Annotated in this window: 42 protein-coding genes, 2 tRNA genes and 6 pseudogenes; 28 read left to right on the top strand and 22 right to left on the bottom strand. The window is 60.7% G+C overall.

Annotation, left to right across the window (positions count from 1 at the left end; all coding sequences use genetic code 11):
• Positions 1 to 91 precede the first annotated feature (91 nt).
• The 9 genes and pseudogenes from BN1125_RS05940 to nudF form a co-directional block, all read right to left on the bottom strand.
• Positions 92 to 526: pseudogene (locus BN1125_RS05940) on the bottom strand (IS4 family transposase); the annotation flags it as partial.
• Between the two features lie 88 nt (positions 527 to 614).
• Positions 615 to 917 (bottom strand): group II intron maturase-specific domain-containing protein, encoded by a 303-nt coding sequence (locus BN1125_RS19845; RefSeq protein ID WP_208854217.1) that lies wholly within the window; start codon positions 915 to 917, stop codon positions 615 to 617.
• A gap of 124 nt (positions 918 to 1,041) precedes the next feature.
• Positions 1,042 to 1,173 (bottom strand): annotated as a pseudogene (locus BN1125_RS19335) (IS4/Tn5 family transposase DNA-binding protein); the annotation flags it as partial.
• 128 nt (positions 1,174 to 1,301) lie between these two features.
• Complete coding sequence (parC, locus tag BN1125_RS05930) at positions 1,302 to 3,596, bottom strand: DNA topoisomerase IV subunit A (protein ID WP_042011213.1); 2,295 nt, start codon at positions 3,594 to 3,596, stop codon at positions 1,302 to 1,304.
• 71 nt (positions 3,597 to 3,667) lie between these two features.
• Entirely contained in the window at positions 3,668 to 5,563 is a 1,896-nt protein-coding gene (parE, locus tag BN1125_RS05925) for a DNA topoisomerase IV subunit B (RefSeq protein ID WP_042011211.1), read from the bottom strand.
• A 116-nt stretch (positions 5,564 to 5,679) separates the two neighbouring features.
• Positions 5,680 to 6,267, bottom strand: coding sequence for a YqiA/YcfP family alpha/beta fold hydrolase (locus BN1125_RS05920; RefSeq protein WP_042011210.1), 588 nt, complete (start codon positions 6,265 to 6,267; stop codon positions 5,680 to 5,682).
• A gap of 9 nt (positions 6,268 to 6,276) precedes the next feature.
• On the bottom strand, positions 6,277 to 7,095 hold the full coding sequence (gene cpdA / locus BN1125_RS05915; RefSeq protein WP_042011217.1) for a 3',5'-cyclic-AMP phosphodiesterase: 819 nt from the start codon (positions 7,093 to 7,095) through the stop codon (positions 6,277 to 6,279).
• A 22-nt stretch (positions 7,096 to 7,117) separates the two neighbouring features.
• Positions 7,118 to 7,522: a DUF1249 domain-containing protein gene (locus BN1125_RS05910; protein WP_425283621.1), complete on the bottom strand. Its 405-nt coding sequence runs from the start codon at positions 7,520 to 7,522 to the stop codon at positions 7,118 to 7,120.
• A gap of 46 nt (positions 7,523 to 7,568) precedes the next feature.
• Positions 7,569 to 8,210, bottom strand: coding sequence for an ADP-ribose diphosphatase (gene nudF / locus BN1125_RS05905; protein WP_042011208.1), 642 nt, complete (start codon positions 8,208 to 8,210; stop codon positions 7,569 to 7,571).
• Positions 8,211 to 8,515: 305 nt separating this feature from the next.
• Here nudF and tolC point away from each other — a divergent pair, with 305 nt between their 5' ends.
• Entirely contained in the window at positions 8,516 to 9,835 is a 1,320-nt protein-coding gene (tolC, locus tag BN1125_RS05900) for an outer membrane channel protein TolC (RefSeq protein ID WP_042011207.1), read from the top strand.
• Between the two features lie 104 nt (positions 9,836 to 9,939).
• Here tolC and hldE read toward each other — a convergent pair whose 3' ends face one another.
• On the bottom strand, positions 9,940 to 11,367 hold the full coding sequence (hldE, locus tag BN1125_RS05895) for a bifunctional D-glycero-beta-D-manno-heptose-7-phosphate kinase/D-glycero-beta-D-manno-heptose 1-phosphate adenylyltransferase HldE (protein ID WP_042011206.1): 1,428 nt from the start codon (positions 11,365 to 11,367) through the stop codon (positions 9,940 to 9,942).
• Between the two features lie 203 nt (positions 11,368 to 11,570).
• On the opposite strand from hldE, the gene lpxL reads away from it, so the two are divergent.
• From lpxL to BN1125_RS05865, 6 genes and pseudogenes are all read left to right on the top strand, one after another.
• Positions 11,571 to 12,494, top strand: a complete 924-nt coding sequence (lpxL, locus tag BN1125_RS05890; protein ID WP_042011205.1) for an LpxL/LpxP family Kdo(2)-lipid IV(A) lauroyl/palmitoleoyl acyltransferase — start codon at positions 11,571 to 11,573, stop codon at positions 12,492 to 12,494.
• 478 nt (positions 12,495 to 12,972) lie between these two features.
• Positions 12,973 to 13,467, top strand: a pseudogene (locus tag BN1125_RS05885) (mannitol dehydrogenase family protein); the annotation flags it as partial.
• Between the two features lie 133 nt (positions 13,468 to 13,600).
• Entirely contained in the window at positions 13,601 to 14,119 is a 519-nt protein-coding gene (locus BN1125_RS05880; protein WP_042011204.1) for an MltR family transcriptional regulator, read from the top strand.
• 196 nt (positions 14,120 to 14,315) lie between these two features.
• Positions 14,316 to 16,103, top strand: a complete 1,788-nt coding sequence (locus BN1125_RS05875) for a cation:proton antiporter (protein ID WP_042011203.1) — start codon at positions 14,316 to 14,318, stop codon at positions 16,101 to 16,103.
• Positions 16,100 to 16,672, top strand: a complete 573-nt coding sequence (locus BN1125_RS05870) for a DNA-J related domain-containing protein (protein WP_042011202.1) — start codon at positions 16,100 to 16,102, stop codon at positions 16,670 to 16,672. Before BN1125_RS05875 ends, BN1125_RS05870 begins: the two co-directional genes overlap by 4 nt.
• 66 nt (positions 16,673 to 16,738) lie before the next feature.
• A complete protein-coding gene (locus tag BN1125_RS05865; protein ID WP_042011201.1) occupies positions 16,739 to 16,987 on the top strand; it encodes a hypothetical protein in 249 nt (82 codons plus the stop codon).
• 161 nt (positions 16,988 to 17,148) lie between these two features.
• Here the strand turns inward: BN1125_RS05865 and dmeF are convergent, their stop codons facing one another.
• The gene (gene dmeF, locus BN1125_RS05860) at positions 17,149 to 18,090 is read right to left on the bottom strand and encodes a CDF family Co(II)/Ni(II) efflux transporter DmeF (RefSeq protein WP_042011200.1); all 942 of its coding nucleotides are present in this window, start codon (positions 18,088 to 18,090) and stop codon (positions 17,149 to 17,151) included.
• A 71-nt stretch (positions 18,091 to 18,161) separates the two neighbouring features.
• On the opposite strand from dmeF, the gene BN1125_RS05855 reads away from it, so the two are divergent.
• The 3 genes from BN1125_RS05855 (at position 18,162) to BN1125_RS05845 (ending at position 20,796) form a co-directional block, all read left to right on the top strand.
• On the top strand, positions 18,162 to 18,437 hold the full coding sequence (locus tag BN1125_RS05855) for a metal/formaldehyde-sensitive transcriptional repressor (RefSeq protein WP_042011199.1): 276 nt from the start codon (positions 18,162 to 18,164) through the stop codon (positions 18,435 to 18,437).
• Between the two features lie 169 nt (positions 18,438 to 18,606).
• Positions 18,607 to 19,803 carry an amino acid aminotransferase gene (locus BN1125_RS05850; protein WP_042011198.1) on the top strand — a complete coding sequence of 399 codons (1,197 nt, stop codon included), beginning with the start codon at positions 18,607 to 18,609 and terminating at the stop codon, positions 19,801 to 19,803.
• A gap of 60 nt (positions 19,804 to 19,863) precedes the next feature.
• Positions 19,864 to 20,796 carry a LysR family transcriptional regulator gene (locus BN1125_RS05845; RefSeq protein ID WP_042011197.1) on the top strand — a complete coding sequence of 311 codons (933 nt, stop codon included), beginning with the start codon at positions 19,864 to 19,866 and terminating at the stop codon, positions 20,794 to 20,796.
• A 63-nt stretch (positions 20,797 to 20,859) separates the two neighbouring features.
• On the opposite strand, the gene BN1125_RS05840 is transcribed toward BN1125_RS05845, so the two are convergent.
• The 5 genes and pseudogenes from BN1125_RS05840 to BN1125_RS05820 form a co-directional block, all read right to left on the bottom strand.
• Positions 20,860 to 21,183, bottom strand: coding sequence for a DUF1820 family protein (locus tag BN1125_RS05840; RefSeq protein WP_042011196.1), 324 nt, complete (start codon positions 21,181 to 21,183; stop codon positions 20,860 to 20,862).
• A 138-nt stretch (positions 21,184 to 21,321) separates the two neighbouring features.
• Positions 21,322 to 22,209, bottom strand: coding sequence for a YjjW family glycine radical enzyme activase (locus tag BN1125_RS05835; protein ID WP_042011195.1), 888 nt, complete (start codon positions 22,207 to 22,209; stop codon positions 21,322 to 21,324).
• A 10-nt stretch (positions 22,210 to 22,219) separates the two neighbouring features.
• Positions 22,220 to 23,746 (bottom strand): YjjI family glycine radical enzyme, encoded by a 1,527-nt coding sequence (locus tag BN1125_RS05830; RefSeq protein WP_042011194.1) that lies wholly within the window; start codon positions 23,744 to 23,746, stop codon positions 22,220 to 22,222.
• A 164-nt stretch (positions 23,747 to 23,910) separates the two neighbouring features.
• Positions 23,911 to 24,390 carry a L,D-transpeptidase family protein gene (locus BN1125_RS05825; RefSeq protein WP_042011193.1) on the bottom strand — a complete coding sequence of 160 codons (480 nt, stop codon included), beginning with the start codon at positions 24,388 to 24,390 and terminating at the stop codon, positions 23,911 to 23,913.
• 241 nt (positions 24,391 to 24,631) lie between these two features.
• Positions 24,632 to 25,380 (bottom strand): annotated as a pseudogene (locus tag BN1125_RS05820) (ferric reductase-like transmembrane domain-containing protein); the annotation flags it as partial.
• A 112-nt stretch (positions 25,381 to 25,492) separates the two neighbouring features.
• On the opposite strand from BN1125_RS05820, the gene BN1125_RS19485 reads away from it, so the two are divergent.
• Positions 25,493 to 25,924, top strand: a complete 432-nt coding sequence (locus tag BN1125_RS19485; RefSeq protein WP_244268469.1) for a hypothetical protein — start codon at positions 25,493 to 25,495, stop codon at positions 25,922 to 25,924.
• An 80-nt stretch (positions 25,925 to 26,004) separates the two neighbouring features.
• Here the strand turns inward: BN1125_RS19485 and BN1125_RS05810 are convergent, their stop codons facing one another.
• Positions 26,005 to 27,870 carry a M3 family metallopeptidase gene (locus BN1125_RS05810; protein WP_042011191.1) on the bottom strand — a complete coding sequence of 622 codons (1,866 nt, stop codon included), beginning with the start codon at positions 27,868 to 27,870 and terminating at the stop codon, positions 26,005 to 26,007.
• Between the two features lie 276 nt (positions 27,871 to 28,146).
• Here BN1125_RS05810 and BN1125_RS05805 point away from each other — a divergent pair, with 276 nt between their 5' ends.
• The 6 genes and pseudogenes from BN1125_RS05805 (at position 28,147) to BN1125_RS05780 (ending at position 33,064) form a co-directional block, all read left to right on the top strand.
• On the top strand, positions 28,147 to 29,829 hold the full coding sequence (locus tag BN1125_RS05805; protein WP_042011190.1) for a methyl-accepting chemotaxis protein: 1,683 nt from the start codon (positions 28,147 to 28,149) through the stop codon (positions 29,827 to 29,829).
• A gap of 14 nt (positions 29,830 to 29,843) precedes the next feature.
• Positions 29,844 to 30,167: pseudogene (locus tag BN1125_RS05800) on the top strand (N-acetylglucosamine-binding protein GbpA); the annotation flags it as partial.
• 283 nt (positions 30,168 to 30,450) lie between these two features.
• Positions 30,451 to 31,713: an MgtC/SapB family protein gene (locus tag BN1125_RS05795; RefSeq protein ID WP_042011188.1), complete on the top strand. Its 1,263-nt coding sequence runs from the start codon at positions 30,451 to 30,453 to the stop codon at positions 31,711 to 31,713.
• A gap of 85 nt (positions 31,714 to 31,798) precedes the next feature.
• Positions 31,799 to 32,389: a sugar O-acetyltransferase gene (locus BN1125_RS05790; protein WP_042011187.1), complete on the top strand. Its 591-nt coding sequence runs from the start codon at positions 31,799 to 31,801 to the stop codon at positions 32,387 to 32,389.
• Complete coding sequence (locus BN1125_RS05785; protein ID WP_042011185.1) at positions 32,386 to 32,724, top strand: DUF1294 domain-containing protein; 339 nt, start codon at positions 32,386 to 32,388, stop codon at positions 32,722 to 32,724. The genes BN1125_RS05790 and BN1125_RS05785 overlap by 4 nt, the downstream gene beginning before the upstream one ends.
• Before the next feature lie 127 nt (positions 32,725 to 32,851).
• Positions 32,852 to 33,064, top strand: coding sequence for a hypothetical protein (locus BN1125_RS05780; protein WP_042011184.1), 213 nt, complete (start codon positions 32,852 to 32,854; stop codon positions 33,062 to 33,064).
• A gap of 67 nt (positions 33,065 to 33,131) precedes the next feature.
• On the opposite strand, the gene yrfG is transcribed toward BN1125_RS05780, so the two are convergent.
• Positions 33,132 to 33,812 (bottom strand): GMP/IMP nucleotidase, encoded by a 681-nt coding sequence (gene yrfG, locus BN1125_RS05775; RefSeq protein ID WP_042011183.1) that lies wholly within the window; start codon positions 33,810 to 33,812, stop codon positions 33,132 to 33,134.
• A gap of 147 nt (positions 33,813 to 33,959) precedes the next feature.
• On the opposite strand from yrfG, the gene nudE reads away from it, so the two are divergent.
• From nudE to BN1125_RS05760, 3 genes and pseudogenes are all read left to right on the top strand, one after another.
• The gene (gene nudE, locus BN1125_RS05770) at positions 33,960 to 34,568 is read left to right on the top strand and encodes an ADP compounds hydrolase NudE (protein ID WP_042011182.1); all 609 of its coding nucleotides are present in this window, start codon (positions 33,960 to 33,962) and stop codon (positions 34,566 to 34,568) included.
• Between the two features lie 37 nt (positions 34,569 to 34,605).
• Positions 34,606 to 35,418 carry a 3'(2'),5'-bisphosphate nucleotidase CysQ gene (gene cysQ / locus BN1125_RS05765; RefSeq protein WP_042011181.1) on the top strand — a complete coding sequence of 271 codons (813 nt, stop codon included), beginning with the start codon at positions 34,606 to 34,608 and terminating at the stop codon, positions 35,416 to 35,418.
• Positions 35,419 to 35,696: 278 nt separating this feature from the next.
• Positions 35,697 to 36,257 (top strand): annotated as a pseudogene (locus tag BN1125_RS05760) (amino acid permease); the annotation flags it as partial.
• 75 nt (positions 36,258 to 36,332) lie between these two features.
• On the opposite strand, the gene metJ reads toward BN1125_RS05760, so the two are convergent.
• The gene (gene metJ / locus BN1125_RS05755) at positions 36,333 to 36,656 is read right to left on the bottom strand and encodes a met regulon transcriptional regulator MetJ (RefSeq protein ID WP_005343046.1); all 324 of its coding nucleotides are present in this window, start codon (positions 36,654 to 36,656) and stop codon (positions 36,333 to 36,335) included.
• Positions 36,657 to 36,861: 205 nt separating this feature from the next.
• On the opposite strand from metJ, the gene metB reads away from it, so the two are divergent.
• Both metB and BN1125_RS05745 read left to right on the top strand, forming a co-directional pair.
• Positions 36,862 to 38,034, top strand: coding sequence for a cystathionine gamma-synthase (metB, locus tag BN1125_RS05750; protein WP_042011180.1), 1,173 nt, complete (start codon positions 36,862 to 36,864; stop codon positions 38,032 to 38,034).
• Positions 38,031 to 40,487, top strand: coding sequence for a bifunctional aspartate kinase/homoserine dehydrogenase II (locus tag BN1125_RS05745; protein WP_042011178.1), 2,457 nt, complete (start codon positions 38,031 to 38,033; stop codon positions 40,485 to 40,487). The genes metB and BN1125_RS05745 overlap by 4 nt, the downstream gene beginning before the upstream one ends.
• Positions 40,488 to 40,612: 125 nt before the next feature.
• Here the strand turns inward: BN1125_RS05745 and BN1125_RS05740 are convergent, their stop codons facing one another.
• Both BN1125_RS05740 and BN1125_RS05735 read right to left on the bottom strand, forming a co-directional pair.
• Positions 40,613 to 41,878 carry an inorganic phosphate transporter gene (locus BN1125_RS05740; RefSeq protein WP_042011177.1) on the bottom strand — a complete coding sequence of 422 codons (1,266 nt, stop codon included), beginning with the start codon at positions 41,876 to 41,878 and terminating at the stop codon, positions 40,613 to 40,615.
• 25 nt (positions 41,879 to 41,903) lie between these two features.
• Positions 41,904 to 42,584 carry a TIGR00153 family protein gene (locus tag BN1125_RS05735; protein ID WP_042011176.1) on the bottom strand — a complete coding sequence of 227 codons (681 nt, stop codon included), beginning with the start codon at positions 42,582 to 42,584 and terminating at the stop codon, positions 41,904 to 41,906.
• A 169-nt stretch (positions 42,585 to 42,753) separates the two neighbouring features.
• On the opposite strand from BN1125_RS05735, the gene BN1125_RS05730 reads away from it, so the two are divergent.
• Positions 42,754 to 43,722: a CYTH domain-containing protein gene (locus BN1125_RS05730; protein WP_042011175.1), complete on the top strand. Its 969-nt coding sequence runs from the start codon at positions 42,754 to 42,756 to the stop codon at positions 43,720 to 43,722.
• Between the two features lie 77 nt (positions 43,723 to 43,799).
• Here BN1125_RS05730 and dapA read toward each other — a convergent pair whose 3' ends face one another.
• On the bottom strand, positions 43,800 to 44,672 hold the full coding sequence (gene dapA / locus BN1125_RS05725; protein ID WP_042011174.1) for a 4-hydroxy-tetrahydrodipicolinate synthase: 873 nt from the start codon (positions 44,670 to 44,672) through the stop codon (positions 43,800 to 43,802).
• Positions 44,673 to 44,952: 280 nt separating this feature from the next.
• On the opposite strand from dapA, the gene rsmC reads away from it, so the two are divergent.
• From rsmC to BN1125_RS05700, 5 genes are all read left to right on the top strand, one after another.
• A complete protein-coding gene (gene rsmC, locus BN1125_RS05720) occupies positions 44,953 to 45,981 on the top strand; it encodes a 16S rRNA (guanine(1207)-N(2))-methyltransferase RsmC (protein WP_042011172.1) in 1,029 nt (342 codons plus the stop codon).
• A 152-nt stretch (positions 45,982 to 46,133) separates the two neighbouring features.
• On the top strand, positions 46,134 to 47,351 hold the full coding sequence (glgC, locus tag BN1125_RS05715; RefSeq protein WP_042011171.1) for a glucose-1-phosphate adenylyltransferase: 1,218 nt from the start codon (positions 46,134 to 46,136) through the stop codon (positions 47,349 to 47,351).
• Positions 47,341 to 48,801 carry a glycogen synthase GlgA gene (gene glgA / locus BN1125_RS05710; RefSeq protein WP_042011169.1) on the top strand — a complete coding sequence of 487 codons (1,461 nt, stop codon included), beginning with the start codon at positions 47,341 to 47,343 and terminating at the stop codon, positions 48,799 to 48,801. The genes glgC and glgA overlap by 11 nt, the downstream gene beginning before the upstream one ends.
• Positions 48,802 to 48,929: 128 nt before the next feature.
• Positions 48,930 to 49,015, top strand: a tRNA-Leu gene (locus BN1125_RS05705).
• A 53-nt stretch (positions 49,016 to 49,068) separates the two neighbouring features.
• Positions 49,069 to 49,154: transfer RNA gene (locus tag BN1125_RS05700), tRNA-Leu, on the top strand.
• Positions 49,155 to 49,212 lie beyond the last annotated feature (58 nt).

The following is a 49,212-nucleotide window of genomic DNA, read 5'->3' as shown; positions in this document are numbered from 1 at the left end:
TCTATCCTGACACGGGGGGGTGCGCTATCGCCTCCAATATCGGCAGCCACCACGTCACGCCACTTTTCGCAGCCTTCAGCCTGTCTCTTGATCAGATCTTGATCCCCGAAGCCATCATCTCTTTGGCGGCAATAAAGCCGTCCAGTTTACTTTGCAGTGTTTGCCTGCCTTCCCAGAGTGAGCTCCAGCCGGCAATCCCTGTTCGCTTACTATCCATAAAACCGCCCAATCTGGCTATCGCCATGTAGGCCCATTGCAAGCTGCCTTCTCGCTCTTTACGTTTTCCCTTGTCCAGATAGTTCAGCAACTGACATTCATCCTGGGTTAGCACCGTTTCACATGACTGGTTTTCTACGTGCTCTGCTTCCCTGAGTAACCCCTGGGCCCTGAGTGCTTGCGAGAGCGTGAAGCTTTCCCTGAGCTGTAACAGGCGGATCACCACGAACGAAAGGATCGACACCATGCGATCCATGTTATCAGGCTCCTCCATGCGTTGCCGCTCAGCTCCCGCTCCGGTTTTCCACGCCTAATGAAAATGGTGAGTAGGCCGTAGGAACCTCCCCCACAGCCTCTCGCAGAACGGTACGTGAGCCTCTCAGCTCATACCGCTCCCATCAAGCAAACCCTCCTACCATCCCTGCCCGCCAATGGGCAAACAGCCGCGGATGCTTCTTTGCTACTCCTTCCAGAAGTATTGCAGCTCGGGTTTTGTGTCTACGCAGGGCTTTGTATTTGCGTCTCGCCCACCGTACCAGCGCCTTATTGATCTGTCTGAAAACCTTATACATCTCTGAACGATAGAATTGCCCATAGTAGCTCAGCCATCCGTTTATGATCGGATTAAGCCACCCTGCTATTTGCGCTATGTTCAGCTCTGTTCGTCTCCTGACTCCCAATTTGCGGATCTTGAATCTCATCGCCTTCTGAGCTGCCTTGCTCACCGCCGGGGTAAAGCTGACAAATATCCTATTTCGTTGGCGATTTTTGACCACTCTCGGCCTGAAGGTATACCCCAGAAAGTCGAAGCTGGTGTGTTCATACTGACACGGACTCTCCTGGTTGTTGAGCAAGGGCGGTAGCGAGGGCAACCAGCCTTCTGGTGCGTCTTGGGTCGTTGAGGTTGGCGTGCCCAAACTGGGCTTGAGCCCAGTGTGCCGGTTGAGTGAGTGCCACGTTATAACCTTGATGAGTGACGATGAAAGGTTCAGATCACGCAATGGGAATTAAGTTCAAAAAAAAGTCCCCAAGCGATGCTTGGGGACTTTTGTATAAGAGACAGGCTTTCGCGCCCTTTCTATTAATTACCCTTCATGACTTTCCCCGGCTACCGGTTCGGCACCGGCGGCGGGTTCAATCTCGATCCGATCGACCCGCTGCAAACCGCGGGGCAGCTTGGCACCGCGGCGGCCGCGCTCGCCACGGTAGTAGTCGAGATCGGACGGTTTGAGGGTCAGCTTGCGCTTGCCGGCAAACAGGGTGACCGACTGGCCCTGCGGGATGACGGCGGCCATCACCACAAACTCCTCCCGCGCCTTCACGCGAGCCGACGGAATGCTGATCAGCTTGTTGCCCTTGCCCTTGCCGAGCACTGGCAGGGTGTTGAGCGGGAACAGCAGCATGCGCCCTTCGTTGGAGATGGCCATGCAGAGATCGGTCTCTGGCGAGCCAATCTTCTGGGGTGCCATCACCTGCCCCCCTTCCGGCACGGTGAGCAGCGCCTTGCCGTTCTTGTTCTTGCCGATGAGATCGTCATAGGTGCAGACAAAGCCGTAACCGGCATCGCTGGCGATCAGATACGGCTCGCCCTCGTTGCCCATCACCAGATGGCGCACCTCTTCCCCTGCCCCCAGCGCAAAACGGCCGGTGAGCGGCTCGCCCTGACTGCGCGCGGAGGGCAGGGTGTGGGATTCGAGGGCGTAGGTTCTCCCCAACGTGGAGAGGAACACCGCCTGCTGGTTGCTGCGGCCACAGGCGTGGGCCAGATAGCTGTCCCCCGCCTTGTAGGAGAGTCCCGCCACATCGACGTCGTGGCCCTTGGCGGCGCGTACCCACCCCGCGCCTGAGAGGATGACGGTGACCGGTTCGCTGGGAATAAGCTCTTTCTCGGTCAGCGCCACAGCGGTGGCACGCTCCACCAGCGGGGTACGGCGATCGTCGCCGTACTTCTCGGCATCGGCCAGCAGCTCTTTCTTGAGCAGGGTGTTGAGGCGACGCTCGGAGCCCAGGATCAGCTCCAGCTTGTCGCGCTCTTGCGCCAGTTCATCCTGTTCGGCGCGCAGCTTGAACTCTTCGAGCTTGGCCAGATGGCGCAGTTTCAGCTCGAGGATCGCTTCAGCCTGGGTCTCGGTAATGTTGAAGCGCTCCACCATCACCTTGCCCGGCTCATCCTCGGTACGGATGATCTCGATCACCTCGTCGATGTTGAGGTAGGCGATCAGCAAGCCTTCGAGGATGTGCAGGCGAGCCAGCACCTTGTCGAGGCGGAACTGCAGACGGCGACGCACTGTCTCGCGGCGGAAGATGATCCACTCGCTGAGGATGGTCTTGAGGCACTTCACCTGCGGCCGGTTGTCGAGGCCGAGGATATTGAGGTTGACCCGGTAGTTCTTCTCCAGATCCGTGGTGGCGAACAGGTGGGCCATCAGCCCCTCTACATCCACCCGGTTGGAGCGGGGCACGATCACCAGACGGGTCGGGTTCTCGTGGTCCGATTCATCGCGCAGATCGGTGACCATGGGCAGCTTTTTCGCCACCATCTGGGCGGCGATCTGCTCCATGATCTTGGCACCAGAGGCCTGATGGGGCAGCGCGGTGATGACGATGTCGCCATCCTCCTCGCTCCAGACCGCCCGCTGCTTGATGGAGCCCTTGCCGGTCTCGTAGATTTTGCGGATATCGTCGCGCGGGGTGATGATCTCGGCGTTGGTCGGGTAGTCCGGCCCCTGAATGTGCTGCATCAACACATCCAGCCCCGCATTGGGGTTGTCGAGCAGTTCGGCACAGGCGTAGGCCACCTCCCGCGCGTTGTGAGGCGGGATGTCGGTCGCCATCCCCACCGCGATACCGGTCACCCCGTTGAGCAGGATGTGCGGCAGGCGGGCAGGCAGCACCACCGGCTCCTTCATGGTGCCGTCGAAGTTCGGCGTCCACTCCACCGTGCCTTGCCCCAGTTCGGAGAGCAGCAGCTCGGAGAAGCGCGACAGGCGCGCTTCGGTATAACGCATGGCGGCGAAGGATTTGGGATCGTCCGGCGCACCCCAGTTGCCCTGACCATCCACCAGCGGGTAGCGGTAGGAGAAGGGCTGGGCCATCAGCACCATGGCTTCATAACAGGCGCTGTCGCCGTGGGGGTGGTACTTACCCAGCACGTCACCCACGGTACGGGCGGATTTCTTGTGCTTGGAGAGGGCCGACAGACCCAGCTCGCTCATGGCGTAAATGATGCGCCGCTGCACCGGTTTGAGGCCGTCGCCGATATGCGGCAAGGCCCGATCCATGATGACGTACATGGAGTAGTTCAAGTAAGCCTGTTCGGTAAAGGTGCGCATTGGCTGGCGCTCTACCCCGTCCAGACTGAGCTCGATAGCATCACTCATATGTTTTTCTCTTGCTATGGCGCGCCCCTAGAGGGCACGCCTGAAATGCGGGTCGGCAAGTGACCGACAGCTTAGATGATGGCGAGGTTGCCCTTCTCTTCGAGCCATTCACGGCGATCACCCGCCCGCTTCTTGGCCAGCAGCATGTCCATCAGTTGCAGGGTCTCATCCCCCTCCTCCAGCTCGCCCATGGTGAGCTGCACCAGCCGACGAGTGTTGGGATCCATGGTGGTTTCCCGCAGCTGTTTCGGGTTCATCTCACCCAGACCCTTGAATCGGGTCACCATCACCTTGCCCTTCTTCTTCTCGGCTTCGACCCGCTGCAGCACGCCGTTCTTCTCGTCCTCGTCGAGGGCGTAGTAGACCTCTTTACCGATGTCGATCCGGTAGAGGGGCGGCATGGCCACATAGACATGGCCCTTGTTGACCAGGGTGCGGAAGTGCTTCACAAACAGGGCGCAGAGCAGGGTGGCGATGTGCAGACCGTCCGAGTCCGCATCCGCCAGGATGCACACCTTGCCGTAGCGCAAACCGCTGAGATCCTCGGAGTCGGGATCGAGCCCGATAGCCACCGAGATATCGTGCACCTCCTGCGAGGCGAGCACCTGACCGGCCTCCACTTCCCAGGTGTTCAGGATCTTGCCGCGCAGCGGCATGATGGCCTGAAACTCGCGATCCCGCGCCTGCTTGGCACTGCCGCCCGCGGAGTCACCCTCCACCAGGAACAGCTCGCCCTGCATGGGGTCTGCGCAGTTACAGTCGGTCAGTTTTCCGGGCAGCGCCGGACCCTGGGTAATCTTCTTGCGCACCACCGTCTTGGCGGCGCGCATCCGGCGCTGGGCGCTGCTGATACAGAGTTCGGCTAACTGCTCCGCCAGCTCGGTGTTGCTGTTCAGATACAGGCTGAAGGCATCCTTGACCACGCCGGAGACAAATGCCGAGCTCTGCCGCGAGGAGAGCCGCTCCTTGGTCTGACCGGCGAACTGCGGATCCTGCATCTTGATGGAGAGGATGTAGGCGCAGCGATCCCAGATATCTTCCGGGGTCAGCTTGACCCCGCGCGGTAACAGGTTGCGGAACTCGCAGAACTCGCGCATGGCGTCGAGCAGCCCCTGACGCAGGCCGTTGACGTGAGTACCGCCCTGCGCGGTGGGGATCAGGTTCACATAGGATTCGGCGAGGCACTCACCCCCTTCCGGCAGCCAGCACAGGGCCCAGTCCACGGCGGACTGTTCGGTGCTGAAGGCACCAACGAAAGGCTGTTCCGGCAGGCAGGTGAACTGTTTGACCGCGTCGATCAGATAATCCTTGAGGCCATCTTCGTAGCACCACTCCAGCTTGATGCCGGTGTTCTTGTCGAGGAACTTGATGGTAAGACCGGGGCAGAGCACGGCCTTGGCTTTGAGCAGGTGCTCCAGCTTGGTGACCGAGAAGCGGGGAGAGTCGAAATAGCTCGCCTGCGGCCAGAAGCGGACCCGGGTGCCGGTGTTGCGGCGCCCGCAGGTGCCGGAGATGGTCAGCTCCTGCACCTTGTCGCCACGCTCGAAGGCGATGTCATAGACCTGGCCGTCGCGACGCACCGTCACCTCGACCCGATCGGAGAGGGCGTTCACCACCGAAATACCCACCCCGTGCAGACCGCCGGAGAACTGGTAGTTCTTGTTGGAGAACTTGCCGCCCGCGTGCAGCTTGCAGAGGATCAGCTCCACACCGGAAACCCCTTCCTCCGGGTGAATATCGACCGGCATGCCGCGGCCGTCATCGATCACCTCGAGGGACTGGTCTTCATACAGGGTTACCTCCAGGGTGCGGGCGTGACCCGCCAGCGCTTCATCGACGCTGTTGTCGATGACCTCCTGGCCGAGGTGATTGGGCCGGGTTGTGTCGGTATACATGCCGGGGCGGCGACGCACCGGTTCAAGGCCATTGAGGACCTCAATGGCATCCGCATTGTATTGAGTAGACATGGAGGGCCTTGCGAATTGACGTTTGGGGAGAATCTTAACTGCTAGGCGGGGGCAGGACAAACGCCCCGCGCCGAAAGCTTGATCTGGAGAAGGACAAGCAGGGCGAGACCGCCCTTTTATAACCCGAGGAAGTGGATGATCTGGGCAGGGTAGCGCTCGAACGCCACGAAGGCGTGGTTGCCGCCGCACTCCAGCGAGAGACGGGCAAAACGGTATTCGTCCAGTGCCTTGCGGTAGTCGAGCACTTCGTCCTCCTGCTGTTGCAGCACCCAGAGTCGCTCGGGGGCAGCCACAGGCACCGCCAGCGCTCGCAGCTCGTCCATATGTTCAGGCAGCAGCTGATACTGCTCCCCCGTATAGGGATTGGTCTGGGGGCCGAGGTAGTCACAGAGCAGCTCGTGCGGGCGTACCGCCGGATTGATCAGCGCGGCGCGGCAGCCGTACTGCTCGCTGACCCGGGTCGCCATAAAGCCGCCGAGGGAGCTGCCCACGGCGCCGAGCTTGAATTCACTACCATAACGATGCTGCAGATCGGAAATGGTCTGCTTGATAGCCGCCCAGGCCGCCGCTGGCGTATTGGGCTGGGCCGGAATGATCACCTCGATGTCGGGCCGATTGGCGGCCACCCAGGCAGCCATCTGCTGCGCCTTGGCTGAACCGGGCGAGGAGTTGAAACCGTGCAGGTAGAGGAGTAGGGGCTTCATCATGACTCCTCAATAACCGGTGGCATCGGGGTCGGGCACAAACTGCCCCACCGGCAGGCGCCACACCTCACTGGCCACCCGCCCATCCGGATAGAGGGTGAGATATCGCCAGCCCGGGCCGGATTCATCCAGCGCGAAGCCATCACAGAGCGGTTTGAACTGGATGCAGGTGGAGGGGCTGGCAATCAGTCGCACCCCGCGGTGTTCCTCGTCAAACTCCTGATGCACGTGGCCGAACAGGATGGTTTTCTGCTGAGGATGACGGGCCAGCACGGCGAACAGGTCATCGGCATTCTTGAGATTGTGCTGATCCAGCCAGGCGCAGCCCACTGGCACCGCCTGATGGTGAAGGGCAATCAGGGCGTGGCGATCGGGATATTGGCGCAGGGCGCGGTCGAGGGCGGCCAGCTGGTGATCGCCAATCATACCATGGGGTTTGCCGCGCACCTGAGTGTCGAGCAGGATCACCTGCCAGTAGTCGCCTACCAGTTGTTTGGATTCGCTGATCCCGGCGGCATGAAGGTATTCAGTCATCAGCGGACTGTCATCGTGATTGCCGGGCAGCCAATAGATGGGGCGACCAAGGGGCGCCATCATGGAGGCGAACCGCAGATAAGATTCCGGGCTGTGATCCTGAGACAGATCGCCGGTCGCCAGGATCACCTCATAGGGGTGCTCGTTGGTCTGCACCTGTTCCAGCACGGCAGCCAGACTCTCTGCGGTACGCACAGCCAGCAACCGTCCCTCTTCACTGGCGAAGAGATGGGTATCGGTAATTTGCAACAGGCGCACACTGCCGTCCTGCGCCTGGGGGAGCTCTGTTTCCAACATCACGCTTCTTTATATTTGTTCAACTGGAGATATTGATGGGGCTGGTGCCATGCCTGAGACAAAATTTCAGCCATTCGGCCAGAAACAGATTTACCTGCTCCTTTTCATCCCGCTGGTGCATCTTTTTATTGGGATAATCATAACGTGGTTGCAACCGGGAAATCTGTTGCGCTGCACACACTTCCGCCATCCGCACATCATGATACAAACGAATCTCTACTTGAGCCTGCAGATATTCGGGCAATTCGGGGTTGTGCTGGCTCAGGATCACCTGACTGGTGAAGCGACTCTCGCCAATGATGGTGAGCTGGAACTGCAGATCGTTACCGACCCGATAGCGGCGCTCGGCTCCGACGTCCCCATCCGGCGGCAACAATTTCATCAGCGCCATATAGTTGACCTCGCAAGTTCTCTGCAAAGACATCAGATCAGGCACATAGCGCCGGCTCTGTTGCAGGGTCAGCGCCACCTCAGCGATCCGCCAGCCAGCGGGCACGCAACTCGCCGTGGTTGAGGGCCAGCCACTGCAGGGCGATGATGGAGGCTGCGTTGTCGATACGCCCCTCCTTGATCCAGGCAAAGGCCTGCTCACGGCTCACTACATGCACCCGAATATCTTCGCCTTCGTCAGCCAGACCGTGCAAACCGCCCGCCTTGCTGGCATCCACCTCGCCCACATAAACCTCGATCCGCTCAGTGCTGCCACCCGGGCTCACCAGATAGCTGATGGCGTGCTCGCAACGGGCCACCTCGATCCCCGCCTCTTCCACCGCTTCGCGGCGCACCACCGCCTCGGCGGTCTCCCCTTCGTCAATGATGCCGGCCACCAGCTCCAGCAGCCAGGGGGTCGGGCTGGTCTCCATGGCACCGATACGGAACTGCTCCACCAGCACTATCTGGTCGCACACCGGATCGTAGGGAAGCAACGCAGCGGCATGGCCTCGTTCGAACAGCTCGCGCACAATGGGCTGATTCCAGCCACCCGCAAATAACCTGTGCTGCAGACGATAGACGTTCACCTTGAAAAAACCGTTATATCCAACTGATTTTTGAATGATTTTTATATCATCGGTGGCATAGTGCCGATCTTGCGGCAAGGGTTGCTGCGACATCAGGGACTCCCGTCAGCTTGACTTGAATCAGTTTGACCATAAAATCCGAGGAACATGAATGAACATTCATTCACTCGGTGTAACAGGGTTAATGAGGGGTGGATTTTAGCAGCCACAGATCATTTGGCTAGGCACTCGGGGAGAAAACTGCTGCCGGTTCTTGACGTTCCCGTCACCGGGCCTGAGACTCTTCGCATTAAATTTTACTTATAGTAGAGTGATTAAGCTGCAATCAAGCTTGGTCGGTGACAATACTTGCCCTCTCCAGCAACCAGTTTGGGTTACTACAAAAGGTTAAACGATCTATGAAAAGAACACTCTTGTCCGTCATGGTGTTGCTGGGCGTCAGTGCCGGTGCCCATGCCGAAAATCTGCTCGACATCTATCAACAAGCCCAGATCAAAGACCCTCAGTTGCTGCAGTCCAAAGCCGTTCGCGACCAGGCCTTCGAGAAGATCAACGAATCTCGCGCCCCTCTGTTGCCCCAGATCGATCTGGGTGCTGGACTCAATTATCTGAACAACAAAAACGATACCCAGAGCAATACCAAGGCCGAGGGTGAAGTGACGCTGTCGCAATCCCTCTATCGTCGCAGTAACTGGGTCAATCTGGATATCAGCGAGAAGCAAGCCACCCAATCTGATGTCGCCTACAATCTGGAGATCCAGAGCCTGATGCTGCGTACTGCCCAGGCCTATTTCAACGTGCTCAAGGCGATGGATTCCCTGGAGTTCGTCCGTGCCAACAAGGTTGCGGTAGAGCGTCAGCTGGAGCAAACCCAGCAGCGTTTCGAAGTGGGCCTGACCGCCATCACCGACGTCCATGAAGCCGAAGCATCCCGTGACCAGGCGCTGGCTGACGAGATCAATGCCGAGAACTCGCTTGACAACAGCTACGAGACCCTGCGCGAGCTGACCGGTGTCGATCACCGCAATCTGGACGTACTGAACACCGAACGTTTCAGCCCGCAGAAGACCGCCTTCGGCTCTGACAAGTGGCTGGAGCTGGCGCTGGACAAGAACCTGCAACTGCACAGCGCCCGCATCAGCAAGGACATTGCCAAGGAGCAGATCGACCTGGCCAAGACCGGCCACGAGCCGACCCTAGATCTGGGTGCCGGACTGCAAACCAGCAATACCGATTACAAGCTTGATAGCATTTCGGGTGGCAATGACAATCAGGCCAATATCGGACTGACCTTCAATCTGCCTCTCTACAGCGGTGGCGCCACCACTTCCCAAGTGAAACAGGCCCAGTTCAACTATGTGGCGGCCAGCGAACTGCTGGAGAAGAACTTCCGCTCAGTGCAGAGCACGGTGCGCTCCTCCTACAACAACGTGAACGCCAGCATCGGTTCTGTTCGCGCCTACAGCCAGTCAGTGGTCTCCGCCGACAGCGCCTTGAAGGCGACTGAGGCCGGTTACGAGGTGGGTACCCGCACCATCGTCGATGTACTGGACTCCACCCGCAAGCTGTACGAGGCCAAGCAGCAGCTCTCCGAAGCCCGTTACAACTACATCCTCAACATCCTGAGCCTGAAACAGGCGGCCGGTATTCTGGAAGCGCAGGATCTGGTGGAGATAAACCAGGGACTGATGCCTGCCACGGCAAAAACCAAGGCCTGATAACCGTTATCGGACATAAAAAGGCGACCGCAAGGTCGCCTTTTTGTTATCCGGCTTGCTACAGCCGATAGTGAGCCCCGCCAGATTGCGGGGCCAGCAGCGCGTTAACCGCGCTCGCGGATCGTCTTGATGATGTCGGTAGTGGAGCAGCCATCCTCGAAGTTGAGGACGCGCACCTCGCCACCATTGGCAGTCACCTCGGCGTAACCGGCGATATCTTCCGGCTTGTAGTCGCCGCCCTTGACCAGCAGATCCGGCAGGATCTCGGCGATCAGGCGCTGCGGGGTATCTTCACCAAACGGCACCACCCAATCCACCGCGCCCAGCGCAGCCAGCACCGCCATGCGGCGCTCGGTCGGGTTGACCGGACGACCCGGCCCTTTCAGACGGCGGACCGACTCATCGGTGTTGACCGCCACGATCAGACGGTCCCCCAGCTTGCCAGCGTTGGCCAGGTAAGAGACGTGACCGGCGTGCAGGATGTCGAAGCAGCCGTTGGTCATCACCACCTTCTCGCCCCGCAGGCGGGCGGCACGCACGGCCACCTTCAACTGGGCTTCGGACATGACGCCGAACCCTGTCTCTTGCTCGGAATAGAGGGCATTGGCGAGCTCCACCGGACTAACGGTAGAGGTCCCCAGTTTGCCGACTACGATACCGGCTGCGGTATTGGCCAGCGCACAGGCCTCATCCAGGCTCTTGCCTGCCGCCAGCGAGGTGGCCAAGGTGGAGATCACGGTATCACCGGCACCGGTCACATCGTAAACCTCGTGGGCCTGAGCCGGCAGGTGCAGCTCTGGCTGACCTTCGCGGATCAGGGTCATGCCGTTTTCGGAACGGGTGACCAGCAGGGCATCCAGCTCGAAGCGCTTGACCAGCTCCAGTCCCTTGGCGACCAGCGCCTCTTCGCTCTTCACCTTGCCCACCACGGCCTCGAACTCGGACATGTTGGGGGTCAGCAGGGTGGCGCCGCGGTACTTCTCGAAGTCGGTCCCCTTGGGGTCGACCAGCACTGGAATACCGGCGGCACGAGCGCGTTTGATCATGCCGGGCACATCGTTGAGAGCGCCCTTACCATAGTCGGAGAGGATCATCACGTCGCTGTTGGGCAACGCCTGCTCGACCTTGCTCATCAACAAGGTGGAGTCGACGGCGTGGAACGCCTCCTCAAAGTCCAGCCGCAGCAACTGCTGGTTGCGAGAGAGAACGCGCAGCTTGGTGATGGTCGGATAGTCGGCCAGACGAACGAAGTCACAGGCCACCTTGACGCCGGCCATCTGCCCAGCCAGCGCATCAGCAGCCTCATCCTGGCCGGTCAGACCCAACAGCACGGCATGAGCCCCCAGAGCGGCGGAGTTGAGCGCCACGTTGGCCGCGCCACCGGGGCGCTCTTCAATGTGTTCAACCTTGACCACGGGCACCGGCGCTTCGGGGGAGATCCGGCCGGTAGGGCCATGCCAGTAACGGTCCAACATGACATCGCCAACGACCAGAACGCGGGCTTTTTCAAACTCGGGCAGGGTGATCTTCATCTGTATCGACTCTCAAAACCTGAAAAATCAGCGGCCGATTTTATCACACTCTTTGATCCGGTGTAGAAAAAGCCGACCGCAGTTGCCACCCCTGTCACGCTAACCGGACGCCGGTTACCCCTCTGACCAGCATACAGCCATTCGCCCCCGTCCCCCCTTTCGGCTAGAATCCCCCGATTATGTTTGCGAACAAGAGATTAGCTATGGCTCACGACAACGCTCCCCGCCTGGAGCCCCGCCTCTTTCATCCCCGTTACTGGGCCAGCTGGTTCGGCCTTGCCCTGCTCTGGCTGCTGACCCTGCTGCCGTGGCGCAGCCAGATGTGGCTCGGCCGACAGTTCGGTCGTCTCGCCGCCAAGGTGTTGAAGTCCCGGGTGAAGATTGCCCGTCGCAATCTGGAACTGGCCATGCCGGAACTCAGCCGGGATGAGCGGGAGAAACTGCTGAAAGCAAACTTCGAGAGCGTGGGCTGCGCCGTGTTCGAGGTGGGTATCGCCTGGTTCTGGCCAGACTGGCGGATGCGCAACCTGATGAAGGTGGAAGGAGAAGAGCACGTGATTGCCGCGATGGAAAAAGGTCAGGGGATGCTGCTGCTCTCTTGCCACTTCCTGACCCTCGAGCTCAACGCCCGCTGTTTCGGTCTGGTACGTCCGGGGGTCGGTGTTTATCGCCCCAATACCAATCCGGTGCTGGAATACGCCCAGTACCATGGCCGCTGTGCCTCCAATAAATATCTGGTGGATCGCACCGACGTAAAGGGGATGATCAAGGCGCTGCGCAACGGCGACGCCCTCTGGTACGCTCCGGATCACGACTACGGCCGCCATGCCAGCGTGTTCGTGCCCTACTTCGCCGTCGAGCAGGCCGCCACCATCACCGGCACCGCCACCCTGGCGCGGGTGAAAAATACCGTCACCCTGCCCTGCTACAATATCCGTACCAGCGAGGGTTACACCCTGCATATCGGGGCACCGCTCACCGACTACCCCAGCGGGGATGACAGGGTCGATGCCGTGCGTGCCAACCGCGAGATTGAAGCCGCCGTGCGCAGGGCGCCGGAGCAGTACATGTGGCTCCATCGCCGCTTCAAGACCCGCCCCTCCTCCGAGGATGCAAGCTTCTACTAAGCTGCCGCGCCCGCGATACGAGCCGGCAGCGGCCCCAGCGCCAGCCTGACCGTATACTAAGCTGCCGCGCCCGCGATACGAGCCACATCGAACAACCCCGACAAACCGCCTGCTGGCGGTTTGTTTTTATCTGTTTGCCACCCAGCGCGGCAAGCAGGAGCCCCAACCAAGCCTCACCATTTCCCCCGACATGTGTCCCCCCATCGCCATCGGCCAGTATAAAAAAGCCCTCGGCAGCGACCGTAAAAACTGAAAGCGGGTTACAAAATTACTGATTCATCGATAAGTGGCCAAATGTTGCGCTGGATCCATCGGCCATTACCGCGAATTGATAGACAGCAAGATTGGTTCGTTTGAATACAAAAATCACAGCCGTGATTCAAATCACAAGATCAATAGGTTTGCGCAAACAACACAAGGAGTACAAGGTCCATGTGGTAGGGGCGGATCAGAAGCTCGACGTGGTGCGCAACGTGGCAGCGGTCACATCGTCACCGCCTATCTCGGCAAGCTGCGCGGCTACCAGACTGTGCGCGAGGCGATCGAGGATCCGGTGATCCGCAGCAAGGTGCGTCGCGCCATGGAGGAGAGCGGCGCCGTGCTGGTCAAACGCTACGGCTTCGACCCGCGCCTGCACGCCGCCTATATCGAGAAGATCCTCTCCCGTTTCGCCAATCCCTATCTGGTGGACGAGATTGACCGGGTCGGTCGTCAGCCGCTGCGCAAGCTGGCGGCGGGGGATCGGCTGGTGAAACCGCTGCTCGGCACCCTGGAATACGGCCTGCCAAACGAGCAGTTGCAGGAGGGGATCGCCGCGGCGCTGCACTATCGCAATGCCGATGACCCGCAGGCGGTGGAGTTGCAAGCCCTGCTGGCGGAGCTTGGCCCGGCCAAAGCGCTGGCCCGCGTCACCGGACTGGATGAAGAGAGCGAGGTGGTTCGCGCCATCGTCGCCCGTTACGAAACCCTGTAATGACCCTGCTTGCGGCGCATTCAGCCACCACTGATAGCGCACCAAGCGCTTGAATGGCAAGGGAATGTGCCCCATATGATAAAAACCGGGAGAGAGGCCTACTCTCTCCCTGTCAGCTGGACCCAATGCACCTATGACCACACACCAGGAAGATGAAGTACTGGAACGACTGAACGAGCAGGATGGTCACGGCTTCTTTCTCGAAGCCGTGACCATCCTGGAAGAGGCGGTCGACTCCCTGATGCGACGCGCGTTCCGTCAGGAGGAGTATGCCGTCAAATACGCCATCGAACCCCTGCTCAACCAGAGCGGCCCCCTCGGCCAGCTGGAGGTGCGCCTCAAGCTCATCTTCGCCCTCGGCCTCATCTCACTCGAGCGCTATCAGGATATCGAAGCCTATATCAAGATCCGCGACTTTCTGGTGCGTGACCCCAAGGATTACCGCTTCAGCGACAAGCCGATCCGCGATCTGCTCGACCGCCTGCACGGGGTCAATCAGGGCGGCATGATGAAGCTGGAGCCCCCCGCCATCGAAGAGGATTGGGCCTTCTACCAGATGCAGCTCAACCGGCTCGATCAGATGGTGCGCTCCGCACTGGTACTGGCGCTGGCCGACTGTGTCGGCGAGCTCCACAAGGAGAGCCCCATCTAATCCGGCCCCAAGGCCACACCATCACCACGGTTGGCGTCTGGCTGGCGCCCCTCACTTTACCGCCCGTAGCCAGCCACCAGACGCCGACTGTCGCTCGTCTCCCCATCCCGGCCCCGACGCCCGCTCCTTTCGGTGTCAATCTGACCCACTTACCCACTACACTAGCTTCATACTCACTGCCTGAATCGAGGTCTGCATGATCGCTCTCTCCCTGGCTGGCATCGCCCTGGTCTCCGTACTGGCCCAATGGCTGGCCTGGTCGCTGCGGGTACCCGCCATCCTGTTTTTGCTGCTCACTGGCCTCACACTGGGGCCGGTCAGCGGGCTGCTCGACCCGGATGCCCTGCTCGGAGACCTGCTGTTTCCGCTGGTCTCCCTCTCGGTCGCCATCATCCTGTTCGAGGGAGCGCTGACCCTCCATCTGGCCGAGCTCAAGGGGATCGGCAAGGTGGTACGCAACCTCTGCTCCACCGGCATGCTGGTCAGCTTCGCCGTCATCGGCAGCGCCGGTTACTTCCTGCTGGGGTTGGACTGGCGGGTCGCCATGGTGCTCGGCGCCGTGCTGGTGGTGACGGGCCCAACCGTGATAGCCCCTATGCTCAACGTGATCCGCCCCATTCGGGAGGTGGACCGCATTCTGCGCTGGGAGGGGATCGTCATCGACCCTATCGGCGCCTTGTTTGCGGTGCTGGTGTTTGAGGCGGTGCGCCTCGGCAGCCAAGGAGATCTGATCAGTCACACCCTGCTTGCCTTGGCCAAAACGGTAGGTATTGGCACCCTGACCGGGGTGGCAGCAGGGTGGTTAACCACCCTGCTCATGCGCAAGGACTGGTTACCGGTCAGCCTGCACAAGTTCGGCGTACTGGCACTGGTGCTGACCACCTTCACCTTCTCCGACTGGCTCAGCCACGAATCGGGCCTGCTGGCTGTGACCGTGTTCGGCATCTGGCTCGCCAATCAGGAGGGGCTGGATCTGGAGGAGGTACTGGCGTTCAAGGAAGATCTCGCGGTCATCCTTATCTCCAGCCTGTTTATCCTGCTGGCGGCCCGCCTCGATCTGGCCCAGCTGTGGCAGCTCGGCCCCATGGTGTTGGCGCTGCTCTGCGTGGTGCAGTTCGTCGCCCGCCCGCTCTGCATTCTGGCCTCGACCTGGGGCTCGGATCTCTCCTGGCGGGCCCGCGCTCTGCTCAGCTGGATCGCCCCGCGCGGCATAGTGGCGGCAGCAGTGAGCGCCTCGTTCGCCATCAGCCTGCAGCAAGCGGGCATTCCCGACGCAGATAAACTGGTGCCCCTGGTGTTTGCAGTGATCATCTCCACCGTGGTGCTACAGAGCCTCACCTCGGCGCCGCTTGCTGGCCTGCTCAAGATGCGCCAGAGCGCTCCCAACACCCTGCTCATCATCGGTGCCAACCCCGTAGCGCGCGCCATCGGCAAGGCGCTGGCGCATCAGGGGGTGCCGGTGCAACTGTGCGATCCGGCCTGGGAGTTATGCCGCCAGGCACGGATGAGTAACCTGCCCTGCTATTTTGGCAACCCCCAGTCGGAACATGCCGAGCTGCACCTGCCTCTCACCAGCATCAGCAATGTGCTGGCCCTCTCCCCCAACCGCCACAACAATGCCCTCGGGGTGCTGCACTTTGCCCACCTCTACGGCGAGGAGCAGGTCTACTCCCTGCGCTCCAGCGAGCAGCACGGCAAGGCCAACCGGGAAAGCGCCACCTTCCGCGCCCGCCAGAACCTGTTTGGCCCAGACATCAACTATGCCAAGCTAAGCGGCCTGCTAAGCCGCGGCGGCCAGATCAAGGGGACGCGCCTCAGCGACGCGTTCGACTGGGCCCAGTATCAGGCCGCCAATCCGGGGGCCATCCTGCTGTTCGTCATGGATGGCAAGGGCAAGCCCCGCATCGTCACCGGCCCCGTCACCCCGCTGGCGGGTGAACTGCTGATCGCCCTGCAACCGCCCAGAGAACAGGGCGTCGAATGAACGAAGCCAACCACAATCCGCTGATCGCACCCCTGCTGATGCTGCTGCAACGGGCCGACGGCAGCTACAAGGTGCATGAACTGATGGCCGCCCTGCGCCAGCAGGGGGCGATTCCACAGCTTACCGACGATGAACAGCGCCAGCTGTTTCGGGTCAACTTCCTGATCATGAACGCCCTCTACCAGCTGCAGGCCGAGCTCTGGCAAGAGGGATGGTGGCTGGTGATCAGCACCCTGGATATCCGGCTCGAACCGCTGGCCGAAACCCCGCAGGCCAGCCACGCCTTTGCCCTTGGTGAAAATCTGCGTGGCTACTATCTCGACTGGCAGGTGTTCTGGCAAACCGATCGTGCCGAAGTTGAAGCCCTGCTCAACCGCTTCTGGCGCGCTTATGACGGGATGGGGAACAGAGCCGAGGCGCTGGCCCTGTTTGAGCTGAAAGCAGGGGCAAGTCAGGAGGCGATCCGCCGCCGCTGGCGGGAGCTGGCATTGCAACACCATCCAGATCGGGGGGGCAATGCCGAGACCTTTATCCGCATCCGCTGGGCCTGGGAGTGTTTGCGGGGATGATCCGGTTGCCGTCCGCACAAAGAGAGGCATAGACTGGATCTGAATCCCCCTTCACAGGAGCGCATCATGACAGTCAGTGAACTTCGCAGGCTCTACCAGCAACAGATCCTGCTCGAAGCCGAAATACTTCACGACGTGGCCATTCCCGGCTGGATGATCGAATTCAGAGGCAAGGATGGCGCCCTCTACGAGCTGACCGACACCCTCGGCTGCCCGGTCAGTTTCGACTCGGTCGATCAGGCCCGTGATCATGTGCATCTGGTGGCTGACTGCCCGATGCAGGTAGAGCACCTCTACCGTTTCTTCGAACGTTAACCCGGACCGTCATATCTCACCCCGAGCCCCGGTGAGGCTTGTATCAGGCACATAGTCAGCACTTGCCTGCCACAGGCCTCTCCGGAAACAATCGCTTCGATTTACTCACGTCGCATGATGCCCGTTGCGCGATATCCGGCATAGACAGCCATAGAGACTGGCTATGGGCTGGCTATCTCTATGGTCACATGGACCAGCTCTTCATGAATCGCCAACCGCTCGCGAATCTCGCTGGCGGAGGTGGGCACCACCATCAGCAGGGAGAGCACGCAAGCATATTGCTGCTGCCCCACCCGCCAGACGTGGAGATCGCGGATCTCGGTCTGTGGCAAGTCGGCTACCACCTCGCGGATCTCTTCCACCAGCGGGGCATCCATCTCGGCATCCAGCAGCACCCGGCCGGAGTCGCGCAGCAGCCCCCAGGCCCACACAGCGACCAGCACGGCCCCCACTATGCCCATCAGGGGATCGAGCCAGTCGGCCCCCCACAACATGCCCCCCACCAACGCGACAATGGCCAACACCGAGGTGGCTGCATCCGCCAGCACGTGGATGTAGGCGGCGCGCAGGTTGAGATCCTGATGACCGTGGTGATGATTGTGGTCGTGATGATCATGATGATGGTCGTGGCCGTGCCCATGGTGATGGCCGTGATCGTCCTTCAGCAGCCAGGCACAGGCCAGGTTCACCAGCAGGCCGACGATGGCAATGGCAATGGCCTGTTGATAGTGGATCGGGCTGGGATCGAGCAGCCGGAGCACCGACTCGAACAGCATCAACCCGGCCACTCCCACCAGCAACAGGGCGCTGGTGAAGCCCCCCAGCACCTCGATCTTCCAGGTGCCGAAGCTGAATCTGGGGTCGCGGGCGAAGTGGCGGGCGGCGCGGTAGGCCAGCACCGAGAGACCGAGCGCCAGCGCGTGGGAGCTCATGTGCCAACCATCCGCCAACAGCGCCATGGAGTTGTAGAACCAGCCGCCGCCGATCTCCGCCACCATCATGATGACGGTCAGCAATACGGCCCAGCGGGTCTTCTGTTCGGCCAGCGGATTGCCCTCGTGGATGACGGGTTGATGGCAGTGGGATTGAGCGAGGGATGACATGGATTTCTCCTGAGAGCGATGATGCAATATACTATACCCCAGTATAGTTTTATTGATCGAGAGGATCCGTCATGTCCCACACCATTCACGACAAAAAGAAGCTGCTGGCACGGGTGCGCCGTATCAAGGGGCAGGCCGGGGCGCTGGAGAGCTCGCTGGAGCAGGAGAGCGATTGTGCCGCCATTTTGCAGCAGATCGCCGCCATCCGCGGTGCCGTCAACGGCCTGATGCTGGAGGTGCTGGAAGGGCATATGCGCGAGCATCTCGGCGCCGAAGAGGCGACACCGACCGAGCGACGGGAGGATCTGGATCAAGTGGTGCGGGTATTGCGATCCTATCTGAAGTAATACCGGCGGGCGGGGCACAGGGTTGCTCCGCATCATCTTGTTTACGACTGGGCGGCGTCTGCCCGCCAGCCCCTGCCCCTCTCAGACTTGAGCCCTCGCCCGCTTTACGCCATGATGACCGCCGATCATTGATCGCCATATTCTGGATTCCATTTCGCAAGGACCCCCCATGTTTGAACACGTCGATGCCTATGCTGGCGACCCCATCCTGACGCTAGTCGAGACCTTCCACAAAGACACCCGCGAGCAGAAGGTGAACCTGGGGATTGGCCTCTATTACGACGAGCAGGGGCGCATTCCCCTGCTGCCGTCGGTGCAGCAGGCCGAAGCCCAGCGTGCCGCCGCCCCGGCCCCGCGCCCCTACCAGCCGATGGAAGGCGCCGCCAACTACCGCACCGCAGTGCAACACCTGCTGTTTGGTGCCGACCATGAAGCAGTCAAGGCGGGACGTATCGCTACCATCCAGACCATCGGCGGCTCCGGCGCGCTGAAGATCGGCGCCGATCTGCTCAAGCGCTACTTCCCGACCTCCGAGGTGTGGGTCAGCAACCCCACCTGGGACAACCACAAGGCGATGTTCGAGGGGGCCGGCATCATGGTGCATGACTACCCCTACTACGATGCGGCTACCGGTGGCGTGCAGTTCGATGCGATGATCGACAGCCTGAGCAGCCTGCCGGCGAAGAGCATCGTGCTGCTGCACCCCTGCTGCCACAACCCGACCGGGGTGGATCTCTCCCGCGCCCAGTGGGACAAGGTCATCACACTCGTGGTTGAACGCCAGCTGATCCCCTTTATGGATATCGCCTATCAAGGCTTCGGTGACGGGCTGGAAGAGGATGCCTACGCCATCCGCGCCATGGTGGCCGCCGGCGTCAGCTTCTTCGTCAGCAACTCGTTTTCCAAAAACCTCTCCTTCTACGGCGAGCGCTGCGGCGGCTTGTCGGTCATCTGTAAGGATGCCGAAGAGGCGATCCGGGTGCTGGGCCAGATGAAGGCCACCGTCCGTCGCAACTACTCCAGTCCCCCCACCCACGGTGGCCAGATCACCGCGGCAGTGATGAGCCAGCCCGAGCTGCACGCCATGTGGGTCGACGAGGTGACCGAGATGCGCACCCGCATCAAGGCGATGCGCCAAAAACTGTTCGAGGTGCTGAGCGCCAAAGTGCCGGGCCGTGATTTCAGTTACTTCATCAACCAGCGCGGCATGTTCAGCTACACCGGCTTCACCCCGGAGCAGGTTGACAGACTGCGCGAGGAGTTCGCCGTCTATCTGGTGCGCTCCGGCCGCATGTGCGTGGCGGGCCTCAACAGCCGCAATGTCGACTACGTGGCCGACGCCATGGCGGCGGTGCTCAAGGGCTAATCCACACCAGCCCCGCTTTGGCGGGGCTTTTTGTTTGTCCCGTTTGCTCGTGGAACCGTTATGGATCTCATTGCCCTCTCCCGCCTCGGCGGTCGCCATCTGGTCACCCTGCACCTGCTGCTAGACAGCCAGAGCGTCACCCGCACCGCCGAGCGGCTCTGCACCACACCTTCCACCGTCAGCAAGACCCTCAACCAGCTGCGGGATCTGCTGGGGGATCAACTGCTCTACCGCCAGGGCAACCAGCTGCTGCTCACCCCCATGGCCGAGCGACTGGCCCCGACCCTGCACCGGCTGCTGGGGGAGCTGAACGGTCTCACCCGCCAGAACGTCTTCAACCCGCAGCAGTGGCAGGGCAGCTTGCGACTGGGATTGCGCGAGAGCGTGATGACCTGGCCGGTGGGCCCCATTCTGGGTCAGCTGATGAAAGAGGTACCGGGCATGGTGCCGGAGATCTGGAACAAGGATGAGCAGGGGCTGGAGGCGCTGGCAGCGGGCAAGCTCGACTTCGTGATCCTGCCCCATGACCAGAGCCAGCCGTTGCCACGCCAGCCCGGGCTGGTGTGGGAGACCCTGCGGGAAGATAAACTGGTCTGCCTGCTGCGCAAAGACCACCCCGCGCTGGCCAAGCCCTGGGATCTCGATGCCTACCTGAGCTGGCGCCATATCGCCATCCGGGATCAGGAGCTGGCCAACCCCTTCTTCGAGCAGAGCCTGGCTCAGCAGCAAGTGCGTCGCCAGATTGGCGCTACCCTGCCCGATTTTGCCAGCGCGGCGGCCCTGCTGCCCCAGACCGATCTGATCCTCACCGCCATCGGTGGCTGGGCGGCCTGCATGGCCAGTCAGCCGGATCTGGTGATGCGTCCGGCACCGTTCGATTACGGCAAGGTGAGTCACAGTCTGGTCTGGTATGGCCCGGCCGGCGATGGCTCGGCCCGTCACTGGTTCCGCCAGCGGATCCTGCAACTGGGTCGCGAATTGATTGAGCCCTGAGCCGGGCGACAACAAGAAGAGATTGATGTTTCACCGCGGCGAAACATCAACGGCAAGTAGGGACTAGGGACGTTTGGTATAGATGGGGCTGGGGAAGGAGGCAACGTTGCTGCCCAGAGCCGTGATGCGGGCAGCCCCCTGCTTTTTCACCTGATCGATGCGCAGCACCTGATGCATGGGGATAAGGGTCTGGCGTACATCGGCAAATTCGCTCTTGAGCTTCTCGTGACTGGGATCGACGATAAGCGCCGTGTGGTTGTCCCAGACAAAGTCGGCAATCTCGATAAAACCGAACAGCTGGCCCTGATTGACTTCGCGCACATAGACCTCGTAGCGCTCGCTGTGGCAAATAAACTGAACCCGATATAACGCCTTGCTTTCACTCATGATTATCTGTCATTGAGGGGTAAGAAGATGGCCATTATTCTAGCCGCCGTTCTCGCCCCCTCCAATAGACAGAAATCACAGTTGCTACCTTTCCATGCCGCACCCCACGCCATGACGGTCACCGGATGACGCAACCACTCAGCCCATCAAGGCAGGCAGTGAGACCGGCCCCAATCCCGCTGCACGCAAACGGCTGGCCAGCTGTTCCAGCTCGGTTTGGCTAGCCTCTGGCCATTGCATCGCCTCCCCCCGCACCCCGTAGCGGCGAAAGCCGTTGAGCCGAATCGGCACTGCGCCGAGCTGACGCAGAAAATCGGCGAGATCCGCATCCAGCTCACCGCGCTCATCCAGAAAATCGCTCTTGCCCGGCACGTGGAGCAGCCGCAACTCGGCCAGCTTGCCGTGGCTTGCCAGCAGTTGCAGCGATGCCAGCACTCGCTCGCGGCTGTACCCGGTCAGGGAGTGATGCACCGAGTCGCGCCACCCCTTGAGATCGATCATGGCGCCATCGAGCACAGGCAACAGCCGCTGCCAGCCGGTCTCGGCCAGCGAGCCGTTGCTGTCGAGCAGGCAGCCGAGATGAGCCAGATCCGGCGCGACCTTGATGGCGGCAAACAGCGCAACCACAAAGGGAAGCTGGGTGGTCGCCTCGCCGCCGGAGACGGTAATCCCGCTCAGCAGCGGACCGTAGCGGCGCAGCAGGGCCAGCACCTCGACCACCGTCATGGTGGCAGTCTTGGGATTGGCACTGCGCGGGCAAACATCCAGACAGGCGTCGCAATCAGTACAGAGCACCGCCTGCCAATGGGTCTTGCCCTCACTCAAGGTGAGGGCACCGCTCGGGCAGACCGCAAGGCAGTCACCGCAATGGTCGCACAGCCCTATGGTGTGGGGGTTATGGCAGCCGGGGCAGCGAAAGTTGCACCCTTGCAGAAACAGCACCAGCCGATTGCCCGGCCCGTCGACACAGGAGAACGGCAGCACCCTGCTTACCAGGGCGCAGCGTGTTGGCAAGACATCAGCCATCAGGACGAACTCAATACTCGCCGATGACCGCTTCGTGGGCGATCACCCGCGGTGCCCGCTGACGAATGGCGGTCACTTCACTCGCCTCGGCCCCGAGACAGGTGGTCTGCAAGCGCGACCCCTCCTCTGCGAAGCGGGCCACGTCACTCTTGCGGATCATGTAGCCGGTCACCCGCACCAGATCGCTGTCGGCCACGTTGGCGGTGAACTCGCGCATACCGATGGCGAGCGCCCCTTTGCAGAGCTGCAACAGCGCCTGCGGGTTCTGGCGGATGGTGGGATCCAGGGTCAGGATCTCGCTGATCCCCGAGTGGTAATAAGTATGGTGCGGCGCCAGTGCCAGCACATGGCTGGCCGGATCCGGCTCATGCCCATAGGGGATGCGCACCCCGGGGGTGACAGCCACATCGATGCTGAGGCCACCTTGCGAATGCAACAAAGCGCGGCCACCCCAGGCGTGGGTTTGCGGCGTCGCAGTGACATATTCCGAGAGCTGGGCCGAGATGCGATAGCCAAGCTGGTTCGCCTCCTCGTCACTGCCGTAACGATCCGGCAGATTCTCTTTATCCATCAGAATATTGACCGCTTCCGCCATGCCGTAGATGCCAAACATGGGGACGAAGCGATCCTCATCCAGCAGCCCCTCTTTCACCAGGAAGCTGTCGAAGAAGCCGGACTCCTGATGCAGGAAAGCGGCACGCGCTTCGATCAGCTGGGAGGCCAGACGGCAGTAGTGGGGCAGCAGGCAGCCGAGGAAGTCATCGATCCCCTGACACTGCTCGGCGACCCGCTTGAGGGAGATGCGCACCAGGGTGTTGGCGCCACCGGCCTGCGGCAGGGCGTTGTAGCAGCTGACGATGCCAAAACCACGCTGGTCGAAGGTATCACGATGGATCGGGTAGTTGGCGATGTGCGGCTTGCTGCACTCGGCAATGTTCTTCACCGTCTGCAGCAGCAGGCTGTCCGGGGTCTGCTCCGGATCGTGGAAGAAGGTGAGGTTCGGTGCCACCTGCTTGAGCTCGTTGTCGATGCGCAGGATCAGGCGGCAGATACGGTTGTCATCCGGCCCGATGTTGACGTGCATGAAGGCGTCCGGCAGCACCCTGTCCAGATAGACCCAGAACCCCTTCAGCTTGCGATAGAGGGTCTCGTCATCCAGTTCGCCGACAAACGGCAACAGCAGATGGTCGAGCCGCCCCAGCCAGACCGGCATGCCGGTGACGGAGGGGACATGGTGATAGAGGATGCGCAGGGCGTTGAGCGCCTCGTCGAAATCCTGCGGTGGTGCCAGCTCAAGCCAGGCAGAGCCCTGAGTCAGGAATTTTTCATAGTCCGGCAACACATAACGCGGCTTGTAGGGGGCGTGCCCTTCGAACATGTCACAGACAAATCCCTGCGCCATCGCCTCGGCGACTGCGGCAGGCAGGTCGGGGTAGGGCAACGCATTCTCGGCGGCCAGCGCCAACGCATGGCTCTTCTGGGCAGGGGAGAGATGGGGGTTGCGCACGATGCGCTGACAGGTTTCGGTCAAAGACATGGGAGACTCCTTCACGGACAGAGCCCATATCCTCACCATTTGCGGGCTTTTTTTGAAGTGATATTCACAACATTACGAATGTCTCGAAAAGACATCCGCGAGAGGAGATCACACCCAGAACAGAACGGGGGCCTTGTCTGCCGACAAGGCCCCCGTTGCGCGAATCAGGGCTCGATGATGATGGGCGTGCCGGGGTCAATGGCATTCCAGAGCTCGTCCATCTCGTGGTTAAGCACCGCAATACAACCGTTGGTCCAGTTGGAGGGCTGAACCCTGCGGTCGCCAATGCTGTTGCGCTGGCCGTGGATCATGATCATGCCACCCGGGTTCACCCCCAATTCATTGGCGCGCTTGATATCGTCCAGATTCGGATAGTTGATATGTATCGCTTTATAAAAGCCGGAGTTACTCTTCTTGTAATCCAGGGTGTAGCGCCCCTCCGGGGTACGCTGATCCCCTTCCCGCTGCTTGTGCCCCTTGGGCGCCGGGCCCAGTGCAATCCAGTAGCGCTGCAGTTCTTTGCCATCCTTCATCAGGGTCAGGCTGTAGGTAGACTTCTTGACCACCACCAAATCGGCTTTTTCAGTAAAGGCAAAACTCAATGCGGGCCAAAGCCCCAGCAAACACAACAATACGGCTCTCATTCCATCCCTCGACAAGCCTCTGGTGCGGGCTTTTCTTGTTACCAGATCATCTGAACGATACCCGCCGAGCGGCGAGCGAGCGCCATGATATTGGATCGCCATCAATACTCAATATGCCCGGCAAAACATATCTTGGTGGTGCGCGGTGAATGGCCCGTGAATGCCCCATCAACGACCCACAACAACATCGATAACTGACACTAAAAACAAAAACATAGCTTATGTTTTCTGGCTGACCACGAGGGTGGTAATGGGCGAGCGGCCGCTCCAGCTGCATGGTCAGCTCGCAGGTGTGATCCGCCAGCGTGCGCACCGCAACGACCCGGCCCGGATGGCGATCCCGCGCCCCACTTGCCCCAGCAGAGAGTAGAGGGCGCCGATAGCTCCCAGCCCGCCGATCAACCAGATCGATACCCCCACCGGGGTCATGGCCCCCACCTGAGGCAACAGGCAGAGACCGTGCCCCCACCCCGCCAGATAGATGAACGGGGCCAGTCGGTGGATCAGCCGAAAGCGGCCATAACTCACCAGCGCCAGCAAACTCACCACCACCAGCGCGATCAGCAGATAGAAACTCCACTCCCCCAGGGTATTGCCAAGGGCATGGAGCGAGATGCCATTCCCGGCGCCAGTCCCAGCTGCGGCATCGCTGGCCCCACGCCGCGCAGGACGGCTCAGCCAACCCGCCGAGACCGCCCACTTGGGCGCCTCCACCAATAGCCAGTGAGCGGTCAGTGCCAGTGCGCCGCCGATAGCCGTCTGACGGTGCAATCGCAACATCCGATCCAGACCGCCACACCACACCTCCAGCTGCGACAGGCGCAACGCCAGCAACAGCGAAATGGCCATATAGGCCATCCCCAACAGGCCTGTCAGCAGCAACATCTCATGGCGCCAGGGCCACACCCCGTTGGCATCCCCCGCATAACCGAGCCACCAGACCCCGACCGCCAGCAGTGGCAACAGCCACCACACCCGTTTACTCGTCATAACATGCTCCTTGGTTCCATCGCGGCAGGGCCTCATCTCCCTGCTCATGACGCCATTACACACCCAGCCGGTCACAAGACTTTGCCATAGGGGGAAGCTTGTGTGGCAATGTGTGACAAACGAAAACAAAAGAGGGGCCGACTGGCCCCTCGTGATCACCCTTGCTGGCTCGCCCCTCTTCATAGGAGATGGCGCACAATCCACCTCCGCTGTGATTGACGTCCTGCCAGTAAAAGGAATCAAATGGGGACATTACATATCTGCGGCGGAAAACCTGCTGCCCACTATTCCGGACAAGGAGCCCCCCTTGCTTTCATCCACCGAACAACGCTTCTGCTCAAGCTGCCAACGCGAGACCAACCATGTCGTAGTGCTGGTCGATAAATCCTACGGAAAAGAGGTGAAACCAGAGCAAAAGCGCACAGCATTCATCAAAGACTTCATTACCGGCTGGGCGGCTGGCCCCTTTCTGGCCAACATGGATCGCTTTGAACGCCACGCCATCTGTGAAAATTGCGGAAATAAAGTCATTGATGAATCGTGAATAATGAAAAAAAGAATGGCAGGAAGGTCGCCCCTCCTGCCAATTGCCTATTCATAACAAGCCAGCCTTCATCACATCACTTACTGCACGCAGCTCAACTCCTCTCTGACATCTCCAGCAAAGTAGCGCCGGGTAATCCACGCTTCGAAGTCTGCCAGCATGCGGGTTTCCGACTCGCTGTTGTCGGCGATAAGTTCGGCGCCATGTACCACCCGGATATGGGCATCTAGCGGGGAACCCTCACTCGTAGCTGGACGTTGCTGCGCGGCGGCCATGCAGGCCTGCGCCTGTTGCCACGCTTCGGTGGCGCTCAGGTTGCATGCCTCGGCCAGCGGCACTGCGCTGAACCCTTCGCCGGTCAGGCTGCGCAGGGTCTCATCGTGAGTCATGCCGTTGCCCGGCCCCCAGTAGTGGGCGGCCAGATCCGGCCCGATACGCGGGTTGTCGGTGAGGTAGCCATCGCGCTTGAGGAAATAGGCGCGGGTCTGCTCCACCGCCATCAGCGCCAGCAGGTAGCCGTGATAGGCGCAGGCTGACTCCTGATTCAGCAGGTGCGGAATGGCCAGCAGCGGGCGCGGGCTCTCCACTCCGACAATCTTGCGCTCCCACTGACGGGCCAGTGCAAGTACTGCCTCGGGAGTGCATTCGGCCTGATCCATGGCGTAGAGATCCCGCTCGAAGTAGGCCACCAGCGCAATCTGGCGCTCATTGAAGGCACGAAACGGCTGACGGGCGGCGATCATCGCCTTGATTAGCGCATCGGGGATCGGCTCTCCCGCCGCATTTCTGGCGTAGCGTTTGAGCCAGTCGGCATCGTCCAGCAGGCTGTCGCAGAACATCGACTGAGTCTCGGCATAGGCCATGGAGGTGGGTGGAAACTCCTGGGAGAAGCAGGGGGCGTTGCCGGTGACATTGGCAAAGTGCGCGGCGTGGCCCCCCTCGTGGAACAGGGTGTTGAGGCCGCTCCAACCGCTGCCCACCTGCGCCGGATCGGCCAGGCTGGTGAAATTGACCACAGCCGGCACCCACTCGCCCTGTTGGAAGAAGCTCGGTACCGGGCCGTGGCAGAAGCCGTTCTCGTATTTCCCCTCCCGGGTCAGCAGATCCAGGGTCAGGGTGGCACCGCGATACTGGATGCCGAGCCGGCGGAAGCTCTCGACCCAATCTCGCAACGCCCGCGAGAAGGGCACGTAAGGATCGAGCTGGCGGGTCACATCGCCGCTCACGCTGTAACGCAGGTTGTGGGGCAGCAGGGCCGCCTCGCCCTTGGCCGCTTTCAGCTCGGCGAGGCTTTGCTGCAACCGGGCGTCGGTGCGGGCAATAAAGTCGTCGAGGATGGCGAACAGCTGCTCCGGGCTCATCTGCTCGTTCTTGCGCACCTTGTAGTCGAAATAGTCGCGATAGCCCATGGCGCGGGCAAAGCGGTTGCGGATCGCCACCACCTCAAGAAAACCGTTGCTGACCACCCACTGCTCCAGGGTGTGGAACATGGCGAGCGCGCTCTGGCGCACTGCCTCGTTCGGGCTGGCGGCCAGCGAGGTGCTGGCGGCAGGCAGACTACCGGCCACCAGCTGCCCCTGCTCGTCCAGCAAGGTCAGTTTCAGCTCCTTGCGGCGAGCGAACAACGCCGCCTCGGCGGCCACCAGCTCATCCGTCAGGGCGGCGGCGACCGGATCTTCAATCACGTTGCACTCGAAGAAGGCGAGCCAGCCTTGCAGACCGAGCTTGAGATCATCCTCGGCGGCCTGCGCCAGCATCTCCCGCAGCGCTGGCAGGCGGGCCGGATTGGCACAAAAGGCCTTGTAGGCCTGCTCGGCCGCAGTGAAACCGGCCTGATCATCGCTGGCGCCCATATAGGTGGACCAGAAGAGATCCTCCTTGCGCCTGTGTACCTGCAGGTAGTCGGCGTTGAGCTGGTTGAAGTAATTCCTGGCAATGGAACTCATAAATCCCCTCTTGTGATGGGGTCACCCATTGCGGGGCCCACTCCTTATTTTTTGCTGAAATGCCAAACCATTCACACTCTTTGGCAAAACTGGCGCAGGGATGCGCATCAACACGCTACCAAAAAATGGGGAGTGCTGTCTGCTGGCTATACTGTTGTCAAAACGCTCATTTAAGGGCGCGCGACCACTGGTTAATAGTAAATAAGTTGTTACATCAAGCAATTGGCTGCCGCAGTAACGAGCCATCGAAAATCAACAGGGAATAAGGATTTCGTCATGTTCAAGCTCGGTGATATCACCGTGAGCCGCAAATTGATTTTGCTGCTCACGCTGGCGTTTGTCGGTTTTGTCTCGCTGCTGCTTATCTCGGCCAATGCGCTCCAGCGCAATCTGATGAGCGAGCGAGAGGCGCGGCTCAATGCGGTACTGGGGCAGGCCATGAGCCAGATCCAATTTCTGGCCAGCACCCTGCCAACAGAGCAGGCCCAGCAGGAGGCGCGCAAGCTGCTGACCAACACCCGCTTTGATGGCAACAACTATCTGTTCGTCATCGATGAGCATCGTCAAATGCTGGTGCATCCCACTCGGCCCGAGCTGGTCGGCCAGACCATGGGGGAAGGAACTGGGGCCACCGCAGGACAGTTCTGGTTAGAGATGGTGGATATCGCCAAAGGGGGCAAACAGGGCACCCTGCAATATGTCTGGATCGGCCCGTCGGGTGAAACCGCCGACAAACTCTCCATGGTGTCAGGCTATCAGCCCTGGGGCTGGATCCTCGGTTCCGGCATGCTGCTGCAGGATATCCAGCAGACCATCTGGGCCCAATACATGAAGATGGGCACCGCCACCGCCATCGTGATCCTGCTGATGGGGCTGCTGGGCTGGCGCATCACCCACTCCATCGTCTCCCCCCTCAGCCAGATCAACCACGTCATGCAGCGGGTCGCCCAAGGGGATCTGGTCGTCAGCATTCCGGTACATGGCAAGGATGAGCTGGGTATGGTCGCTAGCTGCACCAACCAGAGTCTCGATGCCATTCGTCACGCCCTGCTGGAGGCCAGTCTGGGTGCACGCAACGTGGCGGATGCCGCCCTGCGCATTGCAGCCTCTGCCGAGCAGACCAATCAGGCGGTCACCAGCCAGCGGGATCAGCTGGCCCAGCTCGCTACCGCCATGAACGAAATGAGCGCCACCATCTCCGATGTGGCCGGGCACGCCGAAAATACCGCGCGGGATACCCAGGAGGCCACGGGTGAAGCCGGGTTAGGTAACCGGGATGTTCACGCCAGTGTGCACGGTATCAAGGAACTGGCTACCGAAGTGGAGCAGGCTACCCTGCAGGTCAATCAGCTCAAAGAGGGGGTGATGCAGATCAGTGAAGTGACGGCCGTTATCAGCTCCATCTCGGATCAGACCAATCTGCTGGCCCTCAATGCCGCCATCGAGGCAGCTCGGGCTGGCGAGCAGGGCCGCGGTTTTGCCGTGGTGGCCGACGAGGTGCGCCAGCTTGCCAGCCGTACCCGCCACTCCACCGAGGAGATCCAGAACACCATAGCCCAGCTACAGCAACGGGCGGTCACGGCGGCCAACGCCATGGATGCCAGCCGAAAACTGGCTGAAAGCAGCGTCAACCAGTCGCAACAAGCGGGACAAGATCTCACCCAAATCGTCAACCATATCCAGCATGTGAGCGACATGGCGACCCAGATTGCCACCGCCGCCGAGCAGCAGAGCATGGTGGCCGAGGATATGAACCGCAACGTCAGCGGCATCAACGACTCGGCGCTTGAGATGTCCCAGTCCGCCTCGCAACTGGCGCAGGAGAGCGAACTACTGGCCGGTCTCTCCCGCAGCCTGGATGAGCGACTTGCGGTGTTCAAACTGGGCAAGGCGTCCGCCACAGCGCCGATGATGGCCCCTGTATCTCGCTCCCCTGATGAGCTGCGCGCCCGCCATTAGTGCAGGCTGGCCCGTTCACCATGGCGCTGGAAGGATTGAAGACTGGTCACCACCAGCTGGTGATCAAGGCCACCCCGAAAGCGGGCGGCGAGACCATCCAGCAAACCATGGACCTGATGTTCAAGGAGCAGAGCAGCGGCGAATACGACTTCGTCTTCCCGCAATCGCTCAAATCCTATACCGCCGGCACCAAGGTGCAGCAACCCAAGGATGGCAAGCTCTATCAGTGCAAGCTCTTCCCCTACAACGGCTACTGCGTACAGTGGAGCAGCAGCGCCACCCACTACGAGCCGGGTATCGGCTCCCACTGGCAAGATGCCTGGATTGAGCTGAACTGATCCGCCGCGGATCATGACGCCATCAATAAAACGGGGAGCCAGTGGCTCCCCTTCTTGTCTTGTCTTCCCATTCAAATCTGGACGTCGAGAGCGGGCTCGCTGCCCATGACCCCGCTGCAATTGCCTGCACGGCTCTTGTGTCGTGCTCGCGCTCCATCTCTATTGCTCATATCGGCCACTCGCACCGGAAGCCGGACGCAGACTCTGTGAGCCATGCCCCTCTGCCACCTTGTACCCTGTGCCATCATGGGATCAGGCTGCAACGACGCGAAAGGAAGTCGTTATGTGGATCAATGCAGAACCGGTCAATGGCGCTCTGGTGTCGCTGACCATCGGCCTTATCATCGGGCTGGAGCGGGGCTGGCAGGTGCGCCAGCTGGGGGATAATCAGCGCATCGCCGGGATGCGCACCTACGGCCTCATCGGCCTGCTCGGCGGGGTCTGCGCCCTGCTGCTGCCGACCCTGGGCCCCTGGCTGCCGCTGCTCGGCCTGCTGGCGGTGGTGATCGGTTGCGGCCTCTCGGTCTGGCTGGCCCAACGCTGGCAGGGGGAGTTCGGCCTCACCAGCTCGGTCGCCATGCTGCTCACCTATCTGCTGGGGCTGATGTCGGTGCTGCTGAGCCCGAGCGAGGCGGTGGCCTGCGCCGTGCTGGCGGCCCTGCTGATGGGGCTCAAGGGCAAGATCCAGCAGGGGATGCTGTTCCTCAGCGAAACCGAGTTTCACGCCACCCTGCGCTTTCTGCTTATCTCGCTGGTGCTGCTACCGGTGCTGCCCAACGAGGAGATGGGACCCCTCGATGCCTTCAATCCCTTCAAGATCTGGCTGATGGTGGTGATCATCGCCGGCATCTCCTTTTGCGGCCACTTCGCGGTGCGGCTGCTCGGCACCCGCGCCGGGCTGGTGCTCACCAGCATGCTGGCAGGGCTCGCCTCCTCCACCGCCCTCACCCTGCAGTTTGCACGCCTCAACAAGGAGCAGGGCGGGCTGGAGCGGTTACTGGCCACTGGTATTTTGCTCGCGGGGGCCACCATGTGGTTACGGCTGCTGGTACTGGTGCTGCTGATCCACAACGAGCTGGCGATGCGCCTGGCTGCCCCCCTGTTGCTGCTGGCCACCACCGTCTACGGTTTTGCCTTCTGGTTCTGGCGCCAGCGCGAGGAGCTGACCGATGGCCCGGTGCAGCCGGAGACCAGCAACCCGCTCGATCTGGCCACCGCCATCAAGTTCGGCCTGCTGCTGGCGCTGATCGGCTTCATGGCCACCTTCCTGCAAAGCAAGGTGGGCAACTCCGGGGTCTATCTGCTGGCGCTGGTCTCCGGCATCACCGACGTGGACGCCATCACATTGTCGCTTTCCCAGCTTTCCCACAAGGAGCTGGCGCTGGAGGTGGCAGCCCGCGGCATCCTGCTGGCCGGGCTGGTCAACTCGCTGGTAAAGGGACTGCTGGCACTCGGCATCGGTGGTCGCAGTCTGGGGCTGCGGGTGCTGCTGCCCTATCTCCTCTCGGCCCTGCTGATCCTGCCCCTCATCTGGTTTGCCGGTTGACGGGGCTCACCTGCCAGAAGTGACAGACTGACGACCCCCTGACAGTCACGTATACTGCCTGCTCTTGCAGCATGAGGAGGTAACCATGGCGAGCGACTGGGACAAGGTACTGGCAGGCGAGGCGCTGGATAGCCAGAGCGAGGAGATAGCCAACGACCGGATCCGCGGGCAGGCGCTGCTGGCCCGACTCAATGGGTCATCCGCGGGCGATGGCCCTCTGCGCCAGCAGATCTGCCGCGAACTCTTTGGCCACTGCCCCGACTCCTGCTGGATCAGCACGCCGTTTACCTGCGAGTTTGGCCGCAACATTCATATCGGCGAAAAGACCTTCTTCAACTTCAACGTCACCATTCTCGACGTGGGCGAAGTGCATATTGGCAGCCATGTGCTGCTGGCCCCCAACGTGCAGATCTACACCGCCACCCACACCATGAACTATCTGGAGCGACGCAACTGGACCGCCTACAACAAGCCGGTTCGGATCGGTGACGACTGCTGGATTGGTGGCGGCGCCATCATCTGCCCCGGCGTCACCATAGGGCCGCGTTCCATCATCGGCGCAGGCGCCGTGGTGACCCGCGACATCCCGGCCGACTCGGTGGCGGTGGGCAATCCGGCCAAAGTGCTCCGCACCCTCAAGCAGGATGAGGAGCGCTGCTGGGAGCTGGCCCAGTGATGGTACTGGCGCTGCTGCCACTGGGCGCCGCCCTCTGGCTCGGCCTTGACGACCAACAGTGGTGGCCACTGGCCGTGCTGCTCTTCATGAGCCTGCTCACGGTAGCCGCCTACGCCTGGGACAAGCGGCAGGCGGTGCGCGGTGAGTGGCGCATTCCCGAATCCCGCCTGCATCTGCTGGAGCTGTGCGGCGGCTGGCCGGGCGCATTAGTGGCCCGCCAGTGGTTGCGTCACAAGACCCAGAAGCGCAGCTACCGGCTGGTCTTCTGGTTTATCGTGTTGCTGCATCTGATCCTGTGGGCGCTCTGGCTTGGCCGCGCACTCTGGCAGCAATAGCCAACTGCATCACAAAGGCGAAACGGGCCCCATTGCGGCCAATTGGTGGCTGTGAGAAAACAGAGCGGATCCGTCAGCGTTTTCGCCGTTTATGACGACCATATTGATAACGACAAGGAGTCGTGACATGACCATGTGGACAGGCATAGTCCTGATCGTATTTATCAGCGTCTTGTTCGGATATCTCGGCAAGCGGGCTCGCTACCAGCTGGGGGATGCCCGCATCACCGACCGCCTCGGCAAGCAGGATCTGGTCATCCGGGAGCTGCAGGATCGGGTCGCCAATCTGGAGGCCATCGTCATCGAAGAGGAGAAGCGACGCCCGTTTCGGGAGCTGTGATTTTTCGCCATCAGGCTTCAAATACTGAGAGGGCTGCATGGTGCAGCCCTCTCTCATTTCTGCTGACTCAGATGGCCAGAGGCAACAGCTCCGCATAATCACGGATCGCAGGGAAAGTGGTAATGCGCTGCTCAGGCTTGCAGCTGTCCGGATTCTGGATCGCCAGCTGATAGCCGATGCCATAGTCGGCGGCAGCACGCAGGATCCGCTCACTGTCATCCACAAACAGGGTGCGGGCCGGATCGAACGCCAGCCGCTCTGCCAGCACCTGCCAGCAAAACTGGCTCTCCTTCGACCAGCCCAGCTCGTGGGTGCTCACCATCAGATCCAGATGCTCGCGCAGCCCCAACTGCGCATCCTTCACCGACAGGCTGGCGGGGTGGGCGTTGGTAAAGAGCACCAGCTGTTTGCCCGCGGCGCGCAGCTCGGCCAGAAAGGGGATGGCGTGGGGGCGCCACTGGATCTTCGCCAGCAGCTCCTGCTTGAGGGCGCGAATGTCGAGCCCCAGGGTCTCGCTCCAGTAATCCACACAGTACCAGTTGAGGGTGCCGTTGACCGCCTGATAGTGCACCTCAATCTGCGCCTTTGCCTCATCCAGCGGCAGACCGAGCCGCTCGGCGTAACGCACCGGCACCAGCTGCTGCCAGAGGTGGTTGTCAAAATGCAGGTCGATCAGGGTGCCATCCATATCGAGCAAGACAGTATCTATTTGGTGCCAGGGCAAGGTGGGGGAGCGGGAGTGTGGCATCGGGCCTCTTGATCTCGGTATCGCGAAAGATATGGTGCGGCAGTATAGCGGATTTTTCCTCTCCCTTTGCCATCCCTGGCCCGTGGTGTTCGGGGTGAGAGTCGTTTACTCTTGAAGCACGATTTTTTTAACGCGCAGCCAGCCCAGATGAGTGACCTCCACCAACGCAAACCCGTTCACCTCAGCGTCGACGCCATGGCACACGACAAGAGCAAGCCGGAGATCCTCAAGGCCGAGATCGTGGCCGAGAGCCGACTGTTCAAGGTGGAGTCCCTCCACCTCAAGTTCTCCAACGGCGAAGAGCGGGTCTATGAGCGGATGCGCGGTGGCAACCGGGGCGCTGTCATGGTGGTGCCCCTGTTCGATGCCCACACCCTGCTGCTGGTACGTGAATACGCCGCAGGCACCCACTCCTACGAGCTGGGCTTCCCCAAGGGGCTGATCGACCCGGGCGAGAATGCCTTCGAGGCGGGCAACCGGGAGCTGATGGAGGAGGCGGGCTTTGGCGCCAACAGCCTGACTCTGCTCAAGCAGGTGTCGCTGGCGCCCGGCTACTTCTCCAGCCGGATGGACATCTTGCTGGCGCAGGATCTCTTTCCCGAGCAACGGATCGGCGACGAGCCCGAGCCTCTCGAGGTGATCCCTTGGCCGCTGAACCGGATCGACGAATTGCTGGCACGACCCGACTTCACCGAGTCGCGCAGTATCAGTGCCCTGCTGCTGGCCCAAAAGTGGCTGGCACAGCAGGCAGAGTAGCCCGCAGACGGGCAGTTAACAGACAGAGGATAACGAGATGCAGGAGTTGTTGGCCTGGTTGCCGGGGGTCAAGGAGATTGCCCGCGAAGCTGGAAGGATCCTTCACGACATCTATCACGGCGGTCAGTTCGAGCGTCAGCTGAAGGAGGATGCGACCCCGGTCACCAGTGCCGACCTTGCTGCCGATGCCTACCTCAAGCAGGCGCTGTCGGCGCTCACCCCCCATGTGCCGGTGCTGACCGAAGAGGCGGCCGACATCCCCTTCAGTCAGCGAGCCAACTGGCGGCAATACTGGCTGGTGGATCCCCTCGACGGCACCGGCGAATTTATCGCCGGCAGCGGCGATTTCGCCACCCTGATCGCCCTGGTGCGGGACAACGTGCCGGTGCTCGGGGTCATCTACGCCCCCGAGTCCGACGTGCTCTACTGGGCGGTGCGCGGCTACGGCGCCTTCAAGGAGGTGAATGGCGAGGTACTGCCCATTCGCGCTATGCACCACGAACATGACCAGCCCGACTCGCTGGTAGTCGCCATCAGCCGCCGCCAGAAGCTGGAGAACCTCACCCGTCGCCTCAACCCGGCCATCAACTATGAGTTGATCCCGCTCGGTTCCAGCTCACTCAAATCCTGCCTGGTGGCAGAGGGTGCCGCAGACTGCTACGTGCGGCTCGGCCCCACCGGCGAGTGGGACACCGCCGCCGCCCAGTGCATCGTCGAGGCGGCCGGTGGCCGCATCCTCAGCCTGGCGTTGCAGCCGCTCAGTTACAACGAGACCGAGTCGCTGGAGAACCCGGACTTTATCGTGATGGGGGATCCGGATCTCGCCTGGGGCAGCATTCTGGCCCACTAGACGGGTAGCGATATCATCACACCAGACAAGCAGGCGGCCCGATGGCCGCCTGCTTTTTCAGGGTCGTGGTCCGGAGTGATGGCTGGTGTGATCCGCTGCCCAAAGCTGTCTTGAACAGCGCGATACGCTGGAAAAGCGGCAAAATGACAGTGAAACATCACAACTGGTCAGTGAGAAATGGTGCCATTTTCATGTAATACTAAAAATGCACAATTAGACAAAATAAAAAAATGACATCGAGTTAAATTTTGGTTTTATATTTTGCAAAATTAACACTTTATGGCGAGCAGGCAGAAGCCAAGAGCGGCCTGATCCTGCGCAACACCACAGTGATGCTGGTGGGCTTCGTGCTCTTCTTCGTCTTCTCCTGCGTGCTGAGCCTCTCGCCAGCCCAACTGGCCGAAGCCAAAGCCCAGAACGTCTCGGTGCTCTCCTATCTGGCCAACATCACCGACCACCCGGTGATCGTGACCCTGGGGCCGCTCATCGCCTTTATCGCCATCAGCTCCTCCTTCCTCGGCCACTTCCTCGGTGCCCGGGAAAGCCTCAAAAGCCTGATTGCCAAGCCCACCGGCCTGTCACTGGCCAAAGCGGACAAACTTGGCATCGCCCTGATGTTCTTCGCCATCTGGGGTGCAGCCATCATCAACCCGGGGATCCTGGGTCTGATGGAGACCCTCTCCGGCCCCGTTATCGCCATGATCCTCTTCATCATGCCGGTGGTGGCCATCTACAAGGTGGAGGCGCTGGCCCGTTTTCGTCACCGTTGGACCAACGGCTTTATCCTGCTGACCGGCTCGCTAGCGGTTTCGGCGCTGATCTTCAGCCTGCTGAAATAATCACGGCCCCGTGATGGGGGCTGTGGAAACGACAAGAGGCGACCCGGAGGTCGCCTCTTGTGCATGGCAAATCGCTTACTCTTTGTCGAAATCTTCGATCTCTTTGCCCAGCGCTTCCATGATGGCGCGTGCTTCGGCCGGGACGCTGTCCGGATGATCCTTGCGCAAGTCTTCGTCACAAGGGAGCGGCTGACCGGTGAAAGCGTGCAGGAAGGCTTCACAGAGCAGCTCGCTGTTGGTCGCATGACGCAGGTTGTTCACCTGACGGCGGGTGCGCTCATCGGTCAACACTTTCAACACCTTTAGCGGGATCGAGACGGTAATCTTCTTGACCTGTTCGCTCTTCTTACCGTGTTCCGCGTAGGGGCTGACGTAGTCGCCGTTCCACTCTGTTCCCATGACTCACCTGTTCTCATTTAGCCGTGAGCGCGGATTTTAACCCTTAAGGAAATTAATGGCAATCCAACAGCAAAGCCATTCAGACGTCTGGAAGCATTGACGGCTTTTATGTGCTGACGTAAGGTGGTTCACCATAGGCCAGCAATGGCGGGATAACGCGTGACAGCAAGATGCCTGCGTTCGAAGAGAGATCAAGGAGAGCAACATGACCCACAAGGCCACCCTGGCGGTTCGCACCGGGATTGAAACAGACCAGCAACACGGTGCCGTGGTGCCCCCCATCTACCTCTCCAGCAACTACACCTTTGCCGACTTTGGCGAGCCCCGTCAATACGATTATGCCCGCTCCGGCAATCCGACCCGTACCAATCTGGCGGATGCGCTGGCGGCGCTGGAAGGGGGCGCCGGCGCCGTGGTCACCGGCACCGGCATGGGGGCAGTCCATCTGGTCACCACCGCCCTGCTCAAGGCGGGAGACCTGCTGATCGCCCCCCACGACTGCTACGGCGGCACCTGGCGCCTGTTCGAGTATCTGGCGGCCAAGGGCCACTACCGGGTGCAGTTTGTCGATCAGGGAGACGAGGCCGCACTGGCCGAAGCGCTGGCGCAAAAGCCTGCGCTGGTATGGGTCGAGACCCCTTCCAACCCGCTGCTGCGGGTGGTGGATATCAGCGCCATCGCCAGCGCCGCCCATGAGGTGGGTGCGCAGGTGGTGGTGGACAACACCTTCCTCTCCCCCCTGCTGCAACAACCCCTGGCACTCGGGGCCGATGTGGTGGTGCACTCCACCACCAAGTACATCAACGGCCACTCGGACGTGGTCGGCGGAGTGGCGATCGCCAAAGAGGCGGCATTGGCCGAGTCACTGGTGTGGTGGGCCAACTGTCTGGGGCTCACCTCCGGGGCGTTCGATTCCTACCTGACCCTGCGCGGCTTGCGCACCCTGGCCCCCAGATTGCGCACCCATCAGGAGAACACCGATCGCATCCTCGCCTCCCTGCAACAGCAGCCGCTGGTGAAACACATCTATCACCCCAGTCTGCCGAACCATCCGGGCCACGATATTGCGCGCCGTCAACAGTCCGGCTTCGGCGCCATGCTAAGTTTTGAACTCGATTGCAGTGAGGCGGGCATTCGCGCCTTCCTCGCGGCCCTCACCCTCTTCTCGGTGGCCGAGTCTCTCGGCGGGGTGGAGAGTCTGGTGGCCCATCCGGCCAGCATGACTCACAGGGCCATGACCCCGGCGGCGCAGCAGGCGGCAGGCATCAGCGCCCAGCTGCTGCGCTTGTCGGTCGGCATTGAACACGGTGAAGACCTGGTGGCCGATCTGGCGCAGGCTTTTGAACAGGCACAGCAGGCAGAACAGGTAGCGAAATAATGGAACAGCAGCAAGGAGAGATCGCGGTGGCAGCAGAAGCAAGAGTGAAGCGACGTCACGTCCACAAGTTTGGTGGCAGCAGTCTGGCGGATCCGGTCTGTTATCGCCGGGTCGCCGCGATTGTCGAACAACAGGTTGGCGGAGATGAACTGATCGTGGTCTCCGCCGCTGGCAAGACCACCAACCGGCTGATCCAGCTGGTGGAGCTGGCCGAAGCGGGGGATGAAGCTGCCGGTGAAGCCATCGGTGCCCTGCAAACCTATCAGCAGAGCCTGATCGATGGCCTGCTGGAAGGAGAACTGCTGCTCGATCTGAGCAAGCAGCTGGCCGACGACATGCAGTTGATTGCCAAGACGCTGGAGGGGCAGTTTGACCGCTTTGCCCGCAATGGCCTGCTTGCCTTTGGCGAGGTGTGGTCGGCGCGCCTCTTGGCGGCGCTGCTCACCAGCCGCGGTGACAAGGCCATCTGGCTCGATGCCCGCAGCTTCTTGCGTGCCGAGGATGGCGCTCTGGTCAAGGTGGATAGCGCCCTCTCCAGCGAACTGCTCAAGGCGCGACTGGCCGAACATGCCGGTCGCATCGTGGTGACCGGCTTTATCGCCGCCGACATGGAGGGGCGCTCCCTGCTGCTCGGCCGCAACGGTTCCGACTACAGCGCCAGCCTGTTGGCGCTGCTGGCGGATGGCGAATCCACCACCATCTGGAGCGACGTGGCCGGGGTCTACAGTGCCGACCCGCGCCGGGTGAAGGAAGCGCGCCTGCTGGAGCGCCTCAGTCTGGCTGAAGCCAACGAACTTGCCCGCCTCGGCTCCTCGGTACTCCATTCCCGCACCCTGCAACCGGTGGCCGACAGCCGCCAGCGCCTCACCTTGCGCTGCAGCTACAACCCGGAGGAGGGCTGCACTCATATCCTGCGTCGCGCCCCCCGCTCCGGCGGCGCCCGCATCGTCTCCTCGGTGGATCAGATCGCCCTCATCGAGCTCAAGGTACTGCCGCAAACCCACTTTGATCAGACAGTCGCCGCCATCGAGGCCCATCTGGCTCGTCACCGTCTCAACCCGCTCACCCTGCAGCGCCAGCCGGATCGGCGGATCCTGCGCCTCGCCTACACCCTCGAGGTGGCGCAGGGGGCCTTCGAGCTGCTGCGGGACTTCCAGCTGCAGGGCAGCTTCACCGGCCTCATCCAAAAAGAGGGGTACAGTCTGGTGGCACTGGTGGGGGCCGGTGTCACTGACAACGCCGAACAGTGCCACCGCTTCTACCAGCTGCTGGCGGATCAGCCGCTGGAGTTCGTCCAGGTGGCCCGAGATGGCCTGAGTCTGGTGGCCGTGCTGCGTCAGGTAGTGCTGGAGCCGCTGCTGATCGCCCTGCACAGCGCCCTGTTCAGCCGCCCGAACCGGGTCGGGCTGGTCGTGTTCGGCAAGGGTAACATTGGCGGTCACTGGCTCAACCTCTATGCTCGCGAGAAGGCACGGCTCGAACATGAACTCAATCTGGCGCTCACCCTCTACGGGGTGTTCAGCTCGGAAGGGGGCCTGCTGGATGAAGAGGGGCTGGATCCGCTCAAGGTGCAGGACAACTTCAACCCCAAGCCGCTGATCTGGCCGGAGCTGCTGGCCCAGCTGGAGCAGCACAGTTTCGATACCCTAATAGCCCTCGACATGACCGCCAGCGAGACGGTGAGCCGCTACTACCCGGACTTTGCCCAGCTCGGCATTCACATCATCGCCGCCAACAAGTTTGCCGGCGCAGCCGACAGCGAGTTCTACCAGCGCATCAAGCAGACCTGCCGCGACCATCAGGTGCTGTGGCGCTACAACGCCACCGTGGGGGCCGGGCTGCCAATCCAGTCCAGCATCCAGATGCTGCGCCAGAGTGGCGACCGCATTCAGGGGGTCTCCGGCATCTTCTCCGGTACCCTCTCCTGGCTGTTCCAGCAGTATGACGGCACTCGCCTCTTCTCCGAGCTGGTGGACGAGGCTTGGCAGCACGGCCTGACCGAGCCGGATCCCCGCGAGGATCTCTCCGGTCAGGATGTGCGCCGCAAGCTGCTCATTCTGGCGCGGGAGGCGGGCTTCGAGCTCGACTCCGCCGATATCGGGCTGGAGAATCTGGTGCCCGTCCCGCTGCGCAAGGTGACCGCCGATCAGTTCATGGACAGGCTCAAAGAGCTGGATGGCCCGATCCAGACCGCCTTTGAGGGGGCCAGGCGACTCGGCAAGGTGCTGCGCTACGTCGCCCGCTTCGAACATGACGGTAAGGCACGGGTCGGACTGGAGGCGCTGGAGCCCCACCACCCCTTCGCCAACCTGCTACCGTGCGACAATATCTTCGCCATCGAGAGCGACAGCTATCGCACCAACCCGCTGGTGATTCAGGGACCTGGGGCGGGTCGGGAAGTGACAGCCGCCGCTATCCAGTACGATCTGTGGCAGATCTGCGCCAGTCTCTGATCGCCCTGAGGTAAAGAGTGACCACTGCTCTGTGACAGAGCTGCGCGATATACAGGGAAAGAGAAACCGCAGCGATAAAAAAGCCCGAGTCGATGACTCGGGCTTTTTGCTGAATGCCGCTTCAATTAGGAGAAGCAGGCCTGCAGCACATAGAAAATGGCGATGGACAGAATAGCTCCGGCAGGCAGGGTGATGATCCAGGAGACCACGATGTTGCGCAGTACCCCCAGATTCAACGCCGCAATACCGCGCGCCAGACCGACACCCATGACCGCACCGACCAGAGTCTGGGTGGTCGAGATGGGCAGGCCGGTACCGGAGGCAATCACCACGGTCGCAGCGGTCGCCAGCTGGGCGGCGAAACCACGGCTCGGGGTCAGGTGGGTAATGCCGGTGCCGACAGTCGCCATCACCTTCTCGCCCATGGTCGCCAGACCAATCACGATACCTATGCCGCCAAGGGGCAGGATCCACCAGGCAATCGTTGCCTTACCGGCGATCTCGCCACCGGAAGCAACGATAGAGGCCACCGCAGAGAGCGGGCCGATGGCATTGGCCACGTCGTTGGAACCGTGGGCAAACGCCATGGCACAAGCGGTGATCACCATCAGGATGCCGAACACCTTCTCCACGTTGGCGAAGTGCATCTTGCTGTCATCTTGCGGGTTGTACTTCTGACCGCGAATGTAGATCCAGCCGGCAAACGCCACTGCGATGGAGATCGCGGTGGAGAGCAGAATGCCCTCACCATTGGTCAGGTGCAGACCGACGTGGGTCAGCCCTTTCTTGATGGTCACCAGACAGATTACCATGGCGGTGAGGAACATGTAGAACGGCACGTAGCGCTTGGCGTTGCTCAGGGGATCATCGGTGTTGAAGATAAGCTTCTGCACACTGATGAACATGAAGTAGGCGATCACACCGGAGATGGCCGGAGTGACGACCCAGGAGCCGACGATGCCGCCAAACTTGCCCCACTGCACCGCTTCCGGACCGATACTCACCACCGCAAAACCGACGATGGCACCGATGATGGAGTGGGTGGTGGAAACCGGCCAGCCAAAGTAGGAGGCCAGGATCAACCAGGTGCCCGCCGCCAGCAGGGAGGCGATCATGCCGAGCACCAGCAGATCCGGGCTATCGACAAACGCATTGCTGTCGATGATGCCGTTACGGATGGTGGCCGTCACTTCGCCACCGGCCAGATAGGCGCCGGCAAATTCGAAGATCATGGCGATGATGATCGCCTGACGAATGGTCAGGGATTTGGTGCCGACCGATGTCCCCATGGCGTTGGCAACGTCATTCGCGCCAATGCCCCAAGCCATCAAAAAGCCGAACAAGGCCGCCACGAGCACCAGAGTGGTGCCGTAATTCGCGATAATGTCCATTAATAGTGTTTACCCAGTCAGTCGATTACGAGCGAGCCAGCATCAGTTCCAGACGGGCGCCTACGCGCTCTGCCTGATCTGCCAAGTCACCTACCCATTCGAGGATCTTATAGAGGAATATCACATCGATCGGATTGTAGTTCTGCTCAACCGCTTGTAGCTGTTGGCGCAGTCCAATCTGCATGGTGTCTGTATCGTCCTCGATCAGATCCAGTTGGTGGATCATCTCGGCAACCATTTCCACTTCCCGTCCTTTGAAGCCGGTCTCGAGCAGCTCGTCGAGCTCCCCGATCGCTTTCTCGGCCTGAGCGGTCGCATCAATACAACGTTTGAGATAAGCCATGAAGCCCGCCCGCATTTCAGAGGGGAACTCCATGCGACGACCAAGCATGCGGCCGGAGATATCCTTGGCACGGTTGGCAATCTTGTCTTGCTGGGTCAACAACTCCAGCAGGTCGGTACGTGCAACCGGCAAAAACAGGCCGCGAGGTAGTTTCAGACGGATTTCACGCTTGAGGGTATCTGCCTCTTTTTCCAGTTGGGCGATCTGCTGCCGGATCTGCTCGGCATCTTCCCAACGGTCTTCGGCAACGGCGTCAAAGAAGGGGACCAACTGCTGGGAGCACTGGTGAACCTTGACGATATGCTTCTGCAGCGGCTTGATGGGGGACTTGGCAAAAAGTCCCAAAATAGTATTTACTGGCATGGCCAAACCTGTGTCGGTGAAAAAACACTCGATACGATTATATGAGGCGCGCAGGATAACCGAACTGCGCCCTCAATTAAACCGCGAATTAATCCAGTTGTCTCGCGGGCATTATATCCCCGTGACCCGAATCCTGCTCCCCAAAGTTGCCTGCCAGCCCGGAATGACTATGCAAACTGAGATCGAGATAAAGTTTTTTGTCGCCAGCAACATTCAACCCGAGTTATCCAACCTGCTAAATTCTCTTGAGATTAAAGAATCGTCACAGCAGCAGCTCGGCAACGTCTATTTCGATACGCCGACCCTGGCCCTGCGCAAGCTGGAGATGGGTTTGCGCATCCGTCGCTGCGATGCCTTCGCCGAACAGACCATCAAGTGTCGTGGCCAGGTGGTCGGCGGCCTGCACGCCAGACCCGAGTACAATGCCCCCGTGAGCGGCGATCTGCCGACCCTCTCGGCCTTTCTCGATGAAATTTGGCCGACCCTGACCGAGCGCGACCACATTCAGCACCAGCTGGTCGCCCAGTTTCGCACCGACTTCCTGCGGCGCTACTGGCTGATCGCCTTCGAGGGGGCCGAGATTGAACTGGCCTGGGATCAGGGAGAGATCGTCGGCAGTCAGGGCAGCACCAATATCAACGAGCTGGAACTGGAGCTCAAATCCGGTGACACCACAGCCCTGTTTGCACTGGCCCAACGCCTCGCCAAGCTCGGCGGGTTGCGCCTCGGCGCCCAATCCAAGGCCCAGCGGGGCTATCGGCTGGCAGGTCTTGGCAAACCGCTGGCACTGCAGGCACTGGTCGCGAGTGAAGATATTGAAAGCATGACGGGGATCAGCGAGGGGCTGCGCCACTGGCAGCATCACGAGCAGCTCTGGCTGGATCATCTGCAGGATAAAGGCGTTCAACAGCAGGCGTTCGACGCCTTGCGTCAGGGAGTTGATCTGATCGTCCGCTGTGCGGCCACGCTGCCACAACCCGCGCCCTGGCTGCATGCATTGACCAGCCTGCAAACTCATCTGCAAATCAGGCCGAACGAGCATGACGAGTGGCCTGCCGAACTGGCCGATCTCTTCCTCTATCCGGCGTATGTCGAGTTGCAGCTGGCCATCGTCGCCTGGCTCCATCACGCCGCTTGAGTGGCGCCATGCCGGAAATAAAGGCAGGAAACAAACACTGAAAACAAAACGGGTGAGCCTTGGCTCACCCGTTTGCATTACAGCAGGTTGAGCTGCTGCATGGCGCTGCGAATGCGCTCGCGGGTCGCTTCCGACAGCGGCATCACCGGCAGGCGGCACTCCTCGCTGCAGAAACCGAGCAGGGAAGCGGCATACTTGGCACCGGCCGGGCTCGGCTCGGCAAACATCGCCTGATGGAGTGGAATAAGCTGATCTTGCAGTTCACGCGCGGCTTGCCACTTGCCCGCCAGGGTGAGGTTTTGCACCTCGGCCACCAGCTTGGGGGCCACGTTGGCGGTCACCGAGATACAGCCCTGACCACCGCCGATGTTGTAGGCGACGGCGGTAGCATCTTCACCGGAGAGCCAGGCAAAGGACTTGTTGATCAGCTGTCGCTCAGTCCAGGGGCGCGCCAGATCGCCGGTGGCATCCTTCACCCCGGCAATGCGCGGCAGCTCGGCCAGACGGGCCAGGGTCGCAGGTTGCACATCGACGATGGCTCGTGGCGGAATGTTGTAGACGATGATCGGCTTGGTGGTGGCATCGTGCACCGCCTTGAAGTGGTGGTAGAGCCCCTCCTGATTGGGGCGGTTGTAGTAACCGGCCACATGCAGGGTGGCATCGGCCCCCACCTGCTCGGCGTAGCGAGTGTACTCAATGGCCTCGACCGGGTTGTTGGAGCCTGCTCCGGCGATCACCGGAATGCGCCCCGCCACCTGCTGAACCACCAGCTCCACCACCCGACAGTGCTCGTCATGGGTCAGGGTCGGGCTCTCCCCCGTGGTGCCCACTGGCACTATGCCGTGGGTGCCCTGCTCAATGTGCCACTCCACCAGACGCAGCAGCGCCTCTTCATCCAGCTTTCCCTGTCGGAACGGGGTGATCAACGCAACGATGGAACCTTGAAACATGGGATCTCCTTCTCCTAAATGACGCGTATATGGCAATAAAAAACCCCGGTACGATGTGCGCAACCGGGGTTTGAAGCTTCTCAGGGATGAGAGGTTACGCGCGAACGTCGGCAGGCCCGAATTTCAGGCTTTTTTTGTGCTTTCGTTTCAACCCGTTGAACCGCATTTCGTCATCTCTGGTCAAAAAATGGTGTCTGGGCATATTTCGGGAACACGGCATAAATGTCAAGGCGAAAGGGGCTATGTATAATGGCCGCCCAAAATTGTGTGGAGAGACCCGATGAGCAGCCCTATCAGTGCCGTCAGCCAGATGCTGGAACGAAACCAAGCCCTCTTTGTCGGCAAGCGGCTACTTGTCTGTGGCGCGCTGGAGGATGACTACCCCCGCCAGTTGGCGACCCTGGCCCGGACCCTGACCGTCTTTACCACCGATTACTGCTACTACCGCAGCCAGCAGGCGGCGCTCGGTGACGCCATCCTGTTCGACCACCAGCTCGGTGGCGCGCCCCGCTTCGATGCCCTGTTGCTACTGATGCCCAAGGCCAAGGCCGAGGCGCAATATCTGCTGGCTATGATGACTCCCTTGCTGGAGGCGGGTGCTGATCTGTTCCTGGCCGGTGAAAACCGCGGCGGCATCAACGGCGCCGACAAGCTGCTGGCCCCCTATGGCGAAAAGCCCGTCAAACGTGACTCGGCCCGCCGCTGCTCTCTCTATCATGGCGAGCTGAGCAAGCCAGTTGAACCTTTCAATCTGGATAGCTGGTTTGGCCGCTACCAGTGCAAGGCCGGTGATACCGAGCTGACCGTGCTGGCACTGCCCGGCGTCTTCAGCGCGGCCGAGCTGGACCTCGGCACCCAGATGCTGCTGGCCGCAGTGCCGCCGATGAAGGGTGAACTGCTTGATTTCGGCTGTGGCGCCGGGGTGATTGGGTCTGCGCTGGCCAAGCGCAATCCGGATCTGCGGGTCAACATGGTGGATATCAGCGCACTGGCGCTCGAATCGAGCCGCCGCACCCTGGCGATCAACGGTCTGCAGGGCAAGGTCACCGCTTCCGATGTCTATTCGAATATCACCACCCGCTTCCAGCACATCGTCTCCAACCCGCCCTTCCATGCGGGTCTCAAGACCTTCTACGCGGCGACCGAGCAGTTCCTGGCCAAGGCGCCGGCATTTTTGCTGCCCAATGGCTCGCTAACCATTGTTGCCAACGCCTTCTTGCGCTATCAGCCTATACTGGAGACACACTTCAAACGGACGGAAGTGATCAGCAGTGATGCCAAATTCAAAGTCTATCTGAGCAAAGTGTAAATTAAGTGTAAGCCGCACAATAAAACAGCTAGAGAGCGCCATACGGGATCTGATAAGGTACTAAGAGCACGATAAAAATCACCCCTTAAGGGGTGTTTTTATACTGGGTATTGAAAACCTTTTCATGCTGTTTATTCAGGGAGATAAATACCATGGCTGGCATGTTAACCATGATCCTGGCGGGCGGCGAAGGTACTCGCCTGCAGCCTCTGACCACCACCCGCAGCAAGCCTTCCGTCCCCTTCGGTGGCAGCTACCGGCTGATCGATTTTGTCCTCAATAACTTCGTCAACGCAGACTTTCTGCGCATCTACGTCCTCACCCAGTTCAAATCCCAGTCCCTCTATCTGCACATGAAGAAGGGCTGGAATATCGTCGGGATCACCGACCGCTTTATCGACCCCATCCCGGCCCAGATGCGGATGGGCAAGCGCTGGTATGACGGCACCGCCGATGCCATCTACCAGAACCTCGGCTTTATCGAGCGGGCCGAGCCGGAGCATGTCTGCATCTTCGGCTCGGACCACATCTACAAGATGGATGTGAGCCAGATGGTCAGCTTCCACAAGCAGAAAAATGCCGCCATGACAGTCGCAGCCCTGCGCATGCCCATCGAAGAGGCAAGTGCCTTCGGGGTGATCGAGGTGGATACGGAAGGGCGGATGATCGGTTTTCAGGAAAAACCAAAGCAGCCCAAGCACATTCCCGGCGATCCGACCCAGGCGCTGGTCTCCATGGGCAACTACATCTTCGAGACCGATGCCCTCTGCCGCGAGTTAAAGCGGGATGCCGCCGAAGAGAACTCCAGCCACGACTTTGGCAAGGATGTGATCCCGAGCCTCTACCCCCGTGCCCCTGTCTATGTCTACGACTACAGTACCAATGTCATCCCCGGTGAAAAACCGAGCGTCTACTGGCGGGATGTGGGCACCCTGGACTCTTACTGGCAAGCGCACATGGATTTGGTGGCCGACAATCCCCCCTTCTCCCTCTATAACCGCAAGTGGCCGCTACACACCCACTATCCGGCACTGCCACCCGCCACTTTCATCGACAGCGACGAGTGCAAGGTGAAGATCGCCAACTCCCTGATCTCCGCCGGTTGCTTTATTCAGGGCAGCCAGATCCAGCGATCTATCCTCGGTTTCCGCTGCAATATCGGCGCGTGCAGCCACATCAGCGAATCCGTGCTACTGGGGGATGTGAAAATTGGTGAAGGCTGCTCCATCCGGCGCGCGATTATAGATAAAAACGTTGAAATTGCGCCCGGCACCGTTATAGGTGAGAATCTGGACCACGATAGAGAACGATTTACCGTATCCGAAGGCGGTATCGTGGTGGTACCTAAGGGAGCAAGAGTTGGCTATTAACCCACTGAAAATCCTGTTTGTTGCCTCGGAAGTTGAGGGGCTAGTCAAGACCGGGGGCTTGGCTGACGTCGCCAGAGCCCTGCCGATGTACCTGGCCCAGAAGGGACATGATGTCAGGATCATCCTGCCCTTCTACAAGACGATAAAGCGACGAGATGAGGCCAGACTGGTGGCCTCATGCTGGTTGCCCACCCACCCGGGGCAGCTAGGCATTGGTTATCGTATCTACCAGATGGCGCTGGATGGTGTCTGCGTCTATCTGCTCGACTGCCCGCAATATTTCGATCGCCCCCAGCTCTACGCCGAGAACAATCAGGCCTATCCGGATAACGGCGAGCGCTTTGCCTTCTTCTCGGCGGCAGCCCTCCATGCCTGCGAGCAGCTCGGCTTCGCCCCGGACATCGTCCACTGCAACGACTGGCACACCGGCCTGCTGCCGCTGCTGCTAAAAACCCGCCATGCTCAGAACCCGTTCTTCCAGCAGACCCGCAGCGTGATCAGTATTCACAACGCGGCGTTTCAGGGTGTATTTGGCCGCGAGCAGTTCTGGGCCATGCCCGAGATCGCCGACTACGAACGCCGTATCAATTACGACTATGGCCACGTCAATCTGCTCAAATGCGGAGTGCTCTACGCCGACAAGATCAATGCGGTCAGCCCCAACTATGCCCAGGAGCTGCTGACTCACCTCGGCGCCCACGGCATGGCGCATATCTTCCAGCAGCGGGCAGCCGATCTCTGCGGCATTCTCAACGGTTGCGACTACAAAGACTGGGATCCGGAGTTCGACCATTTTTTGCCTGCGACCTACAGCGTCACCGACATGGCAGGCAAACAGGTCTGCAAGCAGAGCCTGCAACAGGAAGCGGGGCTGGCCGTTACGGATCTACCCATCTACGGCATGGTTTGCCGCCTGACCGAGCAGAAGGGCGTTCCCCTGCTGCTCCCTGCGCTGGAGAAATTCCTCCACCATCAGGTACAAGTGGTGATTGTCGGCTCTGGCGATCCTGCGCTCGCCACGCAACTGCAAACCATGGCCCGGGATTATCCGGGCAAGCTCGCCTTCATCAACACCTATGACGATCGGCTGGCTCATCTGGTCGAAGCCGGTGCCGACTTCTTCCTGATGCCCTCGCTGTTCGAGCCTTGCGGCCTCAACCAGATGTACAGTCTTGCCTATGGCACCCTGCCACTGGTGCGGGCCGTGGGAGGTCTAAAAGATACCGTGGTGGATTGGGATGCGGATCCCGAGCATGCCACCGGCTTCTGCTTCAATGATCCGACCGCCGCCATCCTGCTCGATACCATGCGCCGCAGCCTGCTCTATTTCCTGCAGGACAAGGCACGCTTTGCCAAGGTACAGCGCACTGCCATGAACACCCGCTTCAACTGGCCTGACTCGGTCACCCAGTATGAACTGATGTATCAGAGCGCATTGGGCCGTTACTGAATACCAAACCTCGGCTAATTGCTGAAGTTTTGTACCCTTGGCGCTACTTTGGGCGTCAACAGCGAAAAAAGTCCCCTTTGGCTGTTGACGCTCCCCCAAAACTCTATAGAATCCCCCTCCGCAGTGATGCGAAGGTGGCGGAATTGGTAGACGCGCTAGCTTCAGGTGTTAGTGTCCCACGGATGTGAGGGTTCGAGTCCCTCTCTTCGCACCAATACTGCCATGCTGATTCAGCAGCATGTAAATCCAACTAGAAAACCCAAATGTGCGAAGGTGGCGGAATTGGTAGACGCGCTAGCTTCAGGTGTTAGTGCCCCCCGGGTGTGAGGGTTCGAGTCCCTCTCTTCGCACCATGCTTCTCCAGACAGCATGTAAATCAAAACTGGTAACACAATGTGCGAAGGTGGCGGA

Origin of the sequence: Aeromonas fluvialis (genome assembly GCF_000819885.1) — a bacterium.
In the GTDB taxonomy this organism is placed as follows: Bacteria; Pseudomonadota; Gammaproteobacteria; order Enterobacterales; family Aeromonadaceae; genus Aeromonas; species Aeromonas fluvialis.
Note: the sequence above shows the minus strand (reverse complement) of the source record. Positions and strands in the feature narration are given on the sequence as shown.

Bases quoted from the DNA above. Each gene is read 5' to 3' on its own strand.
- nudE (WP_042011182.1), top strand. From the start codon at position 33,960: ATGAGTGACCTCCACCAACGCAAACCCGTTCACCTCAGCGTCGACGCC.
- BN1125_RS05920 (WP_042011210.1), bottom strand. From the start codon at position 6,267: ATGAAGCCCCTACTCCTCTACCTGCACGGTTTCAACTCCTCGCCCGGT.
- metB (WP_042011180.1), top strand. From the start codon at position 36,862: ATGACCCACAAGGCCACCCTGGCGGTTCGCACCGGGATTGAAACAGAC.
- parC (WP_042011213.1), bottom strand. From the start codon at position 3,596: ATGAGTGATGCTATCGAGCTCAGTCTGGACGGGGTAGAGCGCCAGCCA.
- BN1125_RS05795 (WP_042011188.1), top strand. From the start codon at position 30,451: ATGTGGATCAATGCAGAACCGGTCAATGGCGCTCTGGTGTCGCTGACC.
- BN1125_RS05735 (WP_042011176.1), bottom strand. From the start codon at position 42,584: ATGCCAGTAAATACTATTTTGGGACTTTTTGCCAAGTCCCCCATCAAG.
- BN1125_RS05830 (WP_042011194.1), bottom strand. From the start codon at position 23,746: ATGTCTTTGACCGAAACCTGTCAGCGCATCGTGCGCAACCCCCATCTC.
- glgC (WP_042011171.1), top strand. From the start codon at position 46,134: ATGGCTGGCATGTTAACCATGATCCTGGCGGGCGGCGAAGGTACTCGC.
- BN1125_RS05810 (WP_042011191.1), bottom strand. From the start codon at position 27,870: ATGAGTTCCATTGCCAGGAATTACTTCAACCAGCTCAACGCCGACTAC.
- yrfG (WP_042011183.1), bottom strand. From the start codon at position 33,812: ATGCCACACTCCCGCTCCCCCACCTTGCCCTGGCACCAAATAGATACT.
- nudF (WP_042011208.1), bottom strand. From the start codon at position 8,210: ATGTCGCAGCAACCCTTGCCGCAAGATCGGCACTATGCCACCGATGAT.
- metJ (WP_005343046.1), bottom strand. From the start codon at position 36,656: ATGGGAACAGAGTGGAACGGCGACTACGTCAGCCCCTACGCGGAACAC.
- BN1125_RS19845 (WP_208854217.1), bottom strand. From the start codon at position 917: ATGAGATTCAAGATCCGCAAATTGGGAGTCAGGAGACGAACAGAGCTG.
- BN1125_RS05835 (WP_042011195.1), bottom strand. From the start codon at position 22,209: ATGGCTGATGTCTTGCCAACACGCTGCGCCCTGGTAAGCAGGGTGCTG.
- dapA (WP_042011174.1), bottom strand. From the start codon at position 44,672: ATGTTTCAAGGTTCCATCGTTGCGTTGATCACCCCGTTCCGACAGGGA.
- BN1125_RS05845 (WP_042011197.1), top strand. From the start codon at position 19,864: ATGGATCTCATTGCCCTCTCCCGCCTCGGCGGTCGCCATCTGGTCACC.
- rsmC (WP_042011172.1), top strand. From the start codon at position 44,953: ATGAGCAGCCCTATCAGTGCCGTCAGCCAGATGCTGGAACGAAACCAA.
- BN1125_RS05790 (WP_042011187.1), top strand. From the start codon at position 31,799: ATGGCGAGCGACTGGGACAAGGTACTGGCAGGCGAGGCGCTGGATAGC.
- BN1125_RS05850 (WP_042011198.1), top strand. From the start codon at position 18,607: ATGTTTGAACACGTCGATGCCTATGCTGGCGACCCCATCCTGACGCTA.
- BN1125_RS05840 (WP_042011196.1), bottom strand. From the start codon at position 21,183: ATGAGTGAAAGCAAGGCGTTATATCGGGTTCAGTTTATTTGCCACAGC.
- BN1125_RS05875 (WP_042011203.1), top strand. From the start codon at position 14,316: ATGATCGCTCTCTCCCTGGCTGGCATCGCCCTGGTCTCCGTACTGGCC.
- BN1125_RS05870 (WP_042011202.1), top strand. From the start codon at position 16,100: ATGAACGAAGCCAACCACAATCCGCTGATCGCACCCCTGCTGATGCTG.
- BN1125_RS05805 (WP_042011190.1), top strand. From the start codon at position 28,147: ATGTTCAAGCTCGGTGATATCACCGTGAGCCGCAAATTGATTTTGCTG.
- tolC (WP_042011207.1), top strand. From the start codon at position 8,516: ATGAAAAGAACACTCTTGTCCGTCATGGTGTTGCTGGGCGTCAGTGCC.
- dmeF (WP_042011200.1), bottom strand. From the start codon at position 18,090: ATGTCATCCCTCGCTCAATCCCACTGCCATCAACCCGTCATCCACGAG.
- BN1125_RS05740 (WP_042011177.1), bottom strand. From the start codon at position 41,878: ATGGACATTATCGCGAATTACGGCACCACTCTGGTGCTCGTGGCGGCC.
- cysQ (WP_042011181.1), top strand. From the start codon at position 34,606: ATGCAGGAGTTGTTGGCCTGGTTGCCGGGGGTCAAGGAGATTGCCCGC.
- BN1125_RS05880 (WP_042011204.1), top strand. From the start codon at position 13,601: ATGACCACACACCAGGAAGATGAAGTACTGGAACGACTGAACGAGCAG.
- hldE (WP_042011206.1), bottom strand. From the start codon at position 11,367: ATGAAGATCACCCTGCCCGAGTTTGAAAAAGCCCGCGTTCTGGTCGTT.
- BN1125_RS05910 (WP_425283621.1), bottom strand. From the start codon at position 7,522: ATGTCTTTGCAGAGAACTTGCGAGGTCAACTATATGGCGCTGATGAAA.
- BN1125_RS05780 (WP_042011184.1), top strand. From the start codon at position 32,852: ATGACCATGTGGACAGGCATAGTCCTGATCGTATTTATCAGCGTCTTG.
- BN1125_RS05865 (WP_042011201.1), top strand. From the start codon at position 16,739: ATGACAGTCAGTGAACTTCGCAGGCTCTACCAGCAACAGATCCTGCTC.
- BN1125_RS05730 (WP_042011175.1), top strand. From the start codon at position 42,754: ATGCAAACTGAGATCGAGATAAAGTTTTTTGTCGCCAGCAACATTCAA.
- BN1125_RS05855 (WP_042011199.1), top strand. From the start codon at position 18,162: ATGTCCCACACCATTCACGACAAAAAGAAGCTGCTGGCACGGGTGCGC.
- parE (WP_042011211.1), bottom strand. From the start codon at position 5,563: ATGTCTACTCAATACAATGCGGATGCCATTGAGGTCCTCAATGGCCTT.
- lpxL (WP_042011205.1), top strand. From the start codon at position 11,571: ATGGCTCACGACAACGCTCCCCGCCTGGAGCCCCGCCTCTTTCATCCC.
- BN1125_RS05825 (WP_042011193.1), bottom strand. From the start codon at position 24,390: ATGAGAGCCGTATTGTTGTGTTTGCTGGGGCTTTGGCCCGCATTGAGT.